This is a genomic window from Roseovarius pacificus (assembly GCF_900142665.1).
Lineage (GTDB): Bacteria > Pseudomonadota > Alphaproteobacteria > Rhodobacterales > Rhodobacteraceae > Roseovarius > Roseovarius pacificus.
Genome location: NZ_FRBR01000008.1, coordinates 113,465 through 169,603 on the forward strand (window position 1 = coordinate 113,465; position 56,139 = coordinate 169,603).

55 protein-coding genes (1 of these 55 running past the window's edge) are annotated in these 56,139 nt (G+C 63.8%); 35 read left to right on the forward strand and 20 right to left on the reverse strand.

Annotated elements, in window-relative coordinates:
• Positions 1–1,051 carry the 5' portion of a 4Fe-4S binding protein gene (locus BUB53_RS14080; protein ID WP_073035409.1) on the reverse strand. It extends 908 nt beyond the left edge of the window, so the window shows 1,051 of its 1,959 coding nt (coding positions 1–1,051); it begins with the start codon at positions 1,049–1,051; its stop codon lies beyond the left edge, outside the window.
• A 378-nt stretch (positions 1,052–1,429) separates the two neighbouring features.
• Here BUB53_RS14080 and BUB53_RS14085 point away from each other — a divergent pair, with 378 nt between their 5' ends.
• The 11 genes from BUB53_RS14085 to BUB53_RS14130 all read left to right on the forward strand — a co-directional run bounded on the left by BUB53_RS14085 (position 1,430) and on the right by BUB53_RS14130 (position 11,770).
• Positions 1,430–1,969: a DUF3305 domain-containing protein gene (locus BUB53_RS14085; protein ID WP_073035410.1), complete on the forward strand. Its 540-nt coding sequence runs from the start codon at positions 1,430–1,432 to the stop codon at positions 1,967–1,969.
• A complete protein-coding gene (locus BUB53_RS14090) occupies positions 1,966–2,589 on the forward strand; it encodes a DUF3306 domain-containing protein (RefSeq protein WP_073035411.1) in 624 nt (207 codons plus the stop codon). Before BUB53_RS14085 ends, BUB53_RS14090 begins: the two co-directional genes overlap by 4 nt.
• The gene (locus tag BUB53_RS14095; protein ID WP_073035412.1) at positions 2,586–3,215 is read left to right on the forward strand and encodes a TorD/DmsD family molecular chaperone; all 630 of its coding nucleotides are present in this window, start codon (positions 2,586–2,588) and stop codon (positions 3,213–3,215) included. Before BUB53_RS14090 ends, BUB53_RS14095 begins: the two co-directional genes overlap by 4 nt.
• A gap of 56 nt (positions 3,216–3,271) precedes the next feature.
• Positions 3,272–3,463, forward strand: a complete 192-nt coding sequence (locus BUB53_RS14100) for a ubiquinol-cytochrome c reductase iron-sulfur subunit N-terminal domain-containing protein (protein ID WP_073035413.1) — start codon at positions 3,272–3,274, stop codon at positions 3,461–3,463.
• Between the two features lie 119 nt (positions 3,464–3,582).
• A complete protein-coding gene (locus BUB53_RS14105) occupies positions 3,583–6,570 on the forward strand; it encodes a formate dehydrogenase subunit alpha (protein ID WP_073035414.1) in 2,988 nt (995 codons plus the stop codon).
• Between the two features lie 12 nt (positions 6,571–6,582).
• A complete protein-coding gene (fdh3B, locus tag BUB53_RS14110; protein WP_073035415.1) occupies positions 6,583–7,176 on the forward strand; it encodes a formate dehydrogenase FDH3 subunit beta in 594 nt (197 codons plus the stop codon).
• A gap of 112 nt (positions 7,177–7,288) precedes the next feature.
• A complete protein-coding gene (locus BUB53_RS14115; RefSeq protein ID WP_073035416.1) occupies positions 7,289–8,503 on the forward strand; it encodes a formate dehydrogenase subunit gamma in 1,215 nt (404 codons plus the stop codon).
• Positions 8,504–8,506: 3 nt separating this feature from the next.
• Positions 8,507–9,826, forward strand: coding sequence for a c-type cytochrome (locus BUB53_RS14120; RefSeq protein WP_073035417.1), 1,320 nt, complete (start codon positions 8,507–8,509; stop codon positions 9,824–9,826).
• A gap of 1 nt (position 9,827) precedes the next feature.
• Positions 9,828–9,965, forward strand: a complete 138-nt coding sequence (locus BUB53_RS22995; RefSeq protein ID WP_188745007.1) for a hypothetical protein — start codon at positions 9,828–9,830, stop codon at positions 9,963–9,965.
• Positions 9,962–11,341 (forward strand): sigma-54-dependent transcriptional regulator, encoded by a 1,380-nt coding sequence (locus tag BUB53_RS14125; protein ID WP_073035418.1) that lies wholly within the window; start codon positions 9,962–9,964, stop codon positions 11,339–11,341. Before BUB53_RS22995 ends, BUB53_RS14125 begins: the two co-directional genes overlap by 4 nt.
• A 105-nt stretch (positions 11,342–11,446) precedes the next feature.
• Complete coding sequence (locus BUB53_RS14130; protein WP_073035419.1) at positions 11,447–11,770, forward strand: cupin domain-containing protein; 324 nt, start codon at positions 11,447–11,449, stop codon at positions 11,768–11,770.
• Here the strand turns inward: BUB53_RS14130 and BUB53_RS14135 are convergent, their stop codons facing one another.
• The 11 genes from BUB53_RS14135 to BUB53_RS14185 form a co-directional block, all read right to left on the reverse strand.
• Positions 11,771–12,316, reverse strand: a complete 546-nt coding sequence (locus BUB53_RS14135) for a biotin transporter BioY (protein ID WP_073035420.1) — start codon at positions 12,314–12,316, stop codon at positions 11,771–11,773. It lies immediately after the preceding gene.
• A gap of 32 nt (positions 12,317–12,348) precedes the next feature.
• Positions 12,349–12,963, reverse strand: coding sequence for an energy-coupling factor transporter transmembrane component T family protein (locus tag BUB53_RS14140; protein WP_073035421.1), 615 nt, complete (start codon positions 12,961–12,963; stop codon positions 12,349–12,351).
• Complete coding sequence (locus BUB53_RS14145) at positions 12,944–13,672, reverse strand: energy-coupling factor ABC transporter ATP-binding protein (RefSeq protein WP_084729153.1); 729 nt, start codon at positions 13,670–13,672, stop codon at positions 12,944–12,946. The genes BUB53_RS14140 and BUB53_RS14145 overlap by 20 nt, the downstream gene beginning before the upstream one ends.
• Positions 13,673–13,765: 93 nt before the next feature.
• Positions 13,766–14,776, reverse strand: coding sequence for an ABC transporter permease (locus tag BUB53_RS14150; protein ID WP_073035422.1), 1,011 nt, complete (start codon positions 14,774–14,776; stop codon positions 13,766–13,768).
• Complete coding sequence (locus BUB53_RS14155; protein ID WP_073035423.1) at positions 14,773–16,275, reverse strand: sugar ABC transporter ATP-binding protein; 1,503 nt, start codon at positions 16,273–16,275, stop codon at positions 14,773–14,775. The genes BUB53_RS14150 and BUB53_RS14155 overlap by 4 nt, the downstream gene beginning before the upstream one ends.
• Before the next feature lie 72 nt (positions 16,276–16,347).
• Positions 16,348–17,421 (reverse strand): TMAO reductase system periplasmic protein TorT, encoded by a 1,074-nt coding sequence (gene torT / locus BUB53_RS14160; protein WP_073035424.1) that lies wholly within the window; start codon positions 17,419–17,421, stop codon positions 16,348–16,350.
• A 74-nt stretch (positions 17,422–17,495) separates the two neighbouring features.
• Positions 17,496–18,467, reverse strand: a complete 972-nt coding sequence (locus BUB53_RS14165; protein WP_073035425.1) for a 5-oxoprolinase subunit C family protein — start codon at positions 18,465–18,467, stop codon at positions 17,496–17,498.
• Positions 18,457–19,332, reverse strand: coding sequence for a 5-oxoprolinase subunit B family protein (locus BUB53_RS14170; protein WP_073035426.1), 876 nt, complete (start codon positions 19,330–19,332; stop codon positions 18,457–18,459). The genes BUB53_RS14165 and BUB53_RS14170 overlap by 11 nt, the downstream gene beginning before the upstream one ends.
• A complete protein-coding gene (locus BUB53_RS14175; protein WP_073035427.1) occupies positions 19,329–20,711 on the reverse strand; it encodes an acetyl-CoA carboxylase biotin carboxylase subunit in 1,383 nt (460 codons plus the stop codon). The genes BUB53_RS14170 and BUB53_RS14175 overlap by 4 nt, the downstream gene beginning before the upstream one ends.
• A gap of 3 nt (positions 20,712–20,714) precedes the next feature.
• Positions 20,715–20,951: an acetyl-CoA carboxylase gene (locus BUB53_RS14180; RefSeq protein WP_073035428.1), complete on the reverse strand. Its 237-nt coding sequence runs from the start codon at positions 20,949–20,951 to the stop codon at positions 20,715–20,717.
• A 27-nt stretch (positions 20,952–20,978) separates the two neighbouring features.
• Positions 20,979–21,761, reverse strand: coding sequence for a 5-oxoprolinase subunit PxpA (locus BUB53_RS14185; protein WP_073035470.1), 783 nt, complete (start codon positions 21,759–21,761; stop codon positions 20,979–20,981).
• A 243-nt stretch (positions 21,762–22,004) separates the two neighbouring features.
• On the opposite strand from BUB53_RS14185, the gene BUB53_RS14190 reads away from it, so the two are divergent.
• The 7 genes from BUB53_RS14190 (at position 22,005) to BUB53_RS14220 (ending at position 31,308) form a co-directional block, all read left to right on the forward strand.
• A complete protein-coding gene (locus BUB53_RS14190; protein ID WP_073035429.1) occupies positions 22,005–22,922 on the forward strand; it encodes a LysR family transcriptional regulator in 918 nt (305 codons plus the stop codon).
• Positions 22,923–23,007: 85 nt separating this feature from the next.
• Positions 23,008–25,446: a Lon protease family protein gene (locus tag BUB53_RS14195; protein ID WP_073035430.1), complete on the forward strand. Its 2,439-nt coding sequence runs from the start codon at positions 23,008–23,010 to the stop codon at positions 25,444–25,446.
• Positions 25,443–26,177 carry a hypothetical protein gene (locus BUB53_RS14200; RefSeq protein WP_073035431.1) on the forward strand — a complete coding sequence of 245 codons (735 nt, stop codon included), beginning with the start codon at positions 25,443–25,445 and terminating at the stop codon, positions 26,175–26,177. The genes BUB53_RS14195 and BUB53_RS14200 overlap by 4 nt, the downstream gene beginning before the upstream one ends.
• A 56-nt stretch (positions 26,178–26,233) precedes the next feature.
• Positions 26,234–26,941: an ABC transporter ATP-binding protein gene (locus BUB53_RS14205; RefSeq protein WP_073035432.1), complete on the forward strand. Its 708-nt coding sequence runs from the start codon at positions 26,234–26,236 to the stop codon at positions 26,939–26,941.
• Positions 26,942–26,950: 9 nt separating this feature from the next.
• Entirely contained in the window at positions 26,951–29,314 is a 2,364-nt protein-coding gene (locus BUB53_RS14210) for an ABC transporter permease (protein WP_073035433.1), read from the forward strand.
• A 6-nt stretch (positions 29,315–29,320) separates the two neighbouring features.
• Entirely contained in the window at positions 29,321–30,532 is a 1,212-nt protein-coding gene (locus BUB53_RS14215) for an efflux RND transporter periplasmic adaptor subunit (RefSeq protein ID WP_073035434.1), read from the forward strand.
• A 275-nt stretch (positions 30,533–30,807) separates the two neighbouring features.
• Complete coding sequence (locus tag BUB53_RS14220) at positions 30,808–31,308, forward strand: L,D-transpeptidase family protein (RefSeq protein ID WP_073035435.1); 501 nt, start codon at positions 30,808–30,810, stop codon at positions 31,306–31,308.
• Here BUB53_RS14220 and BUB53_RS14225 read toward each other — a convergent pair.
• A complete protein-coding gene (locus BUB53_RS14225) occupies positions 31,302–31,952 on the reverse strand; it encodes a YggS family pyridoxal phosphate-dependent enzyme (RefSeq protein ID WP_073035436.1) in 651 nt (216 codons plus the stop codon). The genes BUB53_RS14220 and BUB53_RS14225 overlap by 7 nt on opposite strands.
• A 158-nt stretch (positions 31,953–32,110) precedes the next feature.
• On the opposite strand from BUB53_RS14225, the gene BUB53_RS14230 reads away from it, so the two are divergent.
• A complete protein-coding gene (locus BUB53_RS14230; protein ID WP_188745008.1) occupies positions 32,111–32,593 on the forward strand; it encodes a DUF3576 domain-containing protein in 483 nt (160 codons plus the stop codon).
• A gap of 27 nt (positions 32,594–32,620) precedes the next feature.
• On the opposite strand, the gene BUB53_RS14235 is transcribed toward BUB53_RS14230, so the two are convergent.
• Positions 32,621–33,868 (reverse strand): glycosyltransferase family 4 protein, encoded by a 1,248-nt coding sequence (locus BUB53_RS14235; protein WP_073035437.1) that lies wholly within the window; start codon positions 33,866–33,868, stop codon positions 32,621–32,623.
• A 151-nt stretch (positions 33,869–34,019) separates the two neighbouring features.
• Here BUB53_RS14235 and leuS point away from each other — a divergent pair, with 151 nt between their 5' ends.
• The 3 genes from leuS to holA are packed head-to-tail and all read left to right on the forward strand — an operon-like array spanning position 34,020 to position 38,096.
• Positions 34,020–36,581 (forward strand): leucine--tRNA ligase, encoded by a 2,562-nt coding sequence (gene leuS / locus BUB53_RS14240; RefSeq protein WP_073035438.1) that lies wholly within the window; start codon positions 34,020–34,022, stop codon positions 36,579–36,581.
• Positions 36,568–37,074, forward strand: coding sequence for an LPS assembly lipoprotein LptE (lptE, locus tag BUB53_RS14245; RefSeq protein ID WP_073035439.1), 507 nt, complete (start codon positions 36,568–36,570; stop codon positions 37,072–37,074). The genes leuS and lptE overlap by 14 nt, the downstream gene beginning before the upstream one ends.
• Positions 37,071–38,096 carry a DNA polymerase III subunit delta gene (holA, locus tag BUB53_RS14250; RefSeq protein ID WP_073035440.1) on the forward strand — a complete coding sequence of 342 codons (1,026 nt, stop codon included), beginning with the start codon at positions 37,071–37,073 and terminating at the stop codon, positions 38,094–38,096. Before lptE ends, holA begins: the two co-directional genes overlap by 4 nt.
• A 9-nt stretch (positions 38,097–38,105) precedes the next feature.
• On the opposite strand, the gene BUB53_RS14255 is transcribed toward holA, so the two are convergent.
• On the reverse strand, positions 38,106–38,534 hold the full coding sequence (locus BUB53_RS14255) for a GFA family protein (RefSeq protein WP_073035472.1): 429 nt from the start codon (positions 38,532–38,534) through the stop codon (positions 38,106–38,108).
• A gap of 149 nt (positions 38,535–38,683) precedes the next feature.
• Between BUB53_RS14255 and BUB53_RS14260 the strand changes: the two genes are divergently transcribed.
• Positions 38,684–39,271, forward strand: a complete 588-nt coding sequence (locus BUB53_RS14260) for a glutathione S-transferase family protein (protein ID WP_073035441.1) — start codon at positions 38,684–38,686, stop codon at positions 39,269–39,271.
• A gap of 4 nt (positions 39,272–39,275) precedes the next feature.
• On the opposite strand, the gene BUB53_RS14265 is transcribed toward BUB53_RS14260, so the two are convergent.
• Both BUB53_RS14265 and BUB53_RS14270 read right to left on the reverse strand, forming a co-directional pair.
• Positions 39,276–40,439: a TIGR03862 family flavoprotein gene (locus BUB53_RS14265; protein WP_073035442.1), complete on the reverse strand. Its 1,164-nt coding sequence runs from the start codon at positions 40,437–40,439 to the stop codon at positions 39,276–39,278.
• A complete protein-coding gene (locus tag BUB53_RS14270; protein WP_073035443.1) occupies positions 40,436–41,773 on the reverse strand; it encodes a mechanosensitive ion channel family protein in 1,338 nt (445 codons plus the stop codon). Before BUB53_RS14270 ends, BUB53_RS14265 begins: the two co-directional genes overlap by 4 nt.
• Positions 41,774–41,848: 75 nt before the next feature.
• On the opposite strand from BUB53_RS14270, the gene BUB53_RS14275 reads away from it, so the two are divergent.
• The 4 genes from BUB53_RS14275 to BUB53_RS14290 all read left to right on the forward strand — a co-directional run bounded on the left by BUB53_RS14275 (position 41,849) and on the right by BUB53_RS14290 (position 45,440).
• Positions 41,849–42,154, forward strand: coding sequence for an HNH endonuclease family protein (locus BUB53_RS14275; RefSeq protein WP_073035473.1), 306 nt, complete (start codon positions 41,849–41,851; stop codon positions 42,152–42,154).
• Between the two features lie 293 nt (positions 42,155–42,447).
• Entirely contained in the window at positions 42,448–43,185 is a 738-nt protein-coding gene (locus BUB53_RS14280) for an SDR family oxidoreductase (protein WP_084729159.1), read from the forward strand.
• Positions 43,185–44,069, forward strand: coding sequence for an NAD(P)-dependent oxidoreductase (locus tag BUB53_RS14285; RefSeq protein ID WP_073035445.1), 885 nt, complete (start codon positions 43,185–43,187; stop codon positions 44,067–44,069). Before BUB53_RS14280 ends, BUB53_RS14285 begins: the two co-directional genes overlap by 1 nt.
• Positions 44,070–44,300: 231 nt before the next feature.
• The gene (locus BUB53_RS14290; protein ID WP_084729155.1) at positions 44,301–45,440 is read left to right on the forward strand and encodes an AI-2E family transporter; all 1,140 of its coding nucleotides are present in this window, start codon (positions 44,301–44,303) and stop codon (positions 45,438–45,440) included.
• A 39-nt stretch (positions 45,441–45,479) separates the two neighbouring features.
• Here BUB53_RS14290 and BUB53_RS14295 read toward each other — a convergent pair whose 3' ends face one another.
• Positions 45,480–46,094, reverse strand: coding sequence for an enoyl-CoA hydratase/isomerase family protein (locus BUB53_RS14295; RefSeq protein WP_073035446.1), 615 nt, complete (start codon positions 46,092–46,094; stop codon positions 45,480–45,482).
• On the reverse strand, positions 46,091–46,840 hold the full coding sequence (locus BUB53_RS14300) for an SDR family oxidoreductase (protein WP_073035447.1): 750 nt from the start codon (positions 46,838–46,840) through the stop codon (positions 46,091–46,093). Before BUB53_RS14300 ends, BUB53_RS14295 begins: the two co-directional genes overlap by 4 nt.
• A gap of 103 nt (positions 46,841–46,943) precedes the next feature.
• Between BUB53_RS14300 and BUB53_RS14305 the strand changes: the two genes are divergently transcribed.
• From BUB53_RS14305 to BUB53_RS14320, 4 genes are all read left to right on the forward strand, one after another.
• Complete coding sequence (locus BUB53_RS14305) at positions 46,944–48,497, forward strand: DUF2125 domain-containing protein (protein ID WP_084729157.1); 1,554 nt, start codon at positions 46,944–46,946, stop codon at positions 48,495–48,497.
• 228 nt (positions 48,498–48,725) lie between these two features.
• Positions 48,726–50,072, forward strand: a complete 1,347-nt coding sequence (locus tag BUB53_RS14310; RefSeq protein ID WP_073035448.1) for a TldD/PmbA family protein — start codon at positions 48,726–48,728, stop codon at positions 50,070–50,072.
• A complete protein-coding gene (locus tag BUB53_RS14315; protein ID WP_073035449.1) occupies positions 50,059–50,838 on the forward strand; it encodes an inositol monophosphatase family protein in 780 nt (259 codons plus the stop codon). The genes BUB53_RS14310 and BUB53_RS14315 overlap by 14 nt, the downstream gene beginning before the upstream one ends.
• Before the next feature lie 92 nt (positions 50,839–50,930).
• Positions 50,931–51,833: a DMT family transporter gene (locus tag BUB53_RS14320; RefSeq protein WP_073035450.1), complete on the forward strand. Its 903-nt coding sequence runs from the start codon at positions 50,931–50,933 to the stop codon at positions 51,831–51,833.
• Here the strand turns inward: BUB53_RS14320 and BUB53_RS14325 are convergent.
• Complete coding sequence (locus BUB53_RS14325; RefSeq protein WP_229709556.1) at positions 51,766–52,707, reverse strand: glycosyltransferase; 942 nt, start codon at positions 52,705–52,707, stop codon at positions 51,766–51,768. The genes BUB53_RS14320 and BUB53_RS14325 overlap by 68 nt on opposite strands.
• Before the next feature lie 248 nt (positions 52,708–52,955).
• On the opposite strand from BUB53_RS14325, the gene rpsL reads away from it, so the two are divergent.
• The 4 genes from rpsL to BUB53_RS22515 form a co-directional block, all read left to right on the forward strand.
• On the forward strand, positions 52,956–53,327 hold the full coding sequence (gene rpsL / locus BUB53_RS14330) for a 30S ribosomal protein S12 (RefSeq protein ID WP_007817136.1): 372 nt from the start codon (positions 52,956–52,958) through the stop codon (positions 53,325–53,327).
• A gap of 12 nt (positions 53,328–53,339) precedes the next feature.
• Positions 53,340–53,810 carry a 30S ribosomal protein S7 gene (gene rpsG, locus BUB53_RS14335; protein ID WP_073035451.1) on the forward strand — a complete coding sequence of 157 codons (471 nt, stop codon included), beginning with the start codon at positions 53,340–53,342 and terminating at the stop codon, positions 53,808–53,810.
• A gap of 20 nt (positions 53,811–53,830) precedes the next feature.
• The gene (gene fusA, locus BUB53_RS14340; RefSeq protein WP_073035452.1) at positions 53,831–55,954 is read left to right on the forward strand and encodes an elongation factor G; all 2,124 of its coding nucleotides are present in this window, start codon (positions 53,831–53,833) and stop codon (positions 55,952–55,954) included.
• Between the two features lie 91 nt (positions 55,955–56,045).
• Positions 56,046–56,139 (forward strand): GTP-binding protein (locus tag BUB53_RS22515; protein WP_143163231.1); only part of this gene is annotated, 94 nt, incomplete at its 3' end.

Sequence of the window (56,139 nt, forward strand, 5' to 3'; positions counted from 1 at the left end):
GGCGAGGGGCATCGCCCCCGGCCTTGCGATACGCAGACGCCAGCGTATGGATGCGCCGGAAGGTCATGTCGGGTGGCGGTGCGTCGTAGGTGATCGCCCCCGAAGGGCAAAGCGCGGCACAGGAGCCGCAGCCGGCGCAGATCATCGGATCGATGCTCACATGCTCGCCTGCGGGGCTGATTGCGCCGGTGGGGCAAATATCGAGGCACCTCGTGCAACCGGGTTTTCCGGCGCGGGAATGGGCGCAGATCAGCGGCTCCATCGCCACGTAAAGGGGTTTCTCGAACGTCCCGATCAGTTGCGAGGCTTCCAGCACGGCATCGGCCACCGCCCCGATACTGCGGGGATCGGCGCGCAGATATCCTTCGCGTTTCTGCGGGGCGGGAAACAAAGGCGTGCCGCCGGTCAGGTCCAGAATAACATCGCATTCGCTCTGCCCGCCATCGCGCGGTGCGGACCATGTCAGCGCCCCCCGTCCGGCGGGGTTCACCTGTTGCAGCGCGTCGATGCGCAAGCGGAACTGTCCGAGTGCACCTTCGGCCCGGTTCAGCCGTCCGCGGATCACATCGAAGTCACGGGTGTCCGGCGGGTCGGTGTCGTCGGTCAACAAGACGGTGACCCCCAACATAGGGGCCAGTTTTTGCGCAGCATCGAGCGCCACACCCGACTCCCCAATGATCAGGCACAAGCCCTCGGATATCACGTCAACGGTCTTTTCCGGGGGCGCGGTCAGTGTCGCCTCGGCCATCAGTGCGGCCATTTTGGGTAGTTTCGGACGGGAGTCGTCGGACCATCCCGCCCTGTCGCGCAGATCGGTAAACGCCGGCTCCGGGGCCTCGGTTTCGGCGGCCAGCTCCTCGAAAACCCGCTGCTCCTGACGGCAACAAATCACTGCGTCACCGGCAGCGATTTCCTCGGCGGCGCGGTCCAGTTGGGTCGTGCAGAGGTTGGAATGCACCTGCGAGCACGTCTGCCCGGTTGTTCTTTCGATGGCCTCGGAGTCAAGCTCTTGGGTTCCAGAACAATTACAGAGAATCAATCGCTTAGCCATGGTGCCTTCTGGTATGGGATCAGTGAGTTCATGCCGGTTTGTCGCGGCGTATCGGCCCAAGAGTAGGCATGATTCGGAGCCGTGGTAAACAAGATTTACCGCGCTTCCGATCACACACGACGCCGGGCACCCGCGTCATCGATTCTGTTTTCGGGCGTGATCCTGCATGAATCGTCCAGCCGCGCAAATCGACCGATCCGGACTTTTTGTCCAATGCGGCGGATTGCCCGGCAAAGCGCCGGTCAAACTGACCCTGCGATCCGATTGTCGACCGTTGAATGCAGAATTTACTTTGACCGGTTCGGAAGTTGTACCAATCTCGAATGACCGAAACTGGGGAGGATCGGCTAGGTGCACAATCCCGCCCGATATGACAGTATGCCTCTTGGCGTAGTGCTCCGACGCACGCCGGGTGTGACCCGGTGGGCAAAATGGGCGTGGAAGGCCGTTGCCGTACTGCCCGGTGCGGCGCAGGCCGATTGGCGTGTGCTGCGCAGCGATGGCGATGTGGTGGAATATCACGCCGCCACGCCCACGCTGGAACTGCATGGTGCGGACACGGAATCGTATGTTCACGGGTTGGCGGCCCGTATCCCGGCGATCTATGTCATTTTGCGTCAGAGCGATGCGCCGGGTGGTCCGCCGCTTGAGGTGCTGTTGGTCACGGCCTCGCCCTACGAAGCGCAGGATTATGCCGACAGCGGCGAAGAGATCATCGAGAAGGTTCCGATGTCCGAGGCGCTGATCGCCTGGGTGCATGCCTTCATCGAAAAGCATCACGTCGAAGAGGAATTCAAGAAACGCCGCCGTGACAAGGTGCGCACCGACAAGGTGGAACTGAGTGTCGGCGATCCGCGCATCCGCAAGGCGGGCGATGTCTATCAGGCGCCGCAAATGCGCAAGGAGAGGATAAATTGACCCACGCTGGCGATTTCTGGTCCCGCCGCAAGGCGAGGGTGGTCGAAGAGGAACAGGCCGATGCCCGTGCGCAGGAGGCGCACGAAATGGCGTTGCGCGACGCCGAACTGGCCGGGAAATCCGACGAGGACATTCTGGAAGAACTGGGTCTGCCCGATCCCGACAGCTTGCAACCCGGCGACGATTTCAAGGCGTTCCTGGCCAGGGCCGTGCCCGACCGTCTCCGCCGCCGTGCCTTGCGGCGCTTGTGGGTGAGCAATCCGGCGCTGGCCAATCTCGATGGGTTGCTGGATTACGGGGAGGATTTCACCGACAAGGCGATGGTGATCGAAAACCTGCAAACAGTCTACCAGGTGGGCAAGGGCATGCTGAGCCATGTCGAGGAACTGGCGCAGCAGGTTGCCGAAGATGGCGATCCCCCGCAGGCCGAACCCGTGCCGCAGGAGCCGGAACTGGCGGAGACGGAACTGCTTGTCGAGCCGACACCGGAGTCCGAACCCGAGACTGCCGCGAAACCCATGGCGCAGGTGCCATCGTCCCCCGAGGATGACCCGTCGCATACGCCGCCCCGGCGGCGCATGCGATTTGCCTTCGAGGACCCGCAGGAGGCGTATACATGACCGGACAAGAGGCAGCGATGGAGCGACCGACCGTGACCAACGATATCGCGGAAGAGGACCGGCTGCGCGCCGATCTTTACGATTTTCTGGGCGTTCTGCTGGCGGCGCCGCCCAATCAGGGCTTGCTGGACCAGACCGCAAGGCTGTCCGGGGACGAAACCGATCTCGGCACGGCCATCGGTGCGCTGTCGCGGATCGCACAACACACCAAAGCCCCCGCCGTCGAGCGAGAGTTCAACGCGCTGTTCATCGGTCTGGGGCGGGGTGAATTGCTCCCCTATGCCAGTTATTACCTGACGGGCTTTCTGAATGAAAAGCCACTCGCGGCGCTGCGCCGGGACATGGCCGCGCGCAGCATGACGCGGGCCGAAAATGTCTATGAGCCCGAGGATAACATCGCATCGCTGATGGAGATGATGGCCGGGTTGATCACCGGGCGCTTCGGTACTCCGGCCACGCTGTCGGATCAGAAGACGTTTTTCAACAAGCATATCGGCCCCTGGGCCGGGCATTTTTTCACGGATTTGGAGGCCGCGAGGAACTCGGTTCTCTATGCCTCGGTCGGCGCTGTCGGCCGGGTGTTCATGGAGATCGAGGCCGAAGGTTTCCGAATGAGCGCGGGGTAATCCGCATGATCCGGCGGGTTTCTTCGATCCGCTACCAACCAGAGAGGAGGACTCTCATGTCGAAGAAAGTTGAGGACGGCACCAGCCGCCGCGATTTTCTCAAACTGGCCGCCACCGGCGCGCCCGCGGTTGCGGTCGTGACGGCAGCGACCGGCGGGCAGGCCGAAGCGGCCCAGCCCGATCTGTCATCCGAACGGATGCAGGACACCGCGCACACGCGCGCATACTTCGATTCCGCCCGGTTCTGATACCGGACGAAGTCACCCGACCCGCTGACGACCGGTTGCAATCGGCCCGACTGTTCAGCGGATAACCTTAGTACCCAGCAGGCCCTGATCCGGGGCTCAGCTCGGGAGGAGATGAAAACATGCTTAGGAAAAAGACCAACGGGGTTGCGAGACGCCCCCAGCGGGCAAGTATCCTGTCTGAGGTCGCCGGGAAATCCGTCGACCGCCGCGCCTTCCTGCGCGGCAGCGGTCTGGCCATCGGTGGCCTGGCTGCCATCGGTGCCACTGGCGGCACCGTGACCAGGGCCAGCGCGGCCTCTGCCGCACAAGGCGCGGTCGACACCGTGAAATCGGTCTGCACGCATTGTTCCGTCGGCTGCACTGTCATGGCCGAGGTTCAGGACGGCGTCTGGATCGGGCAGGAGCCCGGCTGGGACAGCCCGTTCAATCTGGGGTCGCACTGCGCCAAGGGCGCGTCGGTGCGCGAACACGCTCATGGCGAACGCCGTCTGAAGTACCCGATGAAGAAAGAGGGCGGTGAGTGGAAACGCATCAGCTGGGAACAGGCCATCGACGAGATCGGCGACCAGATGCTGTCGATCCGCGACGAAAGCGGCCCCGACAGCGTGTACTGGCTGGGATCGGCCAAGCACAGCAATGAACAGGCCTATCTGTTCCGCAAGTTCGCCGCCTACTGGGGCACGAACAACGTGGATCACCAGGCCCGGATCTGTCACTCGACCACGGTTGCGGGCGTTGCCAACACATGGGGCTACGGCGCCATGACCAACTCCTACAACGACATCCACAAGTCCAAGGCGATTTTCATTATCGGCGGCAATCCGGCCGAGGCGCACCCGGTCTCGCTGCTGCATGTCCTGAAGGCCAAGGAACAGAACAACGCCCCGCTCATCGTCTGCGACCCGCGCTTTACCCGCACGGCGGCACATGCCGATGAATACGTGCGCTTCCGTCCCGGCACTGACGTGGCGCTGATCTGGGGCATCCTGTGGCACATCTTCGAGAACGGCTGGGAAGACAAGGAGTTCATCCGCACCCGTGTCTGGGGCATGGACCAGATCCGCGAGGAAGTGGCCAAGTGGACGCCCGAAGAGGTCGAGCGCGTCACCGGCACGCCCGGTTCGCAACTGCGCCGCGTCGCACTTACCCTGGCCAACAACCGCCCCGGTACCTTGATCTGGTGTATGGGCGGAACGCAGCACACCAACGGCAACAACAACACCCGCGCCTACTGCATCCTGCAACTGGCTCTTGGCAACATGGGCAGGCCGGGTGGCGGCACCAACATCTTCCGCGGCCATGACAACGTGCAGGGCGCAACGGACCTGGGTGTTCTTGCCGACACATTGCCGGGTTACTACGGCCTTTCGGCCGGCTCCTGGGCCCATTGGGCACGGGTCTGGGAAGAGGACTTGGATTGGCTCAAGGGCCGGTTCGCGACGATGAAGGGCGCCGATGGCAAAAACAAGGCCATGATGAACCTCACGGGCATCCCCGTCAGCCGCTGGATCGACGGTGTGCTCGAGGACAAGAACAACCTCGAACAGCCCGACAACACCCGGGCCATGGTACTTTGGGGCCATGCGCCGAATTCTCAGACTCGCCTGGTCGAGATGAAGGGGGCGATGGAAAAGCTCGACATGCTCGTCGTGGTGGATCCGTATCCTACGGTCTCGGCGGTGTTGCATGACCGCACCGATGGTGTCTATCTGCTGCCCGCCTCGACCCAGTTCGAGACGCGAGGATCGGTAACCGCTTCGAACCGGTCGTTGCAGTGGCGGGAACAGATTGTCGAGCCGCTTTTCGAAAGCCTGCCCGACCACGTCATCCTGGCGAAATTCGCGAAGAAGTTCGGATTTGCCGATCGCATTTTCCGCAATATCGGCATGGATGGCGAGGATGAGCCAAACGTCGAAGACCTGACGCGCGAGTTCAACCGCGGCATGTGGACGGTGGGCTATACCGGCCAGTCGCCCGAGCGCCTCAAACTGCACATGGCGAACCAGCATACATTTGACCGGACGACCCTTCGTGCTGTCGGTGGCCCGGCGGATGGCGATTTCTACGGGTTGCCGTGGCCCTGCTGGGGGACTGCCGACATGAAGCATCCAGGCACCGCCAACCTCTATGACATGTCGATGCCGGTTGCCGATGGCGGCCTGACCTTCCGCGCGCGTTTCGGCGTGGAGCGAGATGGCGACAACCTGCTGGCGGACGGGGTCTATAGTGTCGGATCGGAAATTCAGGATGGGTATCCCGAATTCACGATGCAGATGCTGATGGACCTTGGCTGGGACGGCGACCTGACCCCCGAGGAGCGTGCTGTGATCGAGCGGGTCGCCGGCTATCAGGCGCCTGAAGATGCGGGCGAAGGCACGCAGGAGGTCGGAGAGACATCGCAGACCGGCACGGTGCCCAGCGACTATGCCGAGAAGGTCGGCGGCGTGAACTGGAAGACCGACGTTTCGGGGGGTATCCAGCGCGTGGCCATTGCACATGGTTGTGCGCCCTTCGGCAATGCCAAGGCGCGGGCGGTCGTGTGGACCTTCCCCGATCCTGTGCCGGTGCATCGCGAGCCGCTCTATACCAACCGGCGAGATCTGGTGGCGGATTACCCAACCTACGAGGATCGGCATTTCTGGCGGGTGCCGACGCTTTACGCGTCCATCCAGAAGAACGATTTCTCCAAGGATTACCCGATCATCCTGACATCGGGGCGTCTGGTGGAATACGAGGGCGGCGGGGATGAAACCCGGTCGAACCCGTGGCTGGCCGAACTGCAACAGGACATGTTCGTCGAAATCAACCCGAGGGATGCCAACAACCTTGGGGTTCGTGACGGCGCGCAGGTCTGGGTCGAAGGGCCCGAGGGCGGCAAGGTCAAGGTCATGGCCATGGTCACCGAACGGGTGGGCGAGGGCGTTGCCTTCATGCCCTTCCACTTCGGCGGCCATTTCCAGGGCGCGGACCTGAGGGACAAGTATCCCGACGGGGCCGACCCCTATGTTCTGGGGGAATCCACCAACACCGCCCAGACCTATGGCTATGACTCGGTCACGCAGATGCAGGAGACCAAGGCGACTCTCTGCAAAATTAGCGCAGCATAAGGAGAAACGGATATGGCTAGAGCTAAATTCCTCTGTGACGCCGAACGCTGCATCGAATGCAACGCCTGTGTCACCGCCTGTAAGAACGAGCATGAGGTGCCCTGGGGGATCAACCGGCGCCGGGTCGTGACCATCGAAGATGGCAAACCCGGTGAGCGGTCGATCTCGGTCGCCTGCATGCACTGTTCCGATGCACCCTGTATGGCGGTCTGCCCTGTGGACTGCTTCTATCAGACCGAGGACGGGGTGGTTCTGCACTCCAAGGACCTCTGCATCGGCTGTGGTTATTGCTTCTACGCGTGCCCCTTCGGCGCGCCGCAATATCCTCAGGCAGGCAACTTCGGCAGCCGTGGCAAGATGGACAAATGTACCTTCTGCGCCGGTGGGCCCGAAGAAAACAACAGTCAGGCCGAGTTCCAGAAATACGGACGCAACCGGATCGCCGAGGGCAAACTGCCCCTCTGCGCCGAGATGTGTTCGACCAAGGCGCTCCTGGCGGGCGATGGCGACGTGGTGTCGGCCATCTACCGCGAACGCGTCGTGGCCCGCGGCTTCGGCAGCGGGGCCTGGGGCTGGGGAACCGCCTATGAGCAAAAGGGCGGCTGACCTTCCGGCGATGGAAACGCTGCGGCGTTTCCCTGCTTTGTGACATGCGGTCGGGCGGCCAGTGCGCCGCCCGACCGTATCGCCATTCACCTGATATACTGGACAGATCGTCATGACCCGTCTTCTGTACACGCTGATCCTGTCTCTGCTGCTGGCGGCCCCCGTCACCGCGCAAGAGGCCCCGGAGGCCCCTCGAACCGACCGCTCCGCCACGGGTGGTGCAACCACGCTGGAAGACATCCTCGCCCGCCAACGCGGCGAGAAGGTCGACAACAGCTATCGCCACAACAGTGCAGATAGCAGTCCCGCACCGGAAAGCTACGCACCGGGGCTGGGGCCGCTTGGCGGCGCATCGGACGCCGACGTCTGGCGCGATTTGCGGTTCAACGAGGCCAATGTCAAAGTGTCCGCCGGCGGCGATACCGCCAAGGTGCTGGTGCAGGACGGCGGCATGGCCTGGCTGCAATTTCGTCAGGGGCCGCTGATCACCTATGGTGGCTGGGGCCTTGTCGCGGTGTTGGGTCTTCTGACGCTGTTCTACCTGATCCGGGGCCGCATTCGTATCGACGGCGAAAAGACGGGCCGCACCGTCACCCGCTTCCAGTTCATCGAACGCTTTGCCCACTGGCTGATGGGAGGCTCTTTCGTGCTTCTGGGGATCACCGGGCTGATCTCGCTCATGGGGCGCAAGTTCCTGATTCCCGCCTTCGGGCATGACGCGTTCTCGGCCATCGCCGTGGGCTCCAAATGGGTGCACAACAACATTTCCTGGGCCTTCATGATCGGGCTGGTCATGGTGTTCTTCATGTGGGTTCTGCACAACATCCCCAACAGGATCGACCTGAAATGGCTGGCTGTGGGCGGTGGGATTTTCACCAAGGGCGTGCATCCGCCGGCCAAAAAATTCAATGCCGGTCAGAAACTGATCTTCTGGTCGGTGATCGTGCTGGGCGTGTCGATCTCGGTATCGGGGCTGTCGCTGCTGTTTCCCTTCGAATTGCCGCTGTTTGCCAAGACCTTCTCGATCCTGAACGATACCGGCCTGCCGCAGGCGCTGGGCTTTGGCGTGTTGCCCACCGATCTGGCTCCGCAGGAAGAAATGCAACTGGCTCAGCTCTGGCACGCGATCGTGGCCTTTGTCCTGATGGGTATCATTCTGGCGCATATCTATATCGGTTCGGTCGGCATGGAAGGCGCGTTCGACGCCATGGGCACGGGCGAGGTCGAAGAACAATGGGCGCGTGAACACCACGGCCTGTGGCTGGAGGAGTTGCAGGAAAAAGGGCAGGCCCCGGACAAAGGCAAGGCGGCCACGCCCGCGGAATAACCGATGCGCAAGTTGCTGTATCGTCTCAGTCTCTGTTGTGTCGCGCTCGCCCCGGCATGGGCCGCCGCGCAGGAGTTCACCACGCTCAAGGGTCATGGCGGCCCGATCATGGGCGTGACGGTGAACGATGCGACGGGGCAGGTGGCGAGCGCCAGTTTCGACAACTCTGTCGGGCTGTGGCAGGGCCGCCTGCCCCTGTGGCTGGAAGGGCATGACGCGGCGGTCAACACCGTGCTGTTTCTGGGGGCGGATCGCCTCGCCTCGGCGGGGGACGACTTCACCGTGATCCTGTGGGATCGTGCGGCGGGGGGCTCCACGCATCTGACAGGGCACAAGGGCAAGATCGTCGATCTGGCGCAATCGCCCGACGGCGCGTGGCTGGCCTCGGCCAGTTGGGACGGAACCATCGGGCTCTGGCCCCTCTTCGGCGATGCCGCTGAAACGGCGCGGTTCCTGTCCGGGCACGAGGCCGGGGTCAACGCCGTGGCCTTCAGCGCCGATGGCGCGCGGCTCTACTCGGCCTCCGCCGACGGTACGATCCGCATCTGGGACATGACCAATGACGGCAGCCGCATCCTGACCGATCAGGGCTTTGGCGTGAACCGTATCGTTTCGGGACCGGAGGATGCCTGGCTGGCCTATGGCGCGGTCGATGGCGTCACCCGCGTGATCGACACCCAAACCGGCGATCAACTGGCGGATTTCTCGCTGGATCGCCGCCCGATCCTTGCGCTGGCCCATCACCCGGAAACCCATCGACTGGCGGTGGGCGACGGGCATGGCTACATCATGATCATCGATACCGATCAATGGCGCATCCTGCGCGATTTCCGCGCCATGCGCCGCGGCCCGGTCTGGGCGCTGGATTTCTCGGCCAACGGCCGGAATATCCTTGCCGGCGGGATCGAGGATATCGTCTATTCCTGGCCCATCGCACTGCTCGATGAATTCGACCCGGCGGGCGGGGAGCAACGCAGCTTCCTGCGCGATCCCGAAGACATGCCCAATGGCGAAAGGCAGTTCATGCGCAAATGTTCGATCTGCCATGCGCTCACCCCGCCGCCCTCGCGCAAGGCGGGGCCGTCGCTCTATGGCCTTTTCGGGCGCAAGGCGGGCAGCGTGCCGGGCTATCCCTATTCGGAAATTCTGACCGGGTCCGATATCGTCTGGTCCGACGACACCATCGACGCCCTGTTCGATATCGGCCCGGATCACTATATTCCGGGGTCCAGAATGCCGATGCAACGGATCACCGCGCCGGGCGACCGGCAGGACCTGATCGCATATCTGCGCCGGGCCACGGCGCCACAAAAGGAGAACTGAGATGAAAGCGATGTATACGGCCTTTGCGGCCACCGTGGTGATCTCGATTGCCGCATATTACATCCTCGGCGAAATCGGGTTTTCCAGTCAGGACCGTCTGGCAGGCGAATCCGTTCGTTTGGGTGACGCGCCCGAATGACCCATAAAACGCCCGCTCAGGACAAACCCGCCACGCAGGCGGGCAAGGACGATTACGGCGAAACGCTGGCCGCCGCCTCGATCCTCGTGGTCGATGACGAACCGGGCATGCGCAACTTCCTGACCAAAACCCTGACACCCCGCTGCAAACGGGTGGAACAGGCCCGTTCCGCCGCCGAGGCCAGCGATATTCTGGACCGGGCGCATTTCGATCTGGTCATTCTCGACAACATCATGCCGGGCACCACCGGGCTCGACTGGCTGGGCGAACAGCGCCGCGTGGGCTTCTTTGCCGAAACCATCCTGATCACCGCCTATGCCGATCTGGACACCGTCATTCAGGCGCTGCGCGCGGGTGTGGCCGATTTTGTGCTGAAACCGTTTCGCGCCAACCAGATCCTGAATGCCGTGGCCCGCACGCTGGACCGCAAATACCTGCGGCGCGAGAACTACCTTCTGAAACACGCGCTCAGCGAAAGCGGCACCACCGCACGCGGGCGGCTGATGGGCAAATCGCCCGCCATCGCCGAAATCCGCGATATGCTGAACCGGGTCGCGCCGCTGCCGACCTCGGTCCTGTTCACCGGCGCCAGCGGCACGGGCAAGGAAATCGCCGCGCGCACCCTGCACGGGCTGTCGGACCGGGCTGAAAACCCCTTTGTCGCGGTTAATTGCGCAACCATATCGCCCGATCACATCGCCGAGGAACTGTTCGGCGAGATCGAAGGCGGCGAGCGACGCAAGGACGGGCTGTTGCTGCATGCCGAGGGCGGCACCCTGTTTCTGGACGAGATCGCGCAACTGCCCGATCAGGTGCAGGCCACCCTGCTGCGCGTGCTGGAGGATCACCGCATCCGCCCCGCCGGGGCCGAACGCGAGATCCCGCTGAACCTGCGTTTTCTGTTCGCGACCAATGCCGATCTCGAACAGGCCGTGGCAGAGGGCCGCTTTCGTGCCGACCTGTTCCACCGGATCAACGTGCTCAATATCGCGATGCCCGCGCTCAAGGACCGCTCGGAAGACATCGTCGAACTGGCCGCCGTCTTCATGAGCGAATTTTCCCGCACCCTTGGCCTGCCCGCACTGGATCTGAACGAAGAGGTGCTGCTCAAGCTCAGCCGCTACGACTGGCCCGGCAATGTGCGCGAATTGCGCAACCTGATCGAGCGCTCGGTGATCCTGGGCGAATTTCCGACCGAATTTTCCGGCGCGGGCGAAGTGACCGGGGCCGAAGCCATCGAAACGCTGGAACTGGTCGAACAGCGCCATATCCTGAACGTTCTGGATGCCTGTCACGGCAACCGTGCCGAGGCTGCCCGCCGTCTGGGCGTATCGCGCAAGACGGTGGATCGAAAATGCGCCGCCTGGGGCATCTGACCTGCCTGAGTACCCGGATAGGGGCCGTCTCCGCAGGATAGCTCTGGCAATTCACAGGGGCTGATCCTAGGCTGCCGATCGATGAGATCACGAAAGGATTTTCCGATGACCGCCCGCCCCGAAGCACAGCCGCAAACCCTCACCGATACCGAAGCGCATCGCATCACCCGGTTCGATTTCACCCCCGGCGCCGAAACCGGCTGGCATGTGCATGGATTCGACTACGTGATCGTCGCCCTGAGCGAATGCAACATGAAGCTGGAAATGCCCGATGGTACGGTGAACGAGGTGCTGCTGCCGCCGGGCCGGACCTATCACCGGCCCACGGGTGTCGAGCATAACGTGATCAACGGCGGCGATGCGCCGATGGCCTTTGTCGAGGTCGAGTTCAAGCAGGGGCTCGATCTCGACCTCCTGGATCAGGGCTGATCAGGCGCGCGACAGCACGCTGGCCGGACGCGCCTTGTAAAGCGACGCGGTCAGCGCGGCGGCAAGACCGGCCTTGATCAGGTCACCGGGGATGAACGGCGCCATCGAAACGGTGGCCTGCGTCAGGCTCATGTCCAGCATCGCGGTCATGCCGAGGATGCCGGGAATATACGGCACCAGAATGCCGCCAATGATCGACGCGATCAGTGCGGCAAGGAAAACCGGCGTGTTGCGCATCTGCCCGGTGATCCAGCCGGTCACGAAGGCGGCGATGGGCCAGCCGATCAGGAAACCCACGGTCGGCCCGGCGAACACGCCCAAACCCCCGCGCCCACCGGCCAGCAGGGGCAGGCCAAGCGCCACAAGCCCGAGGAACAGCAAAACGGCCAGCGCCCCGCGCCGCGCGCCCAGAACCGTGCCGCACAGCATGATGCCCATGCCCTGCGCGGTGATCGGGATGCCCGAGGCAAGCGTGAATTTCGGCACCAGCCCCAGCACCGCGATCAGCGCGGCGAACAGGGCGATTAGGGTGATTTGACGTTCCATGGGTCGCGTTTCCTTTGTTGTGATCTTGGTCGTCACGGATCCTGCGGCGGGGTCAGCCCGCCGCGTGCGCGCAAAGCCTCGGCCACATGTTCGGCGTCGTCAATGGCAATCAGGGTGATCGGCAGGGCGATCTGCCAGCCCACGCGCCGCGCACTGCGCGCGCGCCAGGCGTCGATCAGCTTGTGCGCCTTGTCCATCAGGACGGGGATGAAGCGCACCACCAGCACGATGGCAAATCCAAGCGGCGCAGTATTCGCGCCCAGTTTGCGCAGCGGCGTCAGCAGCCACATCACCACGTCCGTCAGGTCGTCGAACCGGGTGGTCATGGTCACCAGATTGGCCAGCGCCACCGCCGCGATCAGGCGCAGGGCGATGATCAGCCCGGCCATGGTCTGCCCCATGACGGCGTGCCAGACGACGACCAGCGCCACGAAAAACCACACGGGTTTCAGCAGGGCAATGCCTTCGCGCAGAAATCGCCAGCCCGGCACAAGATAGAGCGCCGCCACCGCCGTCAGCCCGGCGGCCATGCCCGGTACGCTGTCCAGCCAGAACAGCGCAACCGTCGCCACGCAAAGCGCCGCCAGTTTCACGCCCGCCCGCAGCCGGTGATACGGCGTGCGGATGTCAGAGGTCAGCGTCAGCATCGCCCGCCTCCTGCATCGCCGCCAGATACCGATCCAGCACCGTATCGACAGGGCCATCCCCGGCAACGCGCCCCTGATCCAGCCAGATCGCCCGATCATACCCAATCAGCGCAGCCGGGTCATGGGTGACATGGATCAGCGTGGCGGGCAGGGCGTCGAGATGACGGCGCAGTGCCCGCGTCGTCGGGATATCGAGGCCGGAGAACGGCTCGTCCAGAACGATCACTCTGGGCTCCATCGCCAGAACGGCCATCAGGCAGACCAGATGCCGCTGCCCTTGCGACAGGCTGTCGACCGGCCGGTCATGCCATTCGCCGCGTCCGAACCGCGCCAGCATTGCCCGCGCGCCATCGCGCGCCTCGGCTTTGGACTGGCCCAACTGGCGCAGGCCAAAGGCCAGTTCTTCCTCGACCGTGGGAAAGATGATCTGGTGATCGGGGTTCTGGAACAGGATGCCGACGTTGCGGATCGCCGCCTTGCGGTCCTTGTAGACACCCACACCGGCGACCTGCACGTCGCCTTCGTCCGGGGCGATCAGACCGGCGATCAGGCGTGACAGGGTGGTCTTGCCCGATCCGTTGCGCCCGATGATCCCGATGCGCCGCTCGCTCAGCGACAGCGAGACATCGCGCAGCGCCTCCCGCGTGCCGAACCGGCAGGTCACGCCGGTGATCTCGATGCCTGTGCTGGGTGCGGCCTGTGCCGTCATCGCGCCTTGCCCCGCGTTGCGGCCCGCGCGGGGCCCGGTCTGGGCCGGTTCAATAGCCCGCGCGCCCCCGACATGCCAGACGAAATCCTGTGCTTAGCGCCCCTGCATGATGATACGATACCGGATCTGGTCGAAAATCACCGCCAGAATGAGCAGCGCGCCCAGCAACACCATTTGCATATAGGAACTGACCTGCGCCAGGTTCATCCCGTTCTGCACCAGCACGATAAAGAACGCCCCCAGAACCACGTTTTCCACCCGGCCGATCCCGCCGCGCAGCGACACGCCCGCAATCACGCAGGCGGCGATGGATTCCAGCGCGATCGACCCGCCAAGGTTGGCCTCGCCCGATTCCACCCGCGCGGTCAGCAGCAACCCCGTCAGCGACGCGATCAGCGCGCAGATCATATAGGCCAGCAGCAAGGTGCGCCTGGTGTTGATCGCCGACAGATGCGCGGCCTTGATATTGCCGCCCACGGCGTAAATCTGCGTGCCCAGCCGGGTGCGCGCCATCAGCACCCACATGATGACGATGCAGATCACGGCGATGATCACCGGCACGGGGATGCTCCACAATCGCCCGAACCCGAACGTGTCGGCAAATTGAAAGGGCAGGCCAGAGACCGGCACGCCCCCGGTCAGGAACAGGGCAAACCCGGCCCCCACCGACGACACGCCAAGCGTCATGATGAAGGGCGATACCTCGAAATAGGCCACGCCGATCCCGTTCACCAACCCCACCATCAGCGCCGCGCCAAAGCCAAGGAACGCACCCAGAAGGATCGCCAGCCAGATCACATCGGGGAAAATCCCCGCCAGCCACACCATGCCCATCGCCGACACCACCGAAGTCAGCGCAATCGCCGTGCCCACCGACAGGTCGAACCCCCCGGTGACCAGCGCCAGCATCTGGCCCATCGACACCAGCACCAGATACACCGATTGCCGCGCCACGTTGATCAGGTTCTGCCCAGTCAGGAACTTCGAGGACAGCAAGGTGAAGATCACCAGCGCCCCCAGCAGGAAGAACGGCAAGACGCCGACCTTGACGAACAGCCGCGTGATCCACGCCTTGACGCCGGTCGCTTGGGTGTCTGAACTCATTGTGTCGCTCCGCTTTCATCGAAGAAGTGTTTGAGGATCGTGTCCTCGGTCATCTCGTCGCCGCTCAACTCGGCGCTCAGCCTGCCATGCGCCATCACCAGCATCCGATGCGCCAGATGCATCACCTCGGGCAGGTCCGAGGAAATGACGACCACCGCCTTGCCCGCCTCGGCCAGTTCCTTGATCAGCAGGTAGAGCGCCGCACGCGTGCCCATGTCCACGCCCACCGTCGGCTCGTCGAGGATGTAGACATCCGCGTCCTGCCCAAAGCACTTGCCGAACAGCACCTTCTGCTGGTTGCCGCCCGACAGTTGCGACACCAGCCTGCTGCGGTATCCCTCGTGCAACTCCACGTAATCGGCAATCTGAACGCTGGCCTCGCGCACCGCCGACCAGTTGATCAGCCCCGTGCCGCCGCGCCCGCCCATCACAAGGTTCACCGCCAGATTGTCATTCGCGGTTTTCGCCAGATCCAGGCCTTCGCCCTTGCGGTCGGGCGACAGGTAATACATGCCGTGATGAATGATCTGCCTTGTGGGGGCGTGGGTGATGTCCTGCCCCTTCAGCGTGACGCGCCCGGCCAGCCGGGGCGCCACACCCATCATCGCGCGAAACAGGCGCGACTTGCCGCAGCCCACCAGCCCCGCCACGCCCAGCACCTCACCCGCGCGGATGTCCACGTCGGCGGCCTGTACGCCGTTGGTGCGCACCCCCTCGGCGCGCAGCAGCACCTCGCCGGGGTTATGCGCGATCTGCGGGTAAATCTCGGAAATCGCGCGGCCCGTCATCATCTCGACCAGCGCGTCGTCATCGGTCTCGTCCATGGCCACGGTGCCGATTTTGGCCCCGTCGCGCAGCACGGTCACCCGGTCGGCGATCCGCGCAAATTCCTGCATCCGGTGCGAAATATAGATGATGCCCACACCGCGCGCCTTCAGCGTTTCGATGAAATCGAACAGGTGATCCACCTCGCGGTCGGTCAGCGATGCGGTGGGCTCGTCCAGAATAAGAACCGACAGATCGCCATGGAACGCCTTGGTGATCTCGACCATCTGCTGTTGCGCGCGCGACAGGCGGCCTGTCACCTCGGTCGGGTCGATCTCGAAATCCAGTTCCTGAAACATTTCCCGGGCGCGGCGACGCATCTCGCGATGATCTACGAACGGGCCTTTCATCGGCTCCCAGCCCAGAAAGATGTTCTCGGCTACGCTCAGCGTCGGGATCAGCGAAAATTCCTGAAAGACGGTGTAAATCCCCTTGGCCTGCGCATCCGCGACCGAGCCGAAACGCATCTTTTCGCCATTCAGTTCGATTGTGCCTCCGCTCGGGCTGTTGGCCCCGGCCAGCATCGAAATCAGCGTCGATTTTCCCGCGCCGTTTTCGCCGAACAGAACGTGTACCTCACCGGGCATCAGTTCGAAATCGACTGAATCCAGCGCCAGAACGCCGGGATATTGCTTGGACAGACCCGTGGTGCGGATCAGGGGCTGGGAAGGCATTGTCATGTCTCCGGGGGAGGACCGTGCCGGGGCCATGTAGGCCGGCCCCGGCACCTGATTGTCAGAGGCGGATCACTCTACCGAAAATTCCGGACGGAACCCGTCGGGCGGCAGGATGTTTTCACGCGGCACATCGTTGATGTTCTCGGGGTCGACGACGAAAATCTTCGGCCCGACATGCTTGACGTAGTCTTGCTCTTCCAGAATGCGCACCGCCTGATCCACGGCGATCCGGCCCTGAATGACCATCGAATCCGCAGGCGCGGCCAGGATGAAGCCTCGCTGAATGCCGGTATAGACCCCCGGCGTCATGTAGAACGCCAGCAGATCGACCTCGCCCTTCAGTCCGCGCTCGCGGATCACGCCCTGCGCGGCCTCGGCGGTCACGGCGGTGCCCGCCAGATAGCGCACGTCGGGATTCGCCTGCAGCACGTCCTCGACCAGTTTCAACTGGGTTTCCTTGCCGGTATCGCCAAAGCGCGGCTCCAGCACCTCGACCGCCGATCCCTCGACCGCGCCCATGAAGCCCTCATGCGCGGCCTCGACCCAACCGGCGCCCGCCGGTCCGGGGAACCAGCCCACCTTGACCGCGTCGCTGCCCGCAGGGTGCTTTTCGGCCAGGTAGTTGCCGATCTCCGAGCCCATCGTGCGGAACGACACCAGCGATTTGGCCGCGATGTCGCCCGAGGACACGCCATTGATCACGTCAATCACCGGGATGCCCTGGCCTGCGACTTCGCTGATCACGTTGTTCAGCCCGTCATAGGAAATCGCGCCGATGATCACCGCGTCGGCCCCGCCGGAAACACAATCCTCGATCTGGCTGATCTGGGTGTTCAGTTCGGTATAGCCCCCGGCCTCGACCACGTTCAGCTTGACGCCAAGGCGCTTGGCCTCGTCCACCACGCCGTAATCCACGCCCAGCCAATAGGCGTCTTTCATGTGCGGGAAGGACACGCAGATGTTCCACGGCTGCGCTGCGGCCTCAAGCGGAGTATAGGTGACCTCGCTCACCTCGCCATCGGCGCTGAAGGCCGGGGTCACTTCCTCGGCGGGGTAGGGATACCACGCGTCCTGCGCCATCGCGCTGGCGGGCAGGGCCGTGGCCAGCGCCAGGGCGCTTGCCAGTTTCAGATGCTTGTTCATGTGTCTGACCTCCTTGTCAGTTCGGTTTTGTTTGTTTGGCAGGGCGCGCCAGCGCCCCGCTGTCCCGCAGGCGGTTATCCCAGCTCTTCGCGGATTTTCCGGATGATGGCCTTGCGATCGGCCCGGGCGGCCAATGCGGTGTCCATGTCCACATTGACGAAATTCACCTGCGTGTTGGGCTGCAACTGCCCGATCAGGTCCATGTCCGCCGAGATGATCGCGCCAAGGGTGAAATAGCCCCCGCCCGACACGGCGTCGCGGTGCAGCACGATGGGTTCCGTCCCGCCCGGCACCTGGATGGAGCCATAGGAATAGCACCCGTCCACGATGTTCGACGGATCGGCCCCCGCGCCAAAGGGCTGTTCACGTTCGACGAATTCCAGCGGACGACCGCCCTTGAAACGGTATCCCATCCGGTCGGCCTCGGCCGCGACGGTCCAGGTGTCCTCGAAGAACTGCTGTCCGGCGGTGTCGGTCAGACGGTACCAGTAAAGCCCCGTCAGCACCCGCAATTCCGCCGGATTGCCCGGCCCGCGCCGCAACGCGGCGGGCACGCTGCGCCCCTCTGCCACGGTCGGGGCATCGCCCACCGGCAATTCGTCACCGGGCTGCACCGCGCGGCCCTCGACCCCGCCAAGCGCGCCGATCGGATAGGTCGAACGACTGCCCAGATCGGGCTCGGTCGCGATACCGCCGGACACGGCGATATAAGCCCGCGCGCCCGCTTGCAGAAAGCCGAAGCTCAGAACCTGCCCCGGCTTCATGGTGAAGCTGGTCCAGGTTTCGCGCGGCTCGCCGTCCACCATCACCGGCAGTTCCGCGCCGGTCACGGCGACGCTGGCCTCCTGGGTGAACTCGATCTCGGGCCCCATGAACACGGCTTCCAGCCCGGCGGCCTCCTCGGGGTTGCCGACCAGCATGTTGGCCGCGCGCATCGACAGGCGGTCCATCGCGCCCCCCTCGGGGATGCCCAGATGGAAATAGCCGGGGCGGCCCATGTCCTGAATCGTGGTGGCGAGGCCGGATTTGACAATCTTAAGCGTCATTGAGTGCCTCCATCAGCTTGGCGTTATAGCCGGTCATGTCCTTGTTGAACTCGTCCAGATCGAACTCGACCTCGGCAATGCGCGGGGCCCATGTGTTGGCGTCCACCTCGGCAAGGATGCGGTCGTATTCGGCGCGGTCGATGGGCTTCCACTTCACGATGTCGCCGGGTTTGAAGAACACCAGGAAATCGCGTAGATAGGATGTTTCCTGCCGCGGGTCGTAGATCGTCATCGGGGTGATGCCGAACATCTGATAGCCCCCGGCGCCGCGCACCGAGTAGATGCAGGAAAAACTGCCGCCATAGCCCACCGTCTGCTTGGGCGTGTCCGTGCGTGGCCGCAGGTACTTGGGCACCTCGATCTGCTTGTCGCGCTCGACCAGCTGGTACAGGAACGGCAGCCCGGAAACAAAGCCCACCATCGACACGAACCACGGCTGCGAATGGTGCGCCTTGATGAACGCCTCCACGCTGTCATAGCCGTTGATGCGCGCCGCATAATCCAGATCGGTCCCCTCCGGGTCCTGATGGCGTTCGCGAAAGCGCATCAAGGTCTCGTGCGTCCACGGGTCCTGATAATAGACCGGCACTTCGATGATCCGCGTGGTCATCCGCTTTTCGGCCTTGTCGGCCATGTGTTCGAGATCCTGAATGCGCTTCAGCATCTCGTCGGGCGCGGTCACGTCCGGGTCATACCGCACCTGAAACGATGCGTTTGCCGGGCAGATCTCGGTCACGCCGGGAATGTCGGCCTCTCGGACGGCATTGGACATGGACAGGGACTTGAAGAACGCCTCCAGCGACATTTCCTCGTCCATCTCCACGTAGACATGCTCGTCTCCGCCATATGTGTAACGTGTCTTCACGATGCACCTCCTGTTGCTTCGGGGGTCAGGTTTCCGGCATCCAGCCACGGTTCCAGCCATTGGGTGTGGAACGCGCCCGCTTGCACATGCGGGTCGTCCGCCAGCGCCAGATGCAGGGGAATGGTTGTCTTGAGGCCCTCGATCTTCAGGGCCTGCAATGCGCCGCGCAGCCGGTCTATGGCCTCGGGGCGCGTCGGCGCATGGGCAATCACCTTGCCGATGAGCGAGTCGTAAAACGGCGGAATCCGGTATCCCTCGTAAAGGAAGTGATCCACCCGGATGCCATCCCCTTCGGGCAGGGTCAGCGCCCCGACCTGTCCGGGGAAGGGCATGAACTGCATATGCGGGTTTTCCGCATTGATCCGCACCTCGATCGCATGGCCTTGCGGGGCGATCTGATCCTGCGTCAGGCGCAGCGGCTCGCCGCCCGCGATGCGGATCATCTCCTGCACCAGGTCGATGCCGGTGATCATTTCGCTCACCGGGTGTTCCACCTGAATGCGGGTGTTCATCTCGATAAAGAAAAACTCGTTGCTGGCCTCGTCGTAAAGAAACTCCAGCGTGCCCGCGCCCTTGTAGTTCACCGCCTCGGCCAGCGCCACGGCAGAGGCGCACAGCGCTGCGCGCGTCCCGTCGTCTAGACACACCGCACCGGCCTCTTCCCAGACCTTCTGGCGGCGGCGTTGCAGGGAACACTCGCGCTCGAAACAATGCACCGCACGGGTGCCGTCGCCCAGGATCTGCACTTCGATATGGCGCGGATCGCGCACCGCGCGCTCCAGGTAAAGACCCCCGTCGCCAAAGGCCGCCTGCGCCTCGGCCTGCGCCTGCGGGGCCAGCTTGCGCAAGTCATCCTCGGTGTCGGCAATGCGGATACCGCGCCCGCCACCGCCCGCAGCGGCCTTGATCATCACCGGATAGCCGACTTCGGCAGCCACTTGCGCCGCCTCGTCCACGTTTTCGATCCGGCCTTTCGATCCGGGCACAACCGGTGTGCCCGCCGCTTCGGCGGCCTGCCGCGCCGCCACCTTGTCGCCCATCCGTTCGATGGTGTCCGCCGACGGCCCGACATAGGTGATCCCGGCGGCTTCCAGCGCGCGGGCGAACCGCGGGCTTTCCGACAGGAACCCGTATCCGGGATGCACCGCATCCGCGCCGGCCTCTTTCGCGGCGGCCACCACGCGGTCCACGTCCAGATACGAGTCTTTCGACGCCGCCGGCCCGATGCACACCGCCTCGTCGGCCAGCTTCACCGCCAGCATGTCGGCATCGGCCTCGGAATGGGCCTGAATGGTGTGAATGCCCAGCTCTTTCGCGGCGCGGATCACCCGCACGGCGATCTCGCCCCGGTTGGCTATGAAAAGGCGCTCGATGGCCATGACTCAGTCGTCCAGCGTTGCCAGAACCTGACCGGCGGTCACCGCGGCCTCGTTCCCGGCAGCATAGTCGCCAAAGGTGCCCGCGATTTCGGATTTGACCTCGATGAAGGTTTTCATCACCTCGACCAGCCCGATCACATCACCCACGGCCACTGCATCGCCCTTGGATTTGTAGGGCGCGTCCTCGGGCGAGGGGCGGTGATAGAAGGTTCCGGGAAGGGGGGATTGAATGTCTGCCATGGTGTGTCCTCCTGACGGGTTGTCGTCTCAGCTTGCTTGTTCCAGAACCGTCGCGGCGGCCGCGACGGTGATGCCGTTATCGGCCAGCCCCTTGCGAATGGCGCGGCCGATCTCCAGCGCGCCGGGCGTGTCCGAGTGAAAACAGATCGATTCGAATTCTATCCCGATGTCGTTGCCATCGACCGTGCGCACCTTGCCTTCCTTGCAGGCGCGCACGCATTTTTCGGCAATCTGCTCGGGATCGGGGCGGGCGACCTGCCGTTTGAACACGATCGAACCGCTGTCGTCGTAATCGCGGTCGGCGTAGAATTCGCGCACCACCGGGTGCCCCAGCCGCGTGGCGACTTCGTAGGTCTTGGAAACATCCATGCAGAAAATGATCGTGTCGCTGCTGATCTTTTGCAGCGTGTCCACCATCCACTGGGACAGTTCCTCGTTGACGGCGGCCTCCATGTAAAGCGCGCCATGCGGCTTCACATGTTGCAGCGGGATGCCGTAACGCCGTCCGAACTCGCGGATCGCGCCCACCTGGTAAACGATGTCGTTGACCAGTTCCTCGGCATTGGTGCGGATATAGCGGCGGCCAAACCCCTGAAGATCGTTATAGCCGGGATGTGCGCCCAGCCCCACGCCGTATTGCTGCGCCAGTTTCACCACCCGGTCCATCGAATTGGGGTCGCCCGCATGGAACCCGGCCGCGATATTGGCCGAGCTGATCAGCGACATAAGCTCCTCGTCGGGGGCTTCGCTGAGGCTCCACTGACCAAAGCCTTCGCCCATATCGCAATTCAGATCGACTATAGTCTTCATCGTCATGATCCCCGCGTTTTGGATGGGGAAAGGATCAACGCCGGATGTGTGACTTGTAAATTTCTAATATTTGCTTTTAATATATCTGAAAATCAGAACAGGTTGTGTGACTCGGGAAATTCCAACTATCTGATAAATAAAGCTATGCTGGAAATTCAGTCGATTTGTGAACAATTCTATCTGATTTTCTGATATTCAGTGTTTCGATATTCATTAGATCAAGGCTGAAAGAATGGGCAGATCGTGAACTTTCGCCATCTCAAGTACTTCGTGGCCACCGCAGAATCGGGGCAGGTCAGCCGCGCCGCCACCGCGCTGTCCATTTCGCAATCGGCCATCACCACGGCCATCCGCGATCTGGAAAGCGAACTGGGCGCAGACCTGTTCCTGCGCTCGGCTCACGGCATGGAAATGACCGACGCGGGCCGTGAATTCCTGGCCTCGGCGCAGGATATCCTGACCCGGCTGGACGAGGCCAAGAATCTCAGCCACCGCCGCTCGACCGCCGAAGGCGTGATCTCCATCGCCGCGACCTATACCGTGATCGGCTATTTTCTGCCGTATCACCTCGACCGGCTGGCGCATCTTTACCCCGGCATCGAGATCCGCCTCAGCGAGCTGAACCGCGAAAGCATCGAAGAGGGGCTGTTGTCCAACCGCTTCGACATGGCCGTGGTCCTGACCTCGAACCTCAGCAACCCCGAGATCGAAACCGAAACGCTTTTGCGCTCCACCCGGCGGCTCTGGGTGCCGTCGAACCATCCGTTCCACCGCGCGGGCAAGGCCAGCTTCGCCGATATCGCCGAAGAAGATTACATCATGCTCACCGTGGACGAGGCCGCGCATACCACCATGAAATACTGGTCCACCACCAGCTATCAGCCCAAAGTCAAGCTGCGCACCGCCTCGGTCGAGGCCGTGCGTTCCATGGTGGCCAACGGGCAGGGCGTCACCATCCTGTCCGATATGGTCTATCGCCCGTGGTCGCTCGAAGGCAAACGTATCGGCACGGCCTCCACGACGCTTGAAATCCCCTCGATGGATGTCGGGCTGGCCTGGCGCGAGGGCACCGGGATCACCGGGCCTCTGGCGCTGGTGCATGACTACTTCCGCGAATCCTTCGTCGATCCGCAAACCTGGTTCACCAGCCCCCGGCCTTGATCCCGGTCAAGTCCTGCCGCTACGCTGTGTCCTAGACTGACACCCGCCGCCCCGGCGGTCTACGGGGCAACAGGAGAGACCGGCCATGACCTCCAGACTTCCCGAAACCCTCCCGGCCTCGGCGCTTGGCGCACGTATCACCGCCGGGGATTTCGGCTTCGACACCACCGCCGACCTGCCCGCCGATCCCGGCTGGCTGGGGCAGGATCGCGCGGTCGATGCCATCCGCATGGCCGCCGGGATGCGGCATGGCGATTTCAACGCCTTCGTCCTCGGCACCCCCGGCAGCGGCCGCCACCGCATCGTGCGCGCCATTCTCGACGAGGCCGCGAAAAACCGCCCCCTTCCCAGCGACTGGGTTTATGTCAACAATTTCGACGCCCCGCACAAACCCCGCGCCATCGAACTGCCCGCCGGGCAGGCCAACCGCCTGCGCCACGCGATGGAACAACTGATCGACGAACTGGCCAACGACATCCCGGCACTGTTTGAATCCGAAGATTACCAGACCCGCCGCAACGCCATCGAACAGACCTTCGCCGACGCCCACGAAGAACAGATGACGCAACTCTTCGAACGCGCCCGGTCGCGCAACGTGGCGATCCTGCGCACGCCGATGGGGTTCACCGTCGCAGGTACTCATGAGGGCGAGGTTCTGACCCCCGATACCTACAACGCCCTGCCCGAGGAGCAGCGCGAAACCATCGACGCGGCGGTCGACATCACGCAGGACGAACTGGCCGAAGTGCTCAAATCCGCGCCCGCCCGCGAAAAGGAACACCGCGCGCAGGTCGAGGCGCTGAATGCCGAAATGGCCCGCAACGGGGTGGATGCGGCCATTGCCGAAGTGCAGCGCGCCTTTCCCGATCTCGACGCCGTGCGCGCCTATCTCGAAACCGTGCGCGCCGACCTGATCGAAAATGCCGCGCTGTTCCTGCTGCGCGAAGACGGCGCACAGGACGGCCCCTTTCCCGGCGCCACCTCGAAACATTACGCCAAGCCCCAGTTTCAGCGCTACGCCGTCAACGTGATCGTCGGCCAGCCCGAGGATGCCGACAGTGGCGCGCCCGTGGTGCAAGAGGCCCTGCCGACCCTCGGCAACCTGATCGGGCGCATCGAATACGCCTCGGAAATGGGCGCTCTGGTCACCAATTTCACCATGATCAAACCCGGCGCGCTGCACCGCGCCAATGGCGGGTTCCTGGTGCTGGACGCGCTGCATGTCCTGTCCGAACCGCTGGCCTGGGATGCGCTCAAACGCTGCCTGCGCACCGGCGAAATCGCCATCTACTCGCCGGGCGAACGGCTCAGCCTGATTTCCACCGTCTCGCTCGATCCCGACCCGGTGCCGCTCAGGACGCGCGTGATTCTGGTGGGCGAGCGCTCGCACTACTATCTCTTGTCCGCGCTCGACCCGGATTTCGCCCACCTGTTCAAGCTCGAAGCCGATTTCAACGATCACATGCCCGCCGACCCGGAGGATCTGACCGCCTATGCCGGGATGATCGCCGCCATCACGTGCAAGGCCGGCACCCGCCCGCTTCAGGCCGCCGGGGTGGCCGCGCTGCTGCGCGAAAGCACCCGCCTCACCGGTGATTCCGAACGGCTGACGCTGAACACCGACACCTTGTCCGACATTCTGCGCGAGGCCGATCACTGGGCCGACGGCAATGGCCATGACGCGATTGCCGAAGCCGATATCGAAAAGGCCCTGCACGAACGCGAACGCCGCGCCAGCCGTCTGCGCGATCTCAGCCACGAGGCGATCACCCGCGAAACCCTCCTGATCGACACGGACGGCACGCGCGTCGGTCAGATCAACGCGCTTTCGGTGCTGCAAATCGGCGGCTATGCCTTTGGCCGCCCCTCGCGCCTGACGGCCCGCACGCGGATGGGGGCGGGCAAGCTGGTCGATATCGAACGCGAAACCGAACTGGGCGGCCCGATCCACTCCAAGGGGGTGCTGATCCTGCAAGGCTACCTTGCCACGACCTATGCCACCGATGCGCCCATGTCGCTCTGGGCCTCGCTGGTGTTCGAGCAAAGCTATGGCGGCGTGGACGGTGACAGCGCCTCGGCGGCGGAGCTTCTGGCGCTGATCTCGTCGCTCTCCGGGGTGCCGATCGACCAGTCCTTCGCGATCACCGGATCGGTCAACCAGTTCGGGGATATTCAGGCCATCGGCGGCGTGAACGAAAAGATCGAGGGCTTTTTCGATATCTGCGCCGCGCGCGGGCTGACCGGCAGGCAGGGCGTGCTGATCCCGCAGGCCAATGTCAAGCATCTGGCGCTGCGCCGCCGGGTGGTCGACGCGGTCGAGGCCGGAACCTTCCGCATCGTCCCGATGTCCCACCTGTCCGATGCCATCGCCGTTCTGACGGGGCAGGAGCCGGGCACGCGCGGCAAGTACGGCACGTTCCCCGAGGACAGCGTCAATGCACGGGTCGAATCCCGCCTGCATGAATTCGCCGCCATGCGCCGCGCCTATATGCGCGCGGCGATGGAACAGGGAGGCACGTCATGAACGCGGCCAAACGCCCCGCGCGCGTCCTGCTGGGGGCGACATGCTATACCGATGCCGAGGGCACGATGCAGATCGCCGTTCTGGCGGCGCGCGAAATCGGGGCGGAGCTGCACGGGTTGCTGGTGGTGGACGAATCGATCCTGGCTGCGGCCTCTGCACCGCGTGCGTGCAGCGTGGGGTTTTCCGGCGCCCGCATCGCGCAAATCACCGCCGAGCAGATGCAGGCCGCCTTCCGCGCCGATGCGCGCCGCTTCCGGGAACAGCTTTTGCGTACGGCGCGCGGCGCCTCTCTGGGGGCGGGATTCCGGCAGGAACACGGGCGTCTGGCCGCCGTGCTCGAACAGGGGGCCGGGGCGGGCGACCTGATCGTTTACGGATTCCGCCGCGCGCCGCGTGACAGCGATTGCGTGATCCTGATCGCCTCTGCGACCGATCCCGCTCCACGGCTTACCGCTCTGGCCGCGCACCTGTCCGAGGGTCTGGGCAAACCGCTGATCGTTCTGGTTCCGGTGCAGGCGGGTGAGGTGCGGCCCGCGCCCCTGGCCGGGCTTGCGGGGGCGGGTATCGTCACGTTCGACTCGCCCGCGGCGCTTCTGGCCCGGCTCGAGCGTTGCCGCCCTGCGGTCGTCGTGGCGTCCGGGCCTCATGCGGCCTTGCCACCCGTCGCGCGCCTGCTGGACGCTGCGCGCTGTCCGCTCATTCTGGAACCGGATACCGCACCCCCGGTTTGAGGCATGTCATGCCCCGACGGGGCAACGGGTGCGGAACATTGGCTTGGGGGAGGCGGATGTCGGAGGCGATTTTCAGAACTCAGGGCGTGACCAAGGTCTATGACACGGGCAGCACACAGGTTCATGCGCTGGCCGGCGTGGACCTCGAACTTTACGCCGGCGAACTGGTGGTGTTGCTCGGGCCGTCCGGGTCGGGCAAGTCCACCCTGCTCAACATCCTTGGCGGGCTGGATCACGCCAGCGCGGGCCGTGTGTGGTTCCGCGATCTGGAACTGACCGCGCTGGGCGACCGGGGGCTGACGAAATACCGCCGCGATCATGTCGGCTTCGTGTTTCAGTTCTACAATCTGGTGGCCAGCCTGACGGCGCGGGAAAACGTGCAGCTCGTCACCGATGTGGCGCGCAACCCCATGCGCCCCGAGGAGGCGCTGGAACGGGTCGGCCTGTCGAAACGGATGGATCACTTCCCCGCCGAAATGTCGGGCGGTGAGCAACAGCGCGTCGCCATCGCCCGCGCCATCGCCAAACGCCCCGAGGTGCTGCTGTGCGACGAACCCACCGGCGCGCTGGACAGCCAGACCGGGGTGCAGGTGCTCGACGCGCTCAGGACGATCAACGACGAACTCGGCACCACGACGGCGGTGATCACCCATAACGCCGCCATCCGCAAAATGGCCCACCGGGTGATCTGGTTCCGCGACGGGCGCATCGACCGGGTCGAGGAAAACGACACCCGCATCGCGCCCGCCGAAATTCACTGGTAGGAGGCACAGATGGAGGCGCTCGATCGTAAGCTGCTGCGCGATTTTCGCCGCCTCTGGGCGCAGGCCGCCGCGATCGCGCTGGTGCTGGCCTGCGGTGTGGCGATCCTGATGACCAGCTTCGGCATGTACGGTGCGCTGGAAGAGACCCGCGACGCCTATTACGAGCGCAACCGCTTTGCCGATGTCTTTGCCGGGGCCAACCGCGTGCCCGACAGCCTGCTGACGGATATCCGCGCCATCCCCGGTGTGCGCGAGGCCGAACCGCGCGTGGTCGAGCATGTCATCCTCGACCTGCCCGCACGGGTCGAGACGGTGACGGCGCGCGCGATCTCGCTGCCCGAGGATGGTGCGCCGCTGCTGAACCGCCCCCTTCTGCGGACCGGGCGGCTGCCCGATCCGGCGGCCACGGCCGAGGTCGCGGTGAACGCGCCCTTCGCGCAGGCCAACGGGCTGCGCCCCGGTGACAGCTTTCTGGCCAATCTGGGCGGGCAGCAGCGCAGGCTGAGCGTGACCGGCACGGTTCTGTCGCCGGAATTCATCTATACCATCGGTCCCGGTGCGCTGATGCCCGACAACGAAACCTTCGGCATCCTGTGGATGCCCGCGCGCATGGCCGATGCGGCGTTCGACATGGACGGTGCGTTCAACGACATCGCCCTGAAGCTCGATCCGGCTGCGCAACAACCTGCCGTGATCGACCGGCTGGATGCGCTTCTGGAGCCGTATGGCGGGCTGGGCGCCTATGGGCGGGACCGGCAGACCTCGCACAGTTTCGTGGATGCCGAGATCGAACAGCTGCGCGCCACCGCCCTGATCCTGCCGCCCATCTTCTTCGGTATCACCGCCTTTCTGGTCGGCATGGTGATCGGGCGGATCATCGCGCTGGAACGCTCGGAGATCGGATTGCTCAAGGCGATCGGGTATTCCGATGTGGAAATCTGCCTGCATTATCTGATGCTGGCCGCGCTGATCGCGCTGGTGGGGGCGGTCCTGGGATGGGGCGTCGGCACCTGGTTGTCGCGGGCGCTGGCGCGGCTCTATGCGCAGTTCTTCGATTTTCCCTACCTGATCTACCGCGTGGCCTGGGACGCCTATGTGATATCCGGGGTTCTGGCCTTGCTCAGCGCGGCGCTGGGGGCGGCCCGCAGTGCGCTCAGGGCGGCGGCCATGCCACCGGCCGTGGCCATGGCCCCGCCCGCGCCGCCACGGTTCAAGCGCACCTGGTTCGACCGGTTGCTGGCGGCGATGCGCCTGTCGCAGCCGGTGATGATGATCCTGCGCAGCCTGATGCGCTGGCCGCTCCGCTCGGCGCTGACCACGCTGGGCCTGTCGCTGGCCGTGGCCGTGCTGGTGGCGTCCGGCTTCTTTTCGGATGCGCTGGACAAGATCGTGAACAGCGCCTTCTACCAGTCCAACCGGCAGGACGCGATCCTGTTGTTTGAGCCGGATATCCCCGAAACCGCCCTGCCGCAGGTGGCGAACCTGCCGGGCGTTTTGCGCGCCGAAGGGCAACAGGGCCAGGCGGCGATCCTGCGTCACGGGCATCTCGAAAAAGACGCAGCGATCGAGGCCCGCCGCCCGGGCGCCGATCTGTCGCGCGTTATCGACGGGGTGGGCAGGGCCGTCGACGTGCCCCGCGACGGGCTGCTTCTGTCCGAACGGCTGGCCATGCAGCTGGAGGCCGCGCCGGGCGATATCCTCCAGGTCGAATTCCTCGGCGGGCGCGGCGAAACGCATGCGCTGCCCGTCGCGGGCGTTGTCACGCGGTATATCGGCCTTGGCGCCTATATGGATTTTGAAACGCTCAACCGGCTCAAGCGTCAGGCCCCGAGGATCAGCGTGGCCAATCTTCTGGTCGATGACGCCCTCCTGCCGGAACTGCACGCCACGCTGAAGGAAACACCGGAACTCAGCGGCTTGATCATGCTGAGCGACATGCGCCGCAGTTTCGAGGAAACCATTCGCGAAAATGTCGTCGTCATGACCACGGTCTATATTTCCATCGCGGTGCTGATCACCGTTGGTGTGGCCTATAACGGTGCGCGCATTCAACTGTCCGAACGCGCCCGCGAACTGGCCAGCCTGCGCATTCTCGGGTTCACCCGTGGCGAGGTGTCTTTTGTTCTGATGGGCGAAACCATGGTGCTGGCGATTCTGGCGCAACCGCTCGGCTGGGGGCTGGGGGCGCTGATCGCGCAGGCGCTGGCAAGCGGCTCCACATCGGATCTTTATGCCGTGCCGCTGGTGCTGGAACCCGCCGGGTTCGCCCGCGCCAGCCTTGTGGTGCTGGCGGCGTCCTTTGTATCGTCTTTGGTGGTGCGCCGCCGTCTGGACAAGCTGAACCTTGTCGAAGTCATGAAAACACGGGAGTAACCGGAAATGGCCCTCAAGACACGTACCGTTCTTTTGTCCGGTCTCGGGCTGGCTGTCGTGGGCGGTCTTGCCTGGGTGGCGTTTCGTACCGATCCCGTGCCGGTGGATATTGCCCCGGTCACGCGCGGGATAATGCAGGTCACCATCGAGGCCGACGCCCGCACCCGGATCGCCGAGATTTACGAGGTGTCCGCGCCCATCACCGGTACGGCCCGCCGCTCGCCCGTGCGCGAAGGCGATGTCGTGACGGGCGGCGAAACCGTGGTCGCCATCGTCGAACCCTCCAGTTCCGGCCTCCTGGATGCGCGTACCCGCATTCAGGCCGAGGCCGCCGTGCGCGAGGCCGAGGCGGCGCTTTATGTGGCCCGCAGCGAGTTGCGGCAGGCCGATGAGGAACTGAACTATGCCCGTACCGATTACGAGCGGGCAAAGACCCTGGTGGATCGCGGCGTGGCCTCCGTCATCCGGCTGGAAGACGCCGAGCAGCGCCTTGCCACGGCCGAGGCCCGGGCCGAAGCCGCGGCCTCCAACCTTCAGCGTGCCAACAGCGCGTTGGACGGCGCGCGCGCCGCGCTGATTGAGCCCGGCGACGATGCGGCACAGGATAACGGGTGTTGCGTGCGCCTGACCGCGCCGGTCGATGGCCGGGTATTGCGGATCGACACGATCAGCGAACGGCCCGTCACCGCCGGGGCGCATCTCCTGTCGGTCGGGCGGCCCGAGGATATAGAAATCGTCGCCGATCTTCTGTCCACCGACGCCGTGCGCCTGGCCCCCGGTGCGCGCGCCATCGTCGATCGCTGGGGCGGTGAAAGCACGCTCGAGGCGCGCCTGACCAAGATCGAGCCATCGGGCTATACCAAGGTGTCCGCGCTCGGCATCGAGGAACAGCGCGTCGATGTGATTTTCGATCTGGTCACGCCGCTCGCGCAGCGTTCCGGCCTCGGCGACGGGTTTTCGGTTTACCTGCATGTCGTCGAATGGGAGGGGGACGATGTGCTGCAAATCCCGCTTGGCGCATTGTTCCGGCGCGGGCAGGACTGGGCCGTTTTCGTGGCCGATGGCGGTGCGGCCCGCTTGCAGGTGATCGAAACGGGCCGCCGCAACAGCAGCAGCGTTCAGGTGCTGGCGGGGCTCGAGCCCGGTCAGAGCGTCATTACCCACCCATCGGACGCGATTGCCGACGGGGTGGCGATTACCGAACGCGAGGCGCAATAACCTCCATAGCCATCGCCCGACAGCGATGAGGTCCATGGCGATATGCAGAGCGCTCCGCATGACGGTTCGACGATCCCTTTCGTGATATGCGCCCCGACCCAATCATGAAATTCTTTCCAAACTGCTAACCCCGCGTGAAATCGGTGAATTTGCGTCCATGATGAATGCACCGCGGTTACCGGGGGCCGGGTTTCGTACGAAACGCGTGTCCATTTCGTACGTTTCGTACAAAACTCCGGCTTCCGTGCCGGGGCGATTTCGGGCATGACACCTGCATGACACCTGATGATCTCGTTCTCACGCCGATGGGGCTGCGATTTCGCGGTCGCCACTATCCCTGCTCGGTCGGGCGCGGTGGGCTAACCGCTTGTAAACGCGAGGGGGATGGCGCCACGCCCATCGGGGTGCATCGAATCGTCGGCATGCTCTATCGCCCGGATCGCCTGGCGCGGCCCGCCGACTGGGCGGTGCCCATCGGGCCCGGCGACATCTGGTCCGACGATCCCGAGGATCGCCACTATAACCTCATGATTCGAAAGCCTTATTCGCACTCGCATGAGGTGCTGCGCCGGGCTGATCCGCTATATGATCTGGTGCTGATCACCGATTGGAACTGGCCGGAGACCAAACCCGGCCACGGGTCATGCATATTCTTGCACCAATGGCGCCGGCCGCATTACCCCACCGAGGGATGTATCGCCTTTCGCCGCGATCATCTGATTGATATCGCAAGGAAAATTCAGCCATCCACGCGGCTGATCGTGCGTCCTCAATAGGCGCGTTCGCCGAAAATCGCGCTGCCCACACGCACATGGGTCGCGCCAAGCGCGATCGCCTTTTCAAAATCCCCGCTCATCCCCATCGACAACCCCTCCAGCCCGTTGCGGTTGGCGATTTTGGCCAGCAGGGCGAAATGCAAACTGGCTTCTTCATCGACGGGCGGGATGCACATCAACCCTTTGACGGGAAGGTCCATCCCCTTGCAATCCTTGATGAAATCGTCGGCCTCGGCTGGCAGGATACCGGCCTTCTGCTCTTCCTCGCCGGTGTTCACCTGGATGAACAGATCGGGGCAGTGCCCCTCTTCCTGGGCCAGACGGGCAATGGTCCTGGCCAGCTTGGGCCGGTCGACCGAGTGAATGGCCTGAAACAACTCGAATGCCTGACGTGCCTTGTTGGTTTGCAAGGGGCCGATCAGATGCAGGTCAATCCCTTGAAAACGCTCGCGAAAATCGGGCCATTTTCCGGCGGCCTCCTGCACGCGGTTTTCGCCAAAGCACCGATGCCCCTGCTCCAGAATGGCTTCGACCCGGTCATTGGGCTGCTTTTTCGAAACCGCGACAAGGGTGACACTTCCGGGCGCGCGCCCGGCGGCGTCCTCGGCTTTGTGAATGCGGGTTCTGATCTCTTGCAGCCCCATGCCACGCCCTCTGTCTGATGCGGTACCGGGTGCCTGTTTGCCACAGGGCGATGCACAGGCACAATGCCTGCCGTCCAAGCCAGGACGATTTCAGTAAACTCCTTGCTCCGATCCGTTACCTTGGATAGTAGGGGAGGGAAACAATGCCGGATCGCGTAATGACCATGTACAGCATCAGAAATGCCGCACTGACCACGGTTTGCCTTGCGTTGCTTGCCTCTTGCGGGGGCTTCCGCGACGCCAAGCTCGATCCGGAGGCCTACCGCATCGAAGGCGGACGCGAATCCAAAGGGAATTTCATTGGCAGATCGTCGATATTCGACGCGTTCAAAGGCGGCGATGCCGAGGTCAAGGTCAACCGGTATCTCTGGACGGCATCTCTGGATGTGCTCGATTTCCTTCCGGTACAGACGGCCGATCCGTTTACGGGTGTTATTTCAACAGGTTATGGCACGCCGCCGGGGGGCGGACAGGCCTATCGCGCGACCATCCTGATCAGCGATCCCGCGCTTGACGCACGGTCGCTTAACGTGGCGCTGCAAACACGTAGCGGCCCGGTGGCGGGCGGAACGCAACGCGCTGTCGAGGATGCGATCCTGGCGCGCGCCCGTCAGTTGCGGATTCAGGCCGAAAGGTTCTGATTTCCGGATAAAGCAGTTCGGGGGCGTTCAGGCTCCCGCACCTGACATCACGTCATCGACCCATGACAATTGGCGCGGCAGGCAAATGCTGCGCAAATCATACCGTTTCTGGATCAAACTCCGCGCCGCCGCCCCCAGACCTTCGCGCGCCTCCTGATCTTCGAGCAGATCACAGACCTGCCCGACAAGCGCATCGCCATCGAAGAAATCCACCAGCCGTCCGGTTTCGTCCTGCGCAATGACCTCTTTGACCGGCGCGGTATCGCAGGCCACGACGGACGCGCCGCAGCTCATGGCTTCCAGAAGACTCCAGCTTAAAACAAAGGGATAGCTTAGATAGACATGCACCCGGCTGACCTGCAAAAGCCGGGTGAACTTGTCATGCGGAATCCGGCCCAGGAAATGCACGCGCTCCCAATCGGCATCGGAAATCTGGCCACGTACCTCGTCGATGAAAATCTGCTTCCAGGTTTTTCCGCCGGGCGGCCGCGCGCCATAGCTGACCTCGTCGCCACCGACGATCAGAACTTCCGCTTGGGGACGCTCACGCAGCAGGCGGGGCAGGGCGCGCATGAAAACGTGATATCCGCGATAGGGTTCTAGATTGCGATTCACAAAGGTAATCACCTCATCGTTGCGCGTCACATCGACCTGTCCGTCGATGGTCAGACGGGCATTCGGGTCAGGACGTGACAGGGCGGTGTTTATTCCGTCATGGATAACGGTGATGCGGTCGCGGAATTCACACGGAAATGTATCGGCCTGAAACCGGGTCGGGCTGATACCGGCATCCGCCATCTGGAAATGCAGATGATTGTTGATGTTCTTCATGCGGATACGAAGCCCCGACAGATCGGCATCGCCCCGGTCGAACTCGGGATCGAACCGCAGATGGGGATACTCTGCACTGTGATAAAGCTCACAATAAAGACCGATCCGAGCATCCGGCCAGACATCGTGCAGGAACAGCGATTCGCCCCAACCGGGATGGGCAAGGATCAGATCGGGGGAAAATCCGGCATCCTTCATCTTGCATGCCGCGCGATAGCACGCCTCCCCACGGGTAACCTTGGTGTCCAGATCGACCAGCCAGGGATGCGTGTTCTGTCCCTTGCGGTTGGGCAGGGCGTAAGGCAGCACGCGCACTCCGTTCCAGTTTGTCGGCTCTTTCACCCGCAGGGTCAGCGCGACACATTGATGGCCTTTCGAAGCCAGCAGCGGCGCCAGATGCTTGTATTGGCCGGGAAAGTTCTGGTGGATGAACAGGATTTTCATGGAACGCACCGCCCGATACAGTTTTTTCCGGTTATAGGCGGGGCTCTCGCCCCTGCAAACCCCCGCTTTTTGCGCCTTGCCACTGGACCCCGCGGCGTGTGGGCCCTATCACGCAGGGCAATACGAATGACCGCAAAAGGGTGTGCTGCACATGTCGCGCTATTCTGCCGCCGAGATCGAAGCGAAATGGCAAGAGGCCTGGGACAAGGCCGGAATTTTCCGCGCCAGCAGGTCCGGGGACAAGCCCAAGTACTACGTGCTTGAAATGTTCCCCTATCCTTCGGGGCGCATCCACATGGGCCACGTGCGCAACTACACGATGGGAGATGTGATCGCACGCTACAAGCTGGCCACCGGCCACAACGTGCTGCACCCGATGGGGTGGGACGCTTTTGGCATGCCCGCCGAAAACGCGGCGATGGCCATTGGCGGACATCCCAAGGACTGGACCTACGGCAATATCGACGACATGCGCGGCCAGATGAAGCCGCTTGGCCTGTCCATCGACTGGAGCCGCGAATTCGCCACCTGCGATCCGGAATATTACGGCCAGCAACAGGCGCTGTTCCTCGATATGCTGGAGCAGGGGCTGGTCTATCGCAAGAACGCCGTGGTCAACTGGGACCCGGTGGACATGACGGTGCTGGCCAACGAGCAGGTTGAAAACGGGCGCGGCTGGCGGTCGGGCGCGTTGGTGGAACGGCGCGAGCTGACGCAATGGTTCTTCCGCATCTCGGACTTTGCCGAGGAATTGCTCGAGGCGCTGGACGGGCTGGATGACTGGCCCGCCAAGGTCAAGCTGATGCAGGCCAACTGGATCGGTCGCTCGCGCGGGTTGCAGTTTGCCTTTTCGCTGATCGACGGCCCCGAGGGCCATGACCGGATCGAGGTTTATACCACCCGGCCCGATACCCTGATGGGCGCCAGCTTTATCGGGATTTCCCCGGATCATCCGCTGGCCCGCCAGATGGAAAAGGACAACGCCGAACTGGCCGCCTTCAACACCGAATGCCGCCGCATGGGCACCTCGGAAGAAGAGCTCGAAAAGGCCGAGAAAAAGGGGTTCGACACCGGCCTGCTTGTGCGCCATCCGTTCGATACCGCATGGGAATTGCCGGTTTACGTCGCCAACTTCATCCTGATGGATTATGGCACCGGCGCGATTTTCGGCTGTCCGGCGCATGATCAGCGGGATCTGGATTTCGCCAACAAGTACGGACTTCCCGTTAGCTCGACCTATGCGCCGGAAACGCCGGGTGACGATTTCACTTTGCCCGAGGACGGGGGCGAGGCATATGTCCCGCCAAAAACCGAAAAGGTGCGTTATGTCAAAGGGTTCGCGGGTGACGAGGTGCAGACCGGCGAGCAAGGGATCGATGCGGCCATCGCCTTTTGCGAAGACAACGGCGTGGGGCAAGGCGTGACCAAGTACCGCCTGCGCGATTGGGGGCTGTCGCGTCAACGGTATTGGGGGTGCCCGATCCCGGTGGTGCATTGCGACACCTGCGGCGTGGTCCCCGAGAAGAAAGAAAACCTGCCGGTGCGTCTGCCTGACGATGTTAGCTTCGATCAGCCCGGCAACCCGCTGGATCGTCACCCCACCTGGCGCGATTGTGCCTGTCCGTCCTGTGGTGCGCCCGCACGGCGCGAGACCGACACGATGGACACTTTCGTGGACAGTTCGTGGTATTTCGCCCGTTTCACCGCGCCGCGCGCCGAAACCCCCACCGACATGGCCGAGGCCGAATACTGGATGAACGTGGATCAGTATATCGGGGGCATAGAACACGCGATCCTGCACCTGCTCTATTCGCGGTTCTTCGCCCGCGCCATGCACCTGACGGGCCACCTGCCGCAAAAGGCGATCGAGCCGTTCAACGCGCTGTTCACGCAGGGTATGGTGACGCACGAGATTTATCAGACCCGCGATGAAAACGACCGTCCCGTCTATCACCTGCCCGAAGACGTGGAAGACGGCAAGCTGAAGGCGACAGGCGAGCCGGTCGAGATCATCCCCTCGGCCAAGATGTCGAAATCCAAGAAGAACGTGGTCGATCCGGTCAATATCATCGGGTCTTACGGTGCCGATACCGCCCGTTGGTTCGTGCTGTCCGACAGCCCGCCCGAGCGGGACGTGGAATGGACCGCCTCGGGGGCCGAGGCCGCGCACAAGCACCTGTCGCGCGTCCATCGCGTGGTGAGTGAGATCGCCGCCAGCGACGCGCCTGCCACCGATCAGGACGAAGGTCTGCTGCGTGATATGCACAAGGCCATCCACGATGTGACTGGCGGGGTGGAATCCTTTGGCTTCAATGCGGCCATTGCGCGGCTTTACGCCTTTACCAATACGCTGGCGAAATCGAACGCCGGGGCCGGGGCGCGCAAAGAGGCCGCCCGCGCACTGGTGCAACTGATGTCGCCGATGACCCCGCACCTGTCGGAGGAACTGTGGCAGACCTTGGGGGGCGAGGGGCTGGTGACCGATGCGCCCTGGCCGCAGGCCGACGAGGCGATGCTGGTTGACGATACCGTCACCCTGCCCATCCAGATCAACGGCAAGCGCCGAGCGGAAATTCAGGTGCCGAAGGACATGGACAAGTCCGAGGTTGAAAAAACCGCCCTGTCCAACGATGCTGTCATCAAGGCACTGGATGGGGCCCGGCCGAAAAAGATCATCGTTGTCCCCGGACGGATCGTGAATGTCGTCATTTGATCGCCGCACCTTTCTGACAGGCGCTTGCAGTGCGCTGACCGCCCCGGCCCTGGCGGGCTGTGGCTTTACCCCGGCCTATGCACCGGGAGGGGCCGCGACTCGGCTGCGCAATGCCGTTTCCATCATGGAGCCCGACGACCGTGCGGGTTACCTGATGACGCGCGAGCTTGAAGATCGTCTCGGGCGCGCGTCGATGCCGCGCTACGATCTGATCTATTCGCTGGACCTGATTTCGCAGCCGGTGGCGATCTCCACCAGCAATATCGTAATGCGTTACAACCTTCTGGGTGAGGGAACCTATGTGTTGCGCGATCGTGACAGCGGGGCCGTGGTGCTATCCGGAACTGTGGATAGCTTCACCAGTTTTTCGGCCTCTGGCAGTACCGTTGCAACACAGGCGGCTGAACGTGATGCAGAAGAGCGGCTGATCACGATTCTGGCCGACCAGATGGTGGCGCGCCTGATTGCCGGGTCTGCGGGCCTTCCGGCATGAAACTGTCGGGGCGCGATGCTCCGGGCTATTTCGCGCGGCCCGAGCCGCAGCGTACCGGGCTGTTGATCTACGGCTCCGATGGAATGCGCGTGGCGCTCAGACGGCAAGAGGTGATTGCGGCTCTTGTCGGCCCTCAAGGCGAAGAGGAAATGCGTCTGACCCGTATCCCGGCGGCGGATCTGCGCAAGGACCCTGCGATGCTGCTGGATGCGATCAAGGCGCAAGGGTTTTTTCCGGGGCCGCGCGTGGCCTTTGTCGAGGATGCGACCGACGCTCTGGCCCAGATCGTGACCGATGCCCTGATCGACTGGCGGGAAGGTGATGCGCAGGTCGTCGTCACCGCCGGGCAGCTCAAGGCCAGTTCGAAACTGCGCAAGTTGTTCGAAAACCACCCGAACGCATATGCTGTCGCAATTTACGACGATCCGCCCTCACGCGCTGAAATCGAGGCGATCCTCGCCAAATCCGGGCTCAGGGATATCGGCGGGGATGCGATGCGCGACCTGACAACCCTTGCGCGCGAACTGGACCCCGGTGATTTCCGTCAGACGATGGAAAAGCTGGCGCTCTACAAGCTGGATGATGGTGCGCCTGTCTCCTCCGAAGATATCGCGGCCTGCGCCCCCGGTTCCACCGAGGCGGACCTGGATGACGTTCTGCATATCGTGGCCGAGGCACGTTCGGGCGAGATCGGGCCGGTCATGAAGCGTCTCCGGGCACAGGGGGTGCAGCCCGTGTCACTGTGCATCAGCGCCACACGGCACTTTCGCACGCTTTACGCGGCGGCCTCGGACCCGGGCGGGGCAGCGCAAGGCATCGGGCGGGTGCGCCCGCCGGTCTTTGGCCCCCGGCGCGACAGGATGCTGCGCCAGGCCCAGCAATGGGGCGCGGATCGGCTGGAGCAGGCGCTGACGCTGCTTACCGATACCGATCTGCAATTGCGCTCGGCGGGGCAGCACGCGCCGGACATGGCGCTTGTGGAACGCACGCTGATCCGGCTGGCGATGCTGGCCGCCCGTTAAGGCGATGGGTTATTCGGACGGAGCGTAAAGCGCGAATAGCTCGGTGCCGGTCATCTTGGTCGTGTCGTCGGCAAAACTGTATCCATCGGGTTTCTCGTCGATGAAAATCTCGCTGGTCAGGGTGATGCCGTCCACATCGTCCAGCGTGCCCAGCCCGAACGCATATTGGCCCTGATGCGGTCCCGGCGCGGTGATCCGGTAAAACAGGCTGGACCCGCAAGTGGCGCAGAAACCGCGCTCGGCCCAATCGGATGAGGCATAGGTTTTGGGCTCTTCTGCTCCATTGAAGGTAACGGCATCGGCACCGACTTCGAGGCCCAGAAAAATGCCGCCGGACCACTTGCGGCACATCGTGCAGTGGCACGCCCCGACCGTCTCGGGGGGCGTCGCGATCTCGAACCTCACTGCGCCGCAAAGGCATGATCCGGTGCGTGTCATCTCGGAACCTTTCGTCTGGTCGCGGGTTTGCAGAATTACGCTAGCACGCGTTCGTATCGGCGCGCAAAGATCATGTTTCAGGTGATCGCTTGTCAGCGACATTCAACCGGGGCACTGTAATTGCCGATCCGCATCGAAAGGAAAGCCATATGTATCAGGTCATAGGAACCCGGGCGAGCCGGGCGTTTCGTGTTCTGTGGCTGTTGGAAGAGATCGGTCAACCTTATGAGCACCTTGCAGCCGCCCCCAGAAGCAAAGAAGCTTTGGCTGTGAACCCTTCCGGCAAAATCCCTGCCCTGCGTGTCGGCAATGATGTGCTGACCGACTCCAGTGCGATCATGGCCTATCTGACGGATCGGCATGGGCAGTTGGCCTGTCCCGCAGGCACGATCGAGCGCGCCCGGCAGGATGCGCTGACCCATCAGATACTCGACGATCTGGATGCCGTTCTCTGGACCGCCGCCCGGCACAGTTTCGTTCTGCCCGAGGAACGCCGGGTGCCGCAGGTCAAGGAAGCGCTGAAATGGGAGTATGAGCGCAACCTCGAGCGGCTGTCCTCTGCGTTGAAGGGGCCGTTTCTTATGGGGGACGAGATAACCGTACCGGATATCCTGTTGGCGCATTGTCTGATCTGGGCGGAAAAAACCGGGTTTCCCGCTTCGGATGAAAAGCTTGGCCAGTACAGGGCCGAGATGATGGCGCGTGAGGCGTTTCAGCGCGCGGCGGCGCTGCCCTGACCGATCAGCCGCTAAGCCAATCAACGGCGGCGCGCCCGGCCCAACGGCCCGTGGCAAGGCAGGCGGTCAGCAGATACCCTCCTGTCGGGGCTTCCCAATCCAGCATTTCGCCTGCCGCAAAGGTGCCGGGCCGGTCGCGCAACATCAGCCTCTTGTCGAGCGCGTCAAAGCGCAATCCTCCGGCGGTCGAGATCGCCTGATCCATCGGGCGCGGACCTTGCAGGGGGATCGGCAAGGCCTTGATCAAGGGGGCGGGGTCGGGCGGCAGGGGGCGCGCGAATTCCATCAGCAGCGCCTGTTTGACCGGGTCCAGTTTCAGCGCCTTGCGCAGGTGGTTCGAGAGGCTGGCCTTGCCACGGGGGCGCGACAGGCGTTGGCGCAGGGTTTCAATCTCCAGATCGGGCGTCAGGTCCAGCGTCAGCGCCGCACCATCGCGCAGCATGGCCGACAGGGCGTAGATGCCGCCCCCTTCAAGTCCTTGTTCGGAAACGATGATTTCTCCGCGCGAGACATGATCTCCGGCATGCAGCGCCACACCTTTGACCGGGCTGCCGAAATGCCGCCGCATGTGATCAGACCATGATATGACAAATCCCATATTGGCGGGCTGAAAGGTGGTCAGACTTTGTGACGGCAGATGCGCTGCCCATGCGCCGTCGGACCCAAGCCGCGCCCAACTGGCGCCTCCGCAGGCAAAGATCGTGACATCCGGTGTCAGCTCCTGCCGGCCTTGCGGCGTGTCGATCAGAACGGCCCCATTGTTCCATCCGCTCCAGTGCCAGCGGGTTTGCAGGCGAACGCCAAGGCGTGACAATTCGGCCAGCCAGCCCCGCAACAGCGGCGAGGCTTTCATCGCCTCGGGAAACACCCGCCCGGTGCTGCCCGTGAACAGGGATTGCCCCAGGCCCATGGCCCATTCCTGCACCTGTTGAGGGCCGAATTCCGTCAGCATCGGGCGCAACATCGGGGCGGCCTCGCCGTAGGCAGCGATGAAGGTTTCGAAATCCTCGTCCTTTGTCAGGTTCAGGCCCGACTTTCCCGCCATCAGCAGCTTGCGCGCGGGTGACGGTTTGGCCTCGGCCACGGTCACGGCATGCCCGGCGCGTGCCAGTTCATCCGCGGCCATCAGCCCGGCAGGGCCCGCGCCGATGATCAGCGCCTCGCTCATGTCACGGGGGGTGGGGTGCCCTTGTCGAGACCCACGTGATGCACAACCCGTTGCGGGAAGGGAATTTCGATGTTGTTGTCTTTCAATACGTTCCAGATGGCGAACAGCACCTGTGGGGTGAACTTGTTCTTGCCGTCGTCGATGCCGTTGACCCAGAATTCCACCGCGAACTCAACGCCACTGTCGCCAAAGGCGCGCAGCTCGCAATCGGGGGCTTCGGGATCGCTCAGGATGAAGGGCAGGTCGCCCACGGCCTTTTCCACCATGGGCGGGATCAGGTTGATGTCGGTGTCATAAGACACTGAAAACGGGGCTTCGTACCGGTTTGCGCTGCCCTGATCCGAGTAATTGACGACACGGGTGGTAATGAAATCCTCGTTCGGGACGACGATCCAGCGACCGTCGAAGGTTTCCAGGATCATCGCGCGGGCGGTGGTCTTGACGATGGTTCCGGCCTCGCCATTGTCCAGTTCCACATAGTCGCCCACGGTCGCCTGCCCTTCGAGCAGCAGGATCACGCCCGAGATGAAGTTCGCGGCGATCTTTTGCAGGCCGAAGCCAAGGCCGACACCGATGGCGCCGCCAAGCACCGCGAGCGAGGTCAGCGAGATGCCGAGGACGTTCATCAGAACCAGGAACGCCGCGCCGAAAATGGCGATTTCGGCGGCCTTGGCGGCCAGTTGCCTTGTGGCGGGGCGCATATCTTCTTGCGACTGGATGTAGTTGGCCGACTGGTCGTTCGACCAGCGCCCCAGCCAGAAGATCACGCCGCCCGCGACGATGGCCTTGACCAGCCACAACAGGTCGAATGACATGTTGCCCAAGGGGACGATGGTGGTGGCCAGTTTCTCGGTCACGAGGTCCAGAATGCCGAGCGCATAAAGCCCGGCGACCGGGATCAGGATGTATTTCCCAAGCAGTTTCAGGAACGGGTCGGCAAGGATGTCGCGCACCAGAATGCGCACCGCGAGGAACAGAAAAACCCTTTTGCCAAAGGCAATTACGCCGCCAGACCCAAAGATGGACCGGGTGACGCTTTCGCCTGCGCCGGTCAGGATATAGGCCAGCAGCGGCAAGAGAAGGGGCACGAACAGCAGCACCATCCGGCGGGCGCGGGCGATGACGTGATCCTGATCGGGGGGCGGTGTCAGAAGCTGGGTCAGGACGGGCCTGATGCGCCGGCTGATCACCACCGCCAGCAGGTAGGCGACGATCAGCAGGGCGAATTGCGACCACGCGGCGGGGCTGAGGAGCCAGCCCTTGGCGATGTCCCAGCCCTGCATCGCATAATCCATGGCCTGCTGCACGATCGGCGGCGGGTTGTCCCAATCCATAACGCACCTCTTGCAAAACGGTGTAACTGCGCCATCCTCTTGCCCGTTGGCGGCCACGGGATCAAGACAAAGGCGATGGAGAACGGCGAAGAAGACCCGATTTGCCCCTTGTGCCAAAGGCCGATCCCGCCGGAGGCGCGTCAGAGCCTGCATCACCTGATCCCCCGGCTGAAAGGCGGGAAGGGCGGGCCGACGGTGTTGTTGCACCAGATCTGCCACAACGAGATCCACGCCACGCTGACCGAGGCCGAACTGGCGCGGGACTATGCCACCGTGGCGGCGCTGAGGGCGCATCCGAGGCTGGAGAAGTTCATCCGGTGGGTGGGCAAGCGGCCGCCCGGATTTCACTCGAAAACCCCCGGTGCGCGGCGCAAGCGTTAACGGCTGAGTCGGACCCGGCGAAAGCCCTTTGTTAACAAGGGAAAACGCCGTTCGGTATTGCATCGGTACGACGTCGGTATTGCGTCGGTATCGGATCGGTAAATCCCGGTGGTTAACAGGGCGCACGCGTACCGTTCGTACGAAACGACCCGTGGTTTCGTACGAAACGCGATTGATGGGAAATGGCGCAGGGCCGGGTGCATCCTGTCCCGCCACGGCCCCGCTTGCCAGCGGTGGCAACTGCTGTACCATCGCCCCGGATTGCGGAGATGATCCAACAGGGGAATTGCAACATGAGACTGGAAGGAAAGACCGTCGTGATGACGGCGGCAGGGGCCGGGATCGGGCGGGCGTCGGCGCTGGCCATGGCGCGTGAGGGGGCGACGGTATATGCGGCGGATATTGACGCCGGGGCGCTGGACAGCCTTGCGGCGGAACATGCCGGTATCCGCCCGGTGACGCTGGATGTTACCGATGCCGCCGCGATCGGGGCGTTCGCCGCCGAAACCCCCACGCCCGACGTGTTGTTCAACTGCGCCGGATGGGTGCATGACGGCACCCTGCTGGAGGCCACGGATGCCGATTGGGACCGGTCCTTTGCCGTCAATATCCGCGGCATGGCCCGCATGACCGAGGCCTTCCTGCCCGGCATGATCGGGGCCGGGGGCGGGTCGATCATCAACATGGCGTCGGTCGTGTCGTCGATCACCGGCGCGGCCAGCCGATGCGCCTATGGCGCGACCAAGGGCGCGGTGATGGGGCTGACCAAATCCATCGCCACGGATTACATCAGGGACCGCATCCGCTGTAACGCGATTTGTCCGGGCACCGTTCTGACGCCGTCGCTACAGGACAGGATGGCGGCGCGGGGCGATTACGATGCGGCCTATCAGGCGATGCTGGACCGCCAGCCCCTGCGCGAGATGACCCACCCCGAGGACATTGCGCCGATGGTGGTGTACCTGGCCTCGGATGAATCCAGAGTGACCACGGGGCAGTTTTTCGTGGTCGATGGCGGCTGGACGATCTGATGGCGCAGGAGATCGGATTGATCGGCCTCGGTGCGATGGGCGCGGGCATGGGGCGCAATATTCTGGCCAGGGCGGGCGGGCTGCATGCGCTGGCCAATCGCAACCGTGCGGTGATCGACAGCCTTGTCGCGGCGGGCGCGGTGGAACATGCCAGCGCCGCCGATCTGGCCCGCGCCTGCGATGTGGTGGTCCTGTGCCTGCCCAATTCGGACGTGGTGGAGCAGGTGGTAAACGAGATGCTGCCGGTTCTGCGCCCCGGCCAGATCGTGATCGACACGGGCACCTCGGCGCTGCCCTCGACCCTGAAACTGGCGCAGACCCTCAGCGACAAGGACGTGCTGTTCGCCGAAGCGCCGCTGACCGGCGGGGCGCAGCAGGCGGAGGAGGGGCAGTTGGGCGCGCTGGTGGGGGCCTCAACCGAGGTGTTTGCCAGCGTCGCGCCGGTGCTGGACCTGTTCTGTTCCAGCGTGCAGCATTTCGGCCCGGTCGGCGCCGGGGCGAAGGCGAAATTCGTCAACAACTACATGGTGATGGGCATTGCCGCGCTGGTGACCGAGGCGTTTCACACCGCTGCCGAGGAGGGCCTCGACTGGGGGAAGTTGTATGATGTGGTGACACGCGGTTCGGCCTCGTCGGGGGTGCTGGACAGGGTGATCGGCAACGCGAAGGACGGTGATTTCATGGGCTATGTGTTCTCGGTCGAGAACGCGGCCAAGGACATGCGCTATATCGCGGACATGCAGGAGCAGCAGGGCCATGCGACGCCCCTGTCGCGCGCGGTGCATGACCTGTTCCAGCATGCGGTGGAGCAGGGCCACGGCGCGCGGCGGCTGAGCGAGCTGTTGCGCCCCGAAATCAGGACGCGGCTGTTTGCGGAGGAGTGAGGCGTGCAGCCGCCCGGCACGCTGGAAACGGAGCGCGCACCACCATTGGCCAAAGAGGCAACGGAAGGGGCGCGTCCTGCCCCGAGGACGGGCACAGTGCAACACTCCTGTAACGTGCAGTGCCTAAAAGAAGGGCGTGGACGGCATCGGGCCGCGCCCTGCCGGGTGGGGTATGGGTTGTCACTCTGGCGTGGGCTGCCCATAGTAGGTGCGTAATAATCGAGAGACGAAATGGCGGCAGGCGATAACAGACAACCGGGCCTTTTGGGCGAGACGGAAAACTATGCGCGGGTGCGCACCACGGCGTTGGTCATCATCGCCTTTGCGGTGGTGTTGTTCCTGCTGGTGCAGGCGCGATTCATCCTGATTTCGCTGGCGGTGGCGATCATCCTGTTCGCGCTGACCTCGGACGTGATCCGCCTGATCGCGCGGCAAAGGATCGGGCGGTTCGGCTTTCCCAACTGGCTGGCCTCGATCATCGCGCTGGTGCTGATCTCGGCGGCGCTGCTGGTGTTGTCGTCGATCCTGCTGGCGCAGCTCAACACGGTATTGTTTACCGCGCTGTCCTATGCCGAGCGCGCCCCCGAGGCGGTGGCCTCGTTGTTCGCGTGGATGGGCGAGGATGTGGAGCAGTCCATTCTCAATTCGCTGAGCAGCGTGCAGATTTCGGGCTATGTGCGCGCGGTGGCCGGGCAGGCGGGCAACCTGATGCAGGGCACGGTTCTGGTGATCCTGTTCGTGGGCTTTTTGTTTGCCGAACGTATCTGGTTCGACACCAAGATGCAGAATTTCTTCGGCGACGAGGCGCAGGCCGCACGGGTCAGCAAGATCATCACCTCGATCATTCACCGGGTGAACTATTACCTGCTGGTCAAGACGGTGGTCAGCCTGATCACCGGGGCGATGGTCTATGCGGTGGCGCGGTTCTTCGGGATCGAACTGGCGCTGGCGGTGGGGATTCTGACATTCATCCTGAACTACATTCCCAATATCGGCTCGATCGTGGCCACGGGCATGGTGGCGCTGGTGGGCTATGTGGAAACCGGCGAGGCGCAGACAACGGCGGCGCTGTTCCTGATCTGCGGGGCGATCCAGTTTCTGAACGGCAACGTGATCGACCCGTGGATGATGGGCCGGGCGCTGCGGCTGTCGTCCTTCGGGATCATCATCAGCCTTGCCTTCTGGGGTGCGGTCTGGGGGATACCGGGCATGTTCCTGTCGGTGCCGATCATGGTGATGTTCATGGTGGTGTGCAGCCACGTGCCGGAACTGCGCAAGCTGGCGGTGCTGCTGTCGCGCGAGGGGCTGCCCGAGGACGAGACGGAACTGGACCGGATCGGCGAAGAGATCGAGAACCGCAAGGCATCCTGAGACGCGCCTGCGGTTGGTGAGCCGGTCATGCCGGGCCGGTCAGACCCGGCACATGCCCTTGATCGTGGCGGCATGGACGTAATCGGCGGCAAGCGTGTCGGCGGCGAGGTCCAGGGTGCGCGCCATCAGGGCGTCGGGGTCGGCGATCTGATCGAACAGGCCCCAGGACAGCGCCTCGTCGGTGGTCACCTTGTGGCCGCCCATCAGGATCAGCTTGGCGCGCGCCGGGCCCATCAGTTGTGTCAGGCGTTTGGGGTCCGAGGGCTGCGGCAGGAAGCCGAGTTTCATCACCGGGTAGAACGCCTTGGCCCCGTTGGCGGCGATGCGCAGGTCGCAGGCCAGCACCATGCCCATGGCCCCGCCCGCCACCGTGCCGTTCAGCGCGGCGATGGACAGGCCCGGAAAGGTGGCGATGGCGGAACTCAGCCGCTCCCACACCGCCGATGTCGCCAGACCGGCGCGGGCGGCTTCCAGATCGGCCCCGGCGGAAAACACCTTGCCCGCCCCGGTCAGGATCAGAACGCGGGCCTCGTCATGGGCGGCTTCGGCGATGCGGGCCAGTTCGGTCAGCATCTCGGCGGTGAGGGCATTGGCCTTGTCGGGCCGGTTGAGGGTGACGGTCCAGAGTTTGCCGTCCTTGGTGAGGTCGATCATGTCAGGCCTAGCTTGTTGCGGATTTCAGGATCACGAAGCGAAATTTCCTGCCCCAGATGGGCGTCTGCCCCGGCGCCGCACATCCACAGCAGCGCCCTGGCGGGCCAGTCGGCGGGGATGTGGTCGGACCAGTCCAGTTGACTGACCGGGTTGATGCCGCTGGCCTTGATCACGTGTTGCATGTCGGTGGCCACGGTGCCGGGCGACAGGCCCATCACGCGCAGCCCGTCGGCGGCGCCTTCGGTATGGGCGCATCGCGTCAGCATCGCCGCACCGGCCTTGGAGGCGCAATAGGCGCTCCAGCCTTCCAGCGGGTTATGGGCCGCGCCGGAACTGATGGTGAGGATCGTGCCGCCGCCCTGTTTGCGCATCACCGGTATCGCCGCGCGCATGCCATGGAAGACGCCCTTGAGGTTGACGTCGATCAGCTTGCCCCATGCGTCGGGGTCGGCCCCGGACAGGGGCGCGATCGGTTCGATCACGCCGGCGTTGCCGATCAGGATGTCAAGCCTGCCGAACGCCTTGAGGCAGGCCTCGACCGCGGCTTCGACCTCCCAGTAGCGGCTGACGTCGCAGGGCACGGCGATGGCTTGTTCGCCCAGTTCCCCGGCCAGGTCCGCGATGGCGTCGGCATTGCGGGCCAGCAGCGCCACATTCGCCCCGGCCCCGGCGAAAACCCGCGCAGTGGCGGCGCCGATGCCGCGGCTGGCGCCGGTGATCAGGGCCGTCTTGCCTGTCAGGTCCATGCTGTTTCCCCCCTTTGGGCGTGTCGGCCCAAGTGGTAACGCGTGCTTTCCCTAGGGTCCAGCCAGAACCACCCTTGACCCCGCTGGCCCGAGGCCAGAGATTATGGGCGACATTGTTATGAAAGGGTTCGGTATGGCACCGCGCACACAGCTCGTCGCTTCGGCGGCAACGATTGGTTTTTTCATTTCCGGCTCGGCGGCGATGGCCGATGTGACGCCCCAGCAGGTCTGGGAGGACTGGCAGGCGTATTTCTCGGGATTCGGGTATGAGGTCGAGGCGGTCACCGAGCAATCGGGCGATACGCTGAGTGTCCGGGATCTGAGCATGAACATGCCGATGCCCGAGGCCGAGGGCGATCTGGAGATCGTGATCCCCGAACTGGCCTTTGCCGATAATGGCGACGGCACGGTGTCGATCACCATGCCCGAGACCTTGCCGATCCGCGTCATGGCCGCCGATGACGACGGGCAGGCGTTCGAGTCGGTGATCGAGTATCGCAGTTCGGGCTTCGAGATGCTCGTTTCGGGCGATGCCGATCGGATGACCTATACCTACAGCGCCACGACCAGCACACTGGAACTGACCGAGGTCACCGCCGATGGCGAGCCGGTGGATTTCGGAACCGCCAGCATGACCATGTCCGACATGGCCGGGACGTCGGTGATGAGCAGTGGCGACCTGCGTGAACTGACGCAGGAATTCACCTCGGGCGAGGTGCTCTATGCGCTGGACGTGACCGATCCCGAAACCGGCGGGCGCATGACGGCGCAGGGCAGTTACGACAGCCTGGGCTATGCCGGCACGGGCACCCTGCCGGACAACATGAACAGCACCGACATGGCCGCGATGCTGGAGGCGGGATTCAGCATGGACGGAACCTTCGAGGTGGGCGCGGGATCGGGAACGATGTCGTTTGACGAGAACGGCGACACGTTCAAGACGGTCAGCACCTCCGGGGGCGGTGATTTCGGCGTGTCGATGGATGCGGGCAAGCTCCGCTATTCGGGCGCGACGAATGACATCGAAATGACGGTGGAAACCAACCAGCTGCCCTTCCCGGTGCAGTTCGCCAGCCAGAAACTGGGGTTCGAGATGACCACCCCGGTCAGCAAGGGCGATGAGCCGCAGGATTTTGCCGGATCGTTCACATTGTCCGAGTTCACCATGTCCGAGGCCATCTGGGCGATGTTCGACCCCGCCCAGCAATTGCCGCGCGATCCGGCCACGGTGGATATCGACCTGACCGGCAAGGCGCGTTTGCTGTTCGATCTGCTCGATCCCGAACAGGCCGAAGCGCTGGAAGACATGGAAGATACCCCGGCGGAACTGAATGCGCTGACGCTGAACCGGCTGACGGTGCGTCTGGCCGGTGCGGAACTGACCGGCGAGGGCGATTTCACCTTCGACAACTCGGATCTGGAAAGCTTCGACGGGCTGCCCGCGCCTCTGGGCGCGCTGGACCTGCAACTGGTGGGCGGCAACGGGTTGCTGGACAAGCTGGTCGCGATGGGGCTGATCCCGCAGGATCAGGCCAGCGGCGTGCGCATGATGATGGGCCTGTTCGCCCGTCCGGGCGATGGCGAGGATACGCTGGTGTCGCGCATCGAGGTCAACGAGGAAGGCCATGTTCTGGCCAATGGCCAGCGCCTGAAATAAGCCCACCGGCCCTTTGGGTGGCCTGACATGAAACGCGAAACGCCCCTGCGGAGACCTGCGGGGGCGTTTTGTATGTTTCCGTCGCCCGGGGGGGCGGAACCTTGAAAAGGTTCCGGTCCGATTTCTTTTGAAGAAATCGGGGCCAGTGTCCGGCTTTTTCTTTCACCTGCCGGGCCTTGTGCCGGGGCGGGGCAGGGGCTACCTGTTGCCCGCATTCAGGAGACACGCATGACCCGACCGCTTGACCAGTTGACCGACAGTTTGCTCGACGCCGCCCGCAAGGCCGGGGCCGGGGCCGCCGATGCCATCGCCATCGAGGGGCGCTCGATCACCATCGACATGCGGGGCGGAACGCTTGAGCAGGCCGAGCGCGAGGAAGGCGTCGATGTGGGGTTGCGGGTGATGGTGGGGCAGCGGCAGGCCTGCGTGTCGGCCTCGGACGCGCGGCCCGAAGTTCTGACGGCGCTGGCCGAACGGGCGGTCGCCATGGCGCGCGAGGCCCCTGAAGACCCGTATATCGGGCTGGCCGATCCCGGCCAACTGGCGCGGGACTGGGACCTGGCGGCGCTGGAACTGGCCGATGCCACGCCCGAACCTTCGGCGCAGGAGTTGCAGGACGACGCCCGCGCCGCCGAGGCCGCGGCGCTGGAAGTTCAGGGCGTCAGCCAGGTGCAATCGGCCAGCGCGGGCTATAGCTGGCGCGCGGTGCATATGGCGGCGACCAACGGCTTTGCCGGAGGGTACGAGCGCACGGATCGCGGCATCAGCTGTGTGGCGATTGCCGGGGAAGGCTCGGGGATGGAGCGCGACCATGACGGCGACAGCCGCATCTTTCAGGCCGATCTGCGCACCCCTGACGATATCGGCCGCCGCGCCGGAGAACGGGCCGTGGCCGCTCTGAACCCGCGCAGGCCGCGCACCGGGGCCTATCCGGTGCTGTTCGACGAGCGGATTTCATCCTCGCTGATCGGGCATCTTCTGGCCGCCGGCAACGGCGCGTCCATCGCGCGCGGCTCGTCGTGGCTGATGGGGCGGCTGGGCGAACAGGTGTTGCCCGAGGGGCTGTCGGTGATCGAAGACCCGCATCGTGCGCGCGTCATGGGATCGCGCCCCTTCGATGCCGAAGGGTTGCCGACCCGGCGCCGCGCCATCGTGCAGGACGGGGTGCTGACCGGCTGGGCGCTGGACCTGGCCAATGCCCGCAAGCTGGGAATGGAGCCGACAGGCAATGCCAAGCGCGGCACAAGTTCACCGCCGAGTCCGGGAACGTGGAACATCGAACTGACCCAGGGCGGGCAGAGCCGTGACGAACTGATCGCCGACATGGGTACCGGGCTGCTGGTCACGTCGATGATCGGCTCCACGATCAACCCCAATACCGGGGATTATTCGCGCGGCGCCTCGGGGTTCTGGGTGGAAAACGGGCAGATCGTCTGCCCGGTCAACGAATGCACCATCGCGGGCAACCTGCCCGAGATGTTGCGCCGCATGGTGCCCGCCAACGATGCGCGCCCGTGGCTGAGCCGGGTCGTGCCGTCGCTGCTGATCGAGGGGCTGACGATTGCCGGCGAGTGATCTGGACCTGCTGATCGACGCCGCCCGTGCGGCGGGCGAAGAGGCCTTGCGCCATACCGGCCCCACGGCGAGACGCTGGGACAAGCCGGGTGGCCTCGGCCCCGTGACCGAGGCGGACATGGCCGTGGATGCGTTGTTGTCCGACCGGTTGCGCGCCGCGCGGCCCGGTTATGGCTGGCTGTCGGAGGAAACCGAGGACAGCGATGCGCGCCTGTCCTGCGAACGGGTGTTCATCGTCGATCCCATCGACGGCACGCGCAGTTTCATCGAAGGTTCGGGCATATGGGCGCATTCGCTGGCCGTGGCCGACCGGGGCATTGTGACGGCGGCGGTCGTCTATCTGCCGGCGCGCGACATGATGTATGTCGCCGCCGAGGGGCAGGGCGCGTTCCTGAACGGCGCCGCGATCCGTGTCAGCGACCGCAACGATCTGAGCGGCGCATCGCTGCTGGCGGCCAAGCCCAATCTCGCCCCGCAGCACTGGGTGGGCGGCACGCCGGACGTGAAGCGCGCGCATCGTCCGTCGCTGGCCTATCGTCTGTGCCTTGTGGCCGAGGGGCGGTTTGATGCGATGCTGACCCTGCGCCCCAGTTGGGAGTGGGACATCGCCGCCGGGGAACTGATCCTGCGCGAGGCGGGCGCACTCACCTCGGACCGCGCGGCGCGGGTCTTGCGGTTCAACAATGCCGCGCCCAAGGTCAATGGTGTGGTCGCGGCCAATCCGGTGCTGCACGACGCCATCTCCCGCGCACTGGCGGCGGGCTGAACGCGGCGCGCGGGGCCTGCGGCGCGACAGGGGGCTTGCCGGGGCGTCAGATCCGGGTCTAATTCCGGGAGAATCTGGCAGGGGCAGCGCGCATGGCACGATCCGACAATCTGACCGGGGCGTTTCTGATGATGGGATCGATGGCGTCCTACAGGATCAGCGACAGCTTCATGAAATCCTTGGCCGGGGATATCCCGATGTTCCAGCTGTTGTTCCTGCGCGGCATACTGACGACACTGGCCGTCGGTGTGATCGCCTGGAAAATGGGAGCGTTGCGCGCACAGGTGCCGCGCCGCGACTGGGGCGCGATCGGGCTGCGCATGGTGGGCGAGATCGGCACGGCCTATTTCTTTCTCACCGCATTATTTCATATGCCGATCGCCAATGTCACGGCGATCCTTCAGGCCATTCCGCTGACCCTCACGCTGACCGCGGCGGTGGTGTTTCGCGATCCCGTCGGCTGGCGGCGGATGTCGGCGATCCTGGTGGGTTTTGTCGGAGTCATGCTGATCGTGCGGCCCGGCACGCAGGATTTCACCGTCTATTCCTTTTACAGCCTGGCGGCGGTGGGCTTCGTCACCCTGCGCGATCTGTCAACCCGGGCGTTGTCGCGCGATATCCCGTCGATGTTCGTGACGCTGATCACCTCGGCCTCGATCATGGTGTTTTTCGGATTGGGCAGCCTGTCGGGCGAATGGGCGGCGGTGGATATGCGCACGTCGGGCATGATCGTGGGCGCGGCGGTGATGATCATCGGCGGCTACCTGTTTTCGGTCATGGTGATGCGGGTCGGCGAGGTCAGCTTTATCGCGCCGTTCCGCTATACCGGGCTGATCTGGGCGCTCGTGCTGGGCTGGGCCGTGTTCGGCGAGTGGCCTGAGCCCCTGACCTTGCTGGGGGCGGCCATCGTCGTGGGATCGGGCCTGTTCATGCTGTATCGCGAGGCGCAACTGGGGCGGAAAACACGGCTTTCACGTGATCTTCGTCCACGTTGAAGCGCTCGCGCAGCTGCGCCTGCGTGACGGAATCGATCTGCGTCAGCGCACCGGGCCTGTCGCCTGCGCCTGAATCGTTGTCGCCATGCACGGCGCGCAGGTACATCGGCCAGGTCGGCTCGATCAGGGTGGGCATCTTTTCGTGCAGCTTGTGATGGGGGTAGTTCATCACCGTCTTGGTGTCGCCCGCATTGAACATCACCGCCAGCCCGCAAGACCAGAGCGGGCTGCGCACCGTGCGGGCCTCGATCCCCGTGTCCGACAGGCGCACCATGAAACCGCTGCTGAACTCGAAGGCCATCTTGCGCCGGCCGTTGCGCAGGGGCGCACTGCGCCGGGCCATGCGCCGCAGGGCCCGGACGAAACCGATGCCCACCGCATCGTCGTCGTCCAGCCGGAACTGCATCGATTCGGTGTCGTTCTCGCCCAGTTCCTCCAGCAGCGCCGCCTGCATGGCCTGCCGGTGCTTCATCGGTTCCCGGGTGACGATACGGATTTGCGGGATATCCGCCGTCAGGTCGCTCAGCCGGTCGCGCCAGGGTTTGGGCAGGCTGTCGCCGACGAGGATCAGAAAGGTGAAATCCGCATCGGTCTGCCCGGCGATCGACGGCAGGGTCAGCGTTTCGAAATGGCGAAACCGCAACTCCATGCGTTCAGGGGCATAGAGATAGGACTCGCGGTCGGCGGTGCTGTCATGCATCCGCTTGAACCCGCCGAGGGCGGGATAGGAAAACCTGCAAATACCAATGACGCGCATGATCGTCCGTTGCGTGAAGAAGCCTGTCGTGCCATGCTGGCAAAACCATGCGACCGGAACAAGGCGAAACGCTGTTTTCAAGGCGGCATCGCTTGGGAGCAGGCTGTTGACAAGCATTCCGACTCCCCCTATACGCGCCCCATCCGGTCATGGGGGTCGCCCCGTCAACCGATATCAAAACTGAAGTGGTCAAGATCCAGGCACTTTAATTCGCCTCGATCCTCTGGGAACCAGCCGCGTCGTTCACCTCGGAATGGGAACGTTGCGGTGTTTTCGCTTTGCGGACGCGTAAGGCGTATCGAGATTAACCGCATGGGGACGGCCCTGTGCAGACACATGTGTTGAGAGACGGGGAAAGAGACCCAATGCCAACGATCCAACAGCTGATCCGCAAACCGCGGCAGCCCAAAGTCAGAAGCCAGAAATCCATGCACCTGCAAGGGTGCCCGCAAAAGCGTGGCGTCTGCACACGCGTCTATACAACGACGCCGAAAAAGCCGAACTCGGCCATGCGTAAGGTCGCCAAGGTGCGCCTGACCAACGGTTTCGAGGTCATCAGCTATATCCCCGGCGAAAGCCACAACCTTCAGGAGCACTCGGTGGTTCTGATCCGTGGCGGCCGTGTGAAAGACCTTCCCGGTGTGCGCTATCACATCCTGCGCGGCGTGCTCGATACGCAAGGCGTCAAGGATCGTAAGCAGCGCCGCTCGAAATACGGCGCCAAGCGTCCGAAGTAAGAGGAATAACAGATGTCCCGTCGTCACGCCGCAGAGAAGCGCGAAGTCCTGCCCGACGCCAAGTATGGCGATCGGGTTCTGTCGAAGTTCATGAACAACCTCATGATCGACGGCAAGAAATCCGTTGCCGAGAAAATCGTCTACAACGCCCTTGATCGTGTCGAAGACAAGGTCAAGCGCGCGCCGGTGGAAATCTTCCACGAAGCGCTGGACAACATCAAACCCGCGGTCGAGGTTCGCTCGCGCCGTGTGGGCGGTGCCACCTACCAGGTGCCCGTCGAAGTGCGCCCCGAGCGCCGCGAAGCGCTGGCGATCCGCTGGCTGATCACCGCCTCGCGCGCCCGCAACGAGAACACGATGGAAGAGCGCCTGGCCGGTGAACTGCTGGATGCAGTCAACAGCCGCGGCACCGCCGTGAAAAAGCGCGAAGACACCCACAAGATGGCCGAGGCGAACAAAGCCTTCAGCCATTACCGCTGGTAACCCCGAGAGGCCCCAAGATCATGGCACGCGATTATCCCCTCGAACGCTACCGCAACTTCGGCATCATGGCGCATATCGACGCCGGCAAGACCACGATGACCGAGCGGATCCTGTTCTACACCGGTAAGAACCACAAGATCGGCGAGACCCATGACGGGGCCTCGACGATGGACTGGATGGAGCAGGAAGCCGAGCGCGGCATCACCATCACGTCGGCTGCGACCACCACGTTCTGGCAGCGTCAGGAAGACCCGACCCCCGAAGGGACGTCGGACACCAAGACGCGCTTCAACATCATCGACACGCCCGGCCACGTCGACTTCACCATCGAGGTGGAGCGTTCGCTTGCCGTGCTCGACGGCGCGGTCGCGCTGCTGGACGGGAACGCCGGTGTCGAACCGCAGACCGAAACGGTCTGGCGTCAGGCCGACCGTTACAAGGTTCCGCGCCTCGTGTTCGTGAACAAGATGGACAAGCTGGGCGCCGATTTCTTCAACTGCGTCAAGATGATCAAGGAACGCACCGGCGGCACGCCGCTGCCGATCGCCCTGCCGATCGGCGCCGAGGACTCGCTGGAAGGCATCATCGACCTGATCAAGATGGAAGAATGGGTCTGGGCCGGCGAAGATCTGGGCGCCTCCTGGGAGCGCAAGCCGATCCGCGACGAGCTGAAGGATGTTGCCGACGAATGGCGCAGCAACCTGATCGAACTCGCCGTCGAGCTGGACGACGACGCCATGGAAGCCTATCTCGAAGGCGAAGAGCCCGATGAGGCCACCCTGCGCGCGCTGATCCGCAAGGGCACCCTGTCGCTGTCCTTCTTCCCGATGCTGGCCGGTTCGGCATTCAAGAACAAGGGTGTGCAGCCCCTGTTGAACGCCGTTGTCGACTTCCTGCCCGGACCCAAGGACGTTCCGGTGCTCAAGGGGTTTGCCCCGGACGACGAAAACGAAGAGCGCAATATCGAACGTCCCGCGGACGACGATGCGCCGTTCTCGGCCCTGGCGTTCAAGATCATGAACGACCCGTTTGTCGGCTCGCTGACCTTCACCCGCATCTATTCGGGCGTTCTGCGCAAGGGCGACCAGATGATGAACTCGACCAAAGGCAAGCGTGAACGCGTTGGCCGGATGATGCTGATGCACGCGGTCGAGCGGCAGGAGATCGAAGAGGCATTCGCCGGTGACATCATCGCGCTGGCCGGTCTGAAAGACACCACCACGGGCGACACGCTGTGCGACCCGCAGAAGCAGGTGGTTCTGGAAACCATGACCTTCCCCGATCCGGTGATCGAGATCGCGGTCGAGCCGAAGACCAAGAACGACCAGGAAAAGATGAGCCAGGGCCTTGCGCGTCTGGCCGCCGAAGACCCCTCGTTCCGCGTCGAAACCGATCTCGAATCCGGTCAGACGATCATGAAGGGCATGGGCGAACTTCACCTGGACATCCTGGTGGACCGCCTCAAGCGCGAATTCAAGGTCGAGGCCAATATCGGTGCGCCGCAGGTGGCCTATCGTGAAACCATCGGCCACGAGATCGAGCACACCTACACCCACAAGAAACAGTCGGGTGGGTCGGGTCAGTTCGCCGAGGTCAAGATGATCATCTCGCCCACCGAGGCGGGCGAAGGCTACAGCTTCGAATCGCGCATCGTCGGCGGGTCGGTTCCCAAGGAATACATCCCCGGCGTCGAGAAGGGCATCGAGTCCGTCATGGACAGCGGCCCGCTGGCCGGTTTCCCGGTGATCGACTTCAAGGTCGCGCTGATCGACGGCAAGTTCCACGATGTGGACTCCTCGGTCATGGCCTTCGAAATCGCCGCCCGGATGTGCATGCGCGAAGGTCTGAAAAAGGCCGGAGCCAAGCTGCTGGAGCCGATCATGAAGGTCGAGGTGACCACGCCCGAGGAATATACCGGGTCGATCATCGGCGATCTGACGTCGCGTCGCGGTCAGGTGTCGGGCCAGGAGCCGCGCGGCAACGCCATCGCGATCAATGCGAACGTGCCGCTGGCCAACATGTTCGGCTACATCAACAACCTGCGCTCGATGTCGTCGGGCCGGGCCCAGTTCACGATGCAGTTCTCGCATTACGATCCGGTCCCGCAGAATATCTCGGACGAGATTCAGGCGAAATACGCATAACCGTCGGTGCGCCCTGAGGGCGCACCCTACACCAACCCGTAGGGTGCGCCCTCATGCGCACCGCACGACACAGAAAGAGGGAGCCAATACCATGGCAAAGGAAAAGTTTGACCGTTCGAAACCGCACGTGAACATCGGTACGATTGGTCACGTTGACCACGGCAAGACGACGCTGACGGCGGCGA

Bases quoted from the DNA above. Each gene is read 5' to 3' on its own strand.
- BUB53_RS14085 (WP_073035410.1), top strand. From the start codon at position 1,430: ATGCCTCTTGGCGTAGTGCTCCGACGCACGCCGGGTGTGACCCGGTGG.
- BUB53_RS14095 (WP_073035412.1), top strand. From the start codon at position 2,586: ATGACCGGACAAGAGGCAGCGATGGAGCGACCGACCGTGACCAACGAT.
- BUB53_RS14100 (WP_073035413.1), top strand. From the start codon at position 3,272: ATGTCGAAGAAAGTTGAGGACGGCACCAGCCGCCGCGATTTTCTCAAA.
- BUB53_RS14105 (WP_073035414.1), top strand. From the start codon at position 3,583: ATGCTTAGGAAAAAGACCAACGGGGTTGCGAGACGCCCCCAGCGGGCA.
- fdh3B (WP_073035415.1), top strand. From the start codon at position 6,583: ATGGCTAGAGCTAAATTCCTCTGTGACGCCGAACGCTGCATCGAATGC.
- BUB53_RS14115 (WP_073035416.1), top strand. From the start codon at position 7,289: ATGACCCGTCTTCTGTACACGCTGATCCTGTCTCTGCTGCTGGCGGCC.
- BUB53_RS14120 (WP_073035417.1), top strand. From the start codon at position 8,507: ATGCGCAAGTTGCTGTATCGTCTCAGTCTCTGTTGTGTCGCGCTCGCC.
- BUB53_RS22995 (WP_188745007.1), top strand. From the start codon at position 9,828: ATGAAAGCGATGTATACGGCCTTTGCGGCCACCGTGGTGATCTCGATT.
- BUB53_RS14125 (WP_073035418.1), top strand. From the start codon at position 9,962: ATGACCCATAAAACGCCCGCTCAGGACAAACCCGCCACGCAGGCGGGC.
- BUB53_RS14130 (WP_073035419.1), top strand. From the start codon at position 11,447: ATGACCGCCCGCCCCGAAGCACAGCCGCAAACCCTCACCGATACCGAA.
- BUB53_RS14135 (WP_073035420.1), bottom strand. From the start codon at position 12,316: ATGGAACGTCAAATCACCCTAATCGCCCTGTTCGCCGCGCTGATCGCG.
- BUB53_RS14140 (WP_073035421.1), bottom strand. From the start codon at position 12,963: ATGCTGACGCTGACCTCTGACATCCGCACGCCGTATCACCGGCTGCGG.
- BUB53_RS14145 (WP_084729153.1), bottom strand. From the start codon at position 13,672: ATGACGGCACAGGCCGCACCCAGCACAGGCATCGAGATCACCGGCGTG.
- BUB53_RS14150 (WP_073035422.1), bottom strand. From the start codon at position 14,776: ATGAGTTCAGACACCCAAGCGACCGGCGTCAAGGCGTGGATCACGCGG.
- BUB53_RS14155 (WP_073035423.1), bottom strand. From the start codon at position 16,275: ATGCCTTCCCAGCCCCTGATCCGCACCACGGGTCTGTCCAAGCAATAT.
- torT (WP_073035424.1), bottom strand. From the start codon at position 17,421: ATGAACAAGCATCTGAAACTGGCAAGCGCCCTGGCGCTGGCCACGGCC.
- BUB53_RS14165 (WP_073035425.1), bottom strand. From the start codon at position 18,467: ATGACGCTTAAGATTGTCAAATCCGGCCTCGCCACCACGATTCAGGAC.
- BUB53_RS14175 (WP_073035427.1), bottom strand. From the start codon at position 20,711: ATGGCCATCGAGCGCCTTTTCATAGCCAACCGGGGCGAGATCGCCGTG.
- BUB53_RS14180 (WP_073035428.1), bottom strand. From the start codon at position 20,951: ATGGCAGACATTCAATCCCCCCTTCCCGGAACCTTCTATCACCGCCCC.
- BUB53_RS14185 (WP_073035470.1), bottom strand. From the start codon at position 21,761: ATGAAGACTATAGTCGATCTGAATTGCGATATGGGCGAAGGCTTTGGT.
- BUB53_RS14195 (WP_073035430.1), top strand. From the start codon at position 23,008: ATGACCTCCAGACTTCCCGAAACCCTCCCGGCCTCGGCGCTTGGCGCA.
- BUB53_RS14200 (WP_073035431.1), top strand. From the start codon at position 25,443: ATGAACGCGGCCAAACGCCCCGCGCGCGTCCTGCTGGGGGCGACATGC.
- BUB53_RS14205 (WP_073035432.1), top strand. From the start codon at position 26,234: ATGTCGGAGGCGATTTTCAGAACTCAGGGCGTGACCAAGGTCTATGAC.
- BUB53_RS14210 (WP_073035433.1), top strand. From the start codon at position 26,951: ATGGAGGCGCTCGATCGTAAGCTGCTGCGCGATTTTCGCCGCCTCTGG.
- BUB53_RS14215 (WP_073035434.1), top strand. From the start codon at position 29,321: ATGGCCCTCAAGACACGTACCGTTCTTTTGTCCGGTCTCGGGCTGGCT.
- BUB53_RS14220 (WP_073035435.1), top strand. From the start codon at position 30,808: ATGACACCTGATGATCTCGTTCTCACGCCGATGGGGCTGCGATTTCGC.
- BUB53_RS14225 (WP_073035436.1), bottom strand. From the start codon at position 31,952: ATGGGGCTGCAAGAGATCAGAACCCGCATTCACAAAGCCGAGGACGCC.
- BUB53_RS14230 (WP_188745008.1), top strand. From the start codon at position 32,111: ATGACCATGTACAGCATCAGAAATGCCGCACTGACCACGGTTTGCCTT.
- BUB53_RS14235 (WP_073035437.1), bottom strand. From the start codon at position 33,868: ATGAAAATCCTGTTCATCCACCAGAACTTTCCCGGCCAATACAAGCAT.
- leuS (WP_073035438.1), top strand. From the start codon at position 34,020: ATGTCGCGCTATTCTGCCGCCGAGATCGAAGCGAAATGGCAAGAGGCC.
- lptE (WP_073035439.1), top strand. From the start codon at position 36,568: ATGTCGTCATTTGATCGCCGCACCTTTCTGACAGGCGCTTGCAGTGCG.
- holA (WP_073035440.1), top strand. From the start codon at position 37,071: ATGAAACTGTCGGGGCGCGATGCTCCGGGCTATTTCGCGCGGCCCGAG.
- BUB53_RS14255 (WP_073035472.1), bottom strand. From the start codon at position 38,534: ATGACACGCACCGGATCATGCCTTTGCGGCGCAGTGAGGTTCGAGATC.
- BUB53_RS14260 (WP_073035441.1), top strand. From the start codon at position 38,684: ATGTATCAGGTCATAGGAACCCGGGCGAGCCGGGCGTTTCGTGTTCTG.
- BUB53_RS14265 (WP_073035442.1), bottom strand. From the start codon at position 40,439: ATGAGCGAGGCGCTGATCATCGGCGCGGGCCCTGCCGGGCTGATGGCC.
- BUB53_RS14270 (WP_073035443.1), bottom strand. From the start codon at position 41,773: ATGGATTGGGACAACCCGCCGCCGATCGTGCAGCAGGCCATGGATTAT.
- BUB53_RS14275 (WP_073035473.1), top strand. From the start codon at position 41,849: ATGGAGAACGGCGAAGAAGACCCGATTTGCCCCTTGTGCCAAAGGCCG.
- BUB53_RS14280 (WP_084729159.1), top strand. From the start codon at position 42,448: ATGAGACTGGAAGGAAAGACCGTCGTGATGACGGCGGCAGGGGCCGGG.
- BUB53_RS14285 (WP_073035445.1), top strand. From the start codon at position 43,185: ATGGCGCAGGAGATCGGATTGATCGGCCTCGGTGCGATGGGCGCGGGC.
- BUB53_RS14290 (WP_084729155.1), top strand. From the start codon at position 44,301: ATGGCGGCAGGCGATAACAGACAACCGGGCCTTTTGGGCGAGACGGAA.
- BUB53_RS14295 (WP_073035446.1), bottom strand. From the start codon at position 46,094: ATGATCGACCTCACCAAGGACGGCAAACTCTGGACCGTCACCCTCAAC.
- BUB53_RS14300 (WP_073035447.1), bottom strand. From the start codon at position 46,840: ATGGACCTGACAGGCAAGACGGCCCTGATCACCGGCGCCAGCCGCGGC.
- BUB53_RS14305 (WP_084729157.1), top strand. From the start codon at position 46,944: ATGGGCGACATTGTTATGAAAGGGTTCGGTATGGCACCGCGCACACAG.
- BUB53_RS14310 (WP_073035448.1), top strand. From the start codon at position 48,726: ATGACCCGACCGCTTGACCAGTTGACCGACAGTTTGCTCGACGCCGCC.
- BUB53_RS14320 (WP_073035450.1), top strand. From the start codon at position 50,931: ATGGCACGATCCGACAATCTGACCGGGGCGTTTCTGATGATGGGATCG.
- BUB53_RS14325 (WP_229709556.1), bottom strand. From the start codon at position 52,707: ATGCTTGTCAACAGCCTGCTCCCAAGCGATGCCGCCTTGAAAACAGCG.
- rpsL (WP_007817136.1), top strand. From the start codon at position 52,956: ATGCCAACGATCCAACAGCTGATCCGCAAACCGCGGCAGCCCAAAGTC.
- rpsG (WP_073035451.1), top strand. From the start codon at position 53,340: ATGTCCCGTCGTCACGCCGCAGAGAAGCGCGAAGTCCTGCCCGACGCC.
- fusA (WP_073035452.1), top strand. From the start codon at position 53,831: ATGGCACGCGATTATCCCCTCGAACGCTACCGCAACTTCGGCATCATG.